We start from the raw sequence: 55,681 nt of genomic DNA on the forward strand, positions 1-55,681 counted from the left end.
TGCCGGCGAGCGCTTGCGTCCGGGCATGTTCGTCACGGTTCACGCCGAGGCGCTCGCCGCCCGAGCCAGCACCCGTGTGCCGGCCAGTGCGCTGCAGACGATCGACGGCGCCGATGCGGTCTTCGTACGTACCGATCACGGTTTCGAAGTTCGTCCGGTCCGCATCGGACGGCGCTCTGACCGCTTTGCGGAAATCCTCGCAGGGGTCGAGCCGGGCGAACGTATCGCAACCGCCGGCGCCTTCGCTCTGAAATCGGAACTGCAAAAAGGGGAGTTCGAAGATGGACACGCCCACTGACAACACCTCCCCGGAATACCAAGGGGCGGCCACGCGGCTCCTGCATCGCCTCGCCGGCGGACGCCTCCTGGCGGTGCTCGGCTTCATCGCGGTCATCGTAGCGGGCGGCGTCACCTTCCGGACCATGCCGGTTGACGCTTTCCCCGACGTCACGCCCGCCCTGGTGCAGGTCTTCACCGAAACCGAAGGCCTCGCCCCCGAAGAGGTGGAGCGCTACGTCACCTTCCCGGTCGAGACGGCCATGAACGGGCTGCCGCGGCTGACGGAGGTCCGCTCCACCTCGAATTTTGGCCTGTCGGTGGTGAATATCTATTTCGAGGACGGGACCGATATTTACTGGGCCCGCCAGCTTGTCGGCGAACGTCTCCGGCTGGCACGCGAGGACATACCGAACGGCTTCGGCGAGCCGGCCATGGGGCCGATCACCACCGGGCTCGGACAGATCCTCTTCTATTTCCTCGACAGCACCGATGGCGCCCTGAACGGTGTCGAACTGCGCACCATCCAAGACTGGCTGGTGAAGTTCGACCTGCAAACCGTACGCGGCGTGACGGAGGTTCTCTCGCTGGGCGGGTTCGAACGGCAATACCAGATCGAGGTGCGGCCGGACGCGCTCCTGCGCTACGACCTCACCGTTGCGGACGTGGTGGCGGCCGTCGGGGCCAATAATGCCAATGCCGGGGCGCAGTTCCTGGTCGAGAATTCCGAACAATATACGGTACGGGCGGTCGGCCTGGCCGAAGGCGAGCACGATTTGGGCGATATCGTCGTCAAGGTCGTCGATGGCGTGCCGGTGCGCGTTCGGGATATCGCCGGGATCGGGATCGGCGGCGCACCCCGCCAAGGCCTGGCTACGATGAACGGCCAGGGCGAGATTGTCGCCGGGCTGGTGCTCAAGCTGATCGGGGCCAATACCAATGAAGTGATCGGCCGCGTTCACGACCGGCTGGACCGCATCAACGAAACCCTGCCCGAAGGTGTCGAGGCCGTGCCCTATTACGACCAGTCCGAACTGGTCGGTGCCGCCGTCTCGACCATGACGACGGCACTCTGGCAGGGGGCCCTGCTGGTTGCCGTCATCCTGTTCGCCTTCCTGCGCGGCTGGCGGCCGAGCCTGATTGTGGTGGCGTCCATCCCCTTCTCGGTCGGCTTTGCCCTGATCGCGATGCGTCTCTTCAACGTTTCGGCGAATCTGATGTCGCTGGGCGGGATCGCGATCGCTATCGGCATGATGGTCGACGGGGCGGTGGTCATGGTGGAGAACGCTAATCGCCGCCTGCGTGAGGCCGAAGCTGAGGCAAACCGGCGCAATGTGGTGGCACAAGCCTGCGCCGAGGTGCTGCAGCCGCTGGTTTTTGCCATCCTCATCGTCGTGGTCGTCTTCCTGCCGATTCTCACGCTCGATGGCGTCGAGGGGAAAACGTTCCGGCCGCTTGCATTTGCCGTTGTCTTTGCCATGGCGGGTTCGCTGGTCTTCGCCGTCCTTCTGGCGCCGGCCGCGGCCTTTCTCGGTCTGCGGCCAAGGTCGGCCCGTGCGCAAGGCGGCGGACTCTATGCCCGCTGGTTTGGTCCGGCGGTCGGCTTCTTCGTGGCGCGGCGCTGGGCGGCCGTCCTGCTCGCCGGCGTCATGCTGGCGGCGGGCGCGCTGATCTTTCCGCGCCTCGGCTCGGAATTCACCCCGCGCATGAACGAGGGCGACCTGCTTATCCGCTTGACGATGGCCCCTTCTATCAGCCTGCCGGAGGCCCGCAATACGGTCACCCGGTTCGAGCAGACCCTGCTCGACGATTTTCCGGAGGTCGAGCGCGTGGTGACACGGGTCGGCCGCGGCGAAGTCGGCGCTCATGCCGATCCGGTCAACAGCGGCGAAGCCTTCGTTGCCTTGAGGCCGAGATCGGAATGGACGACGGCGCGCACGCAGGCGGACCTCCTGGCTCGCATGAGCGAGCGCTTCGAGGACTTCCCCGGAGCACGGTTCAACATCACCCAGCCGATCGCGGCCGCGACGGACGAACTGCTCACCGGCACCAAGGCGGACCTCGCGATCAAACTGTTCGGCGAGGACATGGCGGTGCTGGAACGGGAAGCGGCGGAGATCGCCCGCGTGATCCGCGGCATCGACGGGTCGGCGGACGTCCAGACCGACCAGGTGACCGGAGCGCCGCAATTGCGCATCACGGTCGATCGCGACGCGATGAGCCGCTTCGGGCTCAACGTCGAGGACGTTCTGTCGGTCGTGCGCAGTGCAGTCGGTGGTGAAACCGCCGGGCAGGTCTTCGAGGGCATTCGGCGGTTCGATATCGTCGTGCGCTATCCCGAGGCCGATCGCGCCAATGCGGAGCGCATCGGCCGTATCGTCCTGAACGGGCCGGGCGGCGAACTGATCCCGCTGAGCCAGGTGGCGAACGTGGAACGGATCGAGGGGCCGCGCCAGGTGACCCGCGAGAACGGGCGGCGCTTCATCACCATCCAGACCAATGTCCGCGGCCGCGACATCGGCTCCTTCGTGACCGAAGGGCAGCAAGCCGTTGCCGCTGGAGTTGACCTGCCATCCGGCTACTACGTCGAATGGGGCGGTCAGTTCGAACTGCAGCAGCAGGCCAATGCCCGCTTCGCCGTGGTCATCCCGGTCACGCTGGGCATCGTGATGCTACTGCTCCTGTTCAGCTTCGGCCGCCTGAAAAGCGCCCTGCTGATCGTGGCCAACATCCCGCTCGCCCTGGTCGGCGGCATCGCAGCGCTCTGGCTGACCGGCCAGAACCTGTCTGTGCCGGCCTCGGTCGGCTTCATTGCCCTGTTCGGCATCGCCCTGGGCAATGGCATGGTGCTGGTCTCCTTCCTCGACCGCTTTGCGCGGACGCGGCGGGATGTCGACGCCTTCAGCGTCGAGGCCGCCGTGATGCGGGCCCAACCGGTGCTGATGACTGCCACGACGACCGGGCTCGGCCTGATGCCGCTCCTGTTTGCCAGCGGGATCGGTTCGGAGGTGCAGCGTCCCCTGGCGGCGGTGGTCATCGGCGGACTGGTGACGTCGACCGTCCTGACGCTGCTGGTCCTGCCGGCCGTCTACAAATGGTTTGCGCCGCGGCCGGTGCTGCCGGAACAGGAGGAGCAGACCTAGCTTGGACTCGCGTTCGGGCCCTCGGATCGCCGCCCCGGTCCGGGGGCTCACTACCAGTTCCAATCCCACCCCGCGCCGACGCCGGTGTTGGCCCTGTAGTCGCTAGAGGAATTAGGTTGTTCCAGATTTCGCCAAGGAGTAGCCCGATGCCACCGAACCATGACGAGCTTGGAGCCGAAATGCAGTCCGGCGAGAGTCGGGCGTTTGCTGCCAATCGGGAAAAGGCCTGCTGACCGTGGCCCGAAGCCTGGGCAGCCTCTAGCCAGCTGTCCGCGTCCTGGTCGCCGATGCGTTTCACAGTTTTACCGAGAAGCTGCGCGGGGCGTCACAATCTGTCGGTCAAGGAGGACGACGATGTTCAACGAAACTCTGCGCGAGAGTGACGACGGCCAAGGCGGCACCTGCGAGAGACGGCGCTCGCAGGTCAATCTGCAATGTGTGCACGTATTGTTGCCCCGGCGGCTCAATTCTGCGAGCCGCCGCCGCAGCGTGCTGGTTGATGCCACTATATTCGACGGTAGCGATGAGTCCAAAGAGGTTACGAGCAACGTTGAGATTAAGCTTGAACGATGCATCTACCTCCCTCACCGTGCCCTCGTGGAACCTGTTGGTGAATGGAATGAGTTCAATTGTTCCGCTGTTGCTTCACAGGTGCCGAAATTCTCTGTCTCGGCATCATGCTCCCTGTTCGATTTGGCCGAAGTGTGATCATGAGCCGTAGTCTGACATCGGCCTGGGCCGAAGAAATGAACCGCGCGCGCTGCTTATGCTCTCCTTGAGGACGAGCTGGCGTTCTGCCATTTTGAGCGGGTCCACATTCTCGGCCAACGCTATTTTCTCAAACACTTGTCCGCGCACTGGTGGATGCTGAAGCTCGGTATCCGCCGGTCCAACCGGCAGGAAAATCGCGGACAGGTTGTGCGGCTCGTGGCCGTGATACCGGGCTACGTCTTCGGATGGGTCCCCAAGGGCAACACCGGAGGGGCAGGCGTTCTCGCTATCAAGCCAATGGCGATCCCGAAAGACCTCGAGGCGTTGCTGCAGAACTACTCGGTAGCCCGTGGTGTCATCGGTAGGGGCCCTGTACTCGCCCTCCTCGCGGCTTCGGCTTTTATCGTCCTGAATCGTTGACGTGGACTGAACCGGAGAGCGCGGGATGGACAAGGCGACGGAAAACCAAACGATCACTTCCCGCAGCCCTGAGCTTTATCTGCCAGTACGCGCCGATATTTCCAGCCACATGGTGTTGGTTCATTGCCATCAGCTTGACCCACAGATGAGATCGTGCCCGCTTGGTTGAAGCTGTTGCCGCGAGGGTGTTATGACTGAGCACAAACACACGCATTACAACGCTGGCTCCATCTCGCTTCCCGGTGCTGTTGCGATGGGAACGGGCGTGATGATCGGCGCCGGCATTTTTGCGCTGACTGGTCAGGTGGCAGAGCTGGCTGGCCGCCTTTTCCCGCTGGCGTTCATCATCGGCGCTGTGATCACGGGATTCAGTGCCTATAGCTATATCAAAATGTCCAATGCGTGGCCGTCCTCTGGCGGCGTCGCCATGATCTTGGAGAAGTGCTACGGGTCGGGAGCGATTGCAGCCGGCGCGGCTCTCCTTATGGCGTTGAGCATGGTGATCGCGGAAAGCTTGGTGGCGCGGACTTTTGCGACTTACGTCCTGCGAGGTTTCGATGTGTCGGGAGGTCCGCTGGTGCCCGTCCTGGCGGTCAGCGTCATCGGATTTGCCTTTCTGATCAACATTTCGGGCAATCGGTCCATCGGACTGTTCTCGATGTTCATGGCCCTGCTCAAGATCGGCGGGATTGCCGCGTTTGGGATCGCGGCGCTCTGGTCCAGTGGAATCGGGTTTGCCGCTAGCGCAGCTGGTGATGAGGGCGCGAGCGGACTGCTCGGGTTCGTCGCGTCAGTAGCGCTAGCCATTCTCGCCTTCAAGGGGTTCACCACCATCACGAATAGCGGCGCGGAAATCACCGATCCGCATCGTAATGTCGGACGCGCCATCATGGCGTCGATCCTGGTGTGTGTCCTGCTCTACCTACTCGTGGCATTCGGTGTCGGGTCCAGCTTGCCACTGGATAGGATTGTGGCCGCACGGGATTTCGCGCTGGCAGAAGCCGCCGAGCCGGCGCTCGGGCGTTTCGGGTTTTATCTTACGGTATTGCTCGCGGCGGTGGCGACTGCTTCGGCCGTGCTCGCCAGTGTATTTGCCGTCTCTCGCATGCTGGCCATGTTGACCGATATGAAAATGATTCCACACAGGCATTTCGGAATGCCTGGGCCGATCCAGCGCCACACCTTGGTATACACGGTCGTTATCGCGTCCGTGCTGGCGGTGTTCTTTGATCTGGGCCGGATCGCGTCACTCGGCGCCTTCTTCTATCTGGTCATGGACATGGCCGTTCATTTCGGTGTGTGGAAATTCCGCCGTGGGGAAATTGGCGCGTCCGGTGTCATTCTACTGACCGCTCTGGGGCTGGATGCTGTGGTTCTGATGGCGTTTACCGGTCTCAAACTGCAGCAGGACCCGTTGATTGTTCTGATCGCTGTGATTTCGATCGCTGCCGTTTTCGCGTTCGAACGCATCTATCTGTCTCATTGGGTCCGGGCGGCAGCTGCCGAGCAGAGCGGAACGTGAGCCTCCCGGATCATAAAGGGGGCACGCCTGTGACATTCCGTGTGAGGGAAATACCAATACTCATCGTATAGGGTGTCATGATCGGCGCGCGAAGGAGGCACACGATTTTGGTTTGGCGACGGTTCAGCCTGATCCTGGTTTTGCTGGGCGCACTCGCGCTGGGCGGGACAGGCTATGCCTCCGACGTCGGCCCGGATGCCGCGGCCCCAAGCGACATGACCCAAATGTTGGACCATGATTGCTGCCCGCAAGGCAGCGGCATTGAAGATGTCGGCGCCGCAGAGCGTGGCCAGCCCTGTAATGGCATGGATGCGTGCTCCGGTAATCCGTGCGGCCTTGCTTGTTCCTTTTCGACCCTGATCCCAGATAGTGCGACGACGCGCCCGGCACCGGGCCATATCGAACGAACTACCCGCAGGGTCGTGCTCCGGCCGGTTTCCACCATTCTGGACCATCTGGATCGTCCTCCGCGCGCGTGACGAAGCCGAGCCTTGTTAATGGGCTCATTTCACCTTCGTTCTGCCCGCATCGGAGACATTCATGTCCATGCCCGCCATTGCCGCATTTGCGGCTGCGCTTCAGCTTTCAACTGCGATTGCGCAACCTGCTTCTGAACCCTCTCCGCTCAGCTTGGCGGAGGCCGTGTTGATCGCCGGCCAAACCGAAGACCCGGCCATTGGGAGTTTGAGATCGCGTGCCGTAGCGCTCGAGCGTGCCGGCGAGGCGGCCATGGCTCTGCCGGATCCGACGTTGCGGGTTGGCTTCGCCAACCTCCCCCTCAGCAATCTAGACCCCAACAGTGAAGCGATGACCCAGATGCAGGTCGGCGTGCGGCAGGTCATACCCAGCAACGCGAGCCGTCACCTGCAGCGAGAGCGGCAGCGGGCGCAGGCCCAGGGCGTTCTGGCCCTTGGCGGGTTGGAACAGCGATTGATCACACGATCAGTCCGTCTGGCCTGGCTGGAAACCTATTACTGGGAACAGGCAGGTGAATTGACGCGGGCCCGGCGCGAAGAGATCCGACAGCTCAGCGAGGTGGCTACGGCCCTGTTTGCCAGCGGGCGAGGCAATTCCCATGACGTCATCCGCGTGGACCTGGAAACCGCATTGCTGGATGCCAGGCAAATTGAGATCGATCGGCAAATTGGAACAGCCCGGGCGCAGTTGGCGCGTTATGTCGGCGCTGCCGCAGCAGGACGAGACATGCTGCCGCGATTACCTGTCCTGCCGGCATTGCCCGGGGGCGACGAGGCTTTGGATGCCTTGGCCAGACATCCGTCCGTGATGTCCCGAAACGCCCGGATCGAGGCAAGCGAGCGCGAGATCGATCTGGCACTGGAGGCCTACAATCCGGTCTGGAGTGTGGATGCCGGATATGGCGTGCGAGGCAGCCGGTCGGACGTCGCCAGCATCGGTGTGAGCGTGCAAATGCCCATTTTCAGTCAGCGGCGGCAGGATGAAAGCGTGGCTGGAGCCCGTCAGATGCGTTCCGCCGAAGAGCTGGGCCGTCGAGCGTTGCTGCTCGATCTGCGCCGACAACTGGATGAAGACTGGATACGCTTCCAGCGCCTCAACGAAACGGCCATGATTTATGAAACGGGTGTGCTGGAGCGCGCGCGTGAAACAACGGCAGCCGTCCTTGCAGCCTACGAAAACGAGCAGGCAGACTTTGCCGAACTCGTGCGCTCCGAGCTCGCCTTGCTGGATATCGAGCTGACCTTGATCCGGACCCGCGTTGATGCGTTGCAGGCGCATAGCCGGATCCTGTTCCTGACGGGAGACGTCCAATGACCCCGCGTACAATCCTTCTGGGTACCGGCACTTTGTTGGCCGGGATCGCTCTTGGCGCGCTCGGCATGAGCCTTGTGGGCGGAAGCGATACTGCCGCATCACCCGACGAGCGGGAAATTCTCTACTGGGTCGCTCCGATGGACCCGAATTTTCGCCAGGACGAGCCGGGCAGGTCGCCCATGGGTATGGACTTGATCCCGGTTTATGCCGGTAGTGAACCTACGGACGACTCCACCATTACCATCTCCTCGGCCGTCGAAAACAACATCGGAGTCCGGACGGCAGATGTGACACGGGGTCGGTTTGCGGAAGACCTGGCCACGGTTGGCTATGTGCGGCCCATTGATGACCTGGCCTCTGTGGTTGATGTGCGGGCGCAAGGCTGGATCGAGGACCTGCGCATCGCCGCTGTAGGCGATGTGGTGGAAGCGGGCGACCTGCTTTTCCGCATGTACTCGCCGGAAATTGTCACGGCTCAAAGTGAATTCCTGCAAGCCGTCAATGTGTCCCGTCCGGGCCTTGTGGCGGCGGCGGGCTCGCGTCTGCGAGCCCTTGGAGTCAATCAGGCCCAGATTGACTCAATCGCGCAACGCGGCACGCCACAAAGATTGGTTGACGTTTACGCGCCACGAACAGGCGTTGTGCTGGAGATGAATGTTCGCGAAGGCGCGCATGCTCATCCGAGCATGGTGGTGATGACGATTGCGGACCTGCGAGAGGTCTGGGTTGTCGCGGATTTGTTTGAAGATGAGGCTGCGGCGATCGAGCCAGGGCAAAGCGTCCACGTGCAGTCGCGCGCCCAGCCGGGCCGGACGTGGCACGGTCAGGTGGAGTATCTCTACCCGACTGTGGACCCGCGAAGTCGTTCCATTCCGGTGCGCATGCGCTTTGCAAACAGCGATGGTGCCTTGCGCCCCGAAGCCTATGTGAATGTTCGCATCGAGGCGTCGCCGCGCGACAATGTGCTGTCAGTTCCGTTCGAGGCGGTCATCCGTACCGGTCAATCGGAGCGGGTGGTTCTGGCACTGGGTGACGGGCGGTACCGGCTGGCGCAAGTGCGCACGGGGGCTGAGGTTGGTGGGCGCGTCGAAATCCTCTCTGGCCTGTCAGAAGATGAGCGCGTGGTCGTGTCCAGCCAGTTCCTGATCGATTCCGAAGCCAGTCTTCAGGGTGTCGCCTTGCGCATGGCGGGGGCTGACGCGCCCGCCGCACCCCCGGAGACTGTCCAAGGCACAGGGGTTGTCGACGGGGTGATGGCGTCGCACGGCATGATCGACCTGACACATGATCCGATCCCGGAACTCGGATGGCCGGTGATGAGCATGTCGTTCTTCGCGTTGGATGCCGTTTCGCTCGACGCCTTGTCGGAGGGTGATGAGGTGAGCTTCACCCTGCGTCAGAACGATGAAGGGCAGTGGCGTCTCGCCTCGATCGCTAGATCGGACGCGGCGCAGCCGGATCCCGTGGTCGAAGGGCAAGGCCGTGTCGTTACCCTTATGTTCGATATCAACATGATCGAGATCGATCATGAGCGCATCGAGGCGATCGATATGCCGGCCATGAGCATGGTCTACGAGTTGGGCGACGGTGTTACGCTTGATGGGGTCTCTGAAGGCGACCATGTCAGCTTTTCGATTGATGAAACGCGGCCAGGCCAATGGCAGCTTTCTGGCATCACGGTCGTGCGGCCGAGCGATGCTGGAGGCGAGGAATGATCGGCTCTATTATCCGCTGGTCGATAGGCAATCGGCTGATCGTCCTCATTCTGGCAACCTTGTTGGCAGGGAGTGGTGTGTATTCGCTCGTCCGCATGCCAATGGACGCCATTCCCGACTTGTCGGATGTTCAGGTCATCATCAAGACAACCTACCCCGGGCAGGCTCCGCAGGTTGTTGAGGATCAAGTCACCTATCCACTGACAACGGCCATGCTGGCGGTCCCGGGCGCCGTGACAGTTCGCGGCTATTCCTTTTTCAACGACAGCTATGTCTATGTCATTTTCGAGGATGGGACCGATCTCTACTGGGCTCGTTCTCGGGTTCTGGAATACCTGTCCCAGGTGGCTCCAACCCTGCCAGACGCGGCCCGTCCGGCTTTGGGACCAGATGCCACCGGCGTTGGCTGGATCTATCAATATGCCCTGGTCGACCGGACCGGGCAGCACGATCTGGCCGACCTCCGCTCACTGCAGGACTGGTTCCTCAAATACGAACTCCAGACAATCGAGGGTGTGTCCGAGGTGGCGACGATCGGCGGCATGGTGCGGCAGTACCAGGTTGTCGCCGATCCCGACCGGCTGCGCGCCCTGGGTATTCCGCTATCTGCGGTCCGAACCGCGATTGAGCGGGGCAACCAGGAAAGTGGCGGCCGGGTCATCGAGATGGCGGAAGCCGAGTACATGGTCCGGGCATCCGGCTATATCGAGGGTGTCGAGGACCTGGAAGCGATCCCGATTGCGGTGACTGAAACCGGCACACCTATCCTGATGGCGGACATTGCCGACATCACAATTGGACCGGAATTGCGGCGCGGCATCGGCGAGCTCAATGGCGAGGGCGAGGCGGTCGGCGGCGTTGTCGTCATGCGATATGGCGAGAATGCCCGCGCGACCATCCAGCGCGTCGAAGAGCGTCTGAGTGAACTCGGCGCGTCGCTGCCCGAGGGCGTGGAGATCGTCACCACCTACAACCGGGCGGGCCTGATTGAACGGGCAGTGTCCTCCCTGCGGGAAAAGTTGATCGAAGAATTCCTTGTCGTGGGGCTGATTTGTGCGCTTTTCCTTTTCCATTTCCGCTCGTCACTCGTGATCTTCCTGAGCTTGCCGCTGGGTATTCTCACCGCGATTATCGTGATGAATGCCCAAGGCATTAATGCCAATATCATGTCGTTGGGCGGCATAGCGATCGCCATCGGCGCCATGGTGGATGCCGCGATCGTCATGATCGAGAACATGCATAAGCATGCTGAGCGTGAACCGATCACGCGCGAAAACCGGTGGGAGATCGTCACCAAGGCCTCTGTCGAAGTGGGGCCGGCGCTCTTCTTTTCGCTCCTGATTGTGACCTTCAGCTTCGTTCCGATCTTCGCACTGGAAGCCCAGGAGGGGCGGCTCTTTCATCCGCTCGCCTTTACCAAGACCTACGCCATGGCGGCGGCTGCCGGCCTGGCCATTACCCTGGTGCCGGTTCTGATGGGTTATCTTGTGCGGGGCCGGATCACGCCGGAGCACAAGAATCCGGTCAATCGCCTTTTGATCGCGGGCTATCGGCCTTTCATCGGTCTTGCGATCCGCCGTCCTGTTGCCGTGCTGCTCGCGGCCGGCCTGGTGCTCGCCAGTGCCGCCGTGCCGTTGTCCCGCATGGGAAGCGAGTTCATGCCGGATCTCGATGAAGGTGACATCCTCTACATGCCGAGTGCTTTCCCCGGCGTGTCGGCGGGCAAAGTCACCGAATTGCTGCAGCAGACCAACCGCCTGATCATGACCGTGCCGGAGGTCCTGACAGTGCACGGAAAGGCGGGGCGAGCCGAGACCGCCACAGACCCGGCTCCGTTGACCATGATTGAGACCACCATCCAGCTGCGACCGCGCGAAGAGTGGAGGCCGGGCATCACAATTGACGACATTCGAGCCGAACTGGATGCCGCTGTGGATGTGCCCAGCCTCACCAATGCCTGGATCATGCCGATCCGCGGTCGAATCGACATGCTGGCGACAGGAATCAAGACGCCTGTCGGTATCAAGATTGCCGGCCCGGACCTGGATGTGATTGCCGAGATTGGCGAGGAGGTGGAAGCCATTATCCGGACACTGGACGGAACCGCATCGGTTTATGCCGAACGGGTTACCGGAGGCCGGTTCGTTGATATCGACGTCAATCGGCTGGAAGCCGCCCGGTTCGGGCTGAATGTCGCCGACGTCCATGATGTCGTTCGGACTGCGATCGGTGGCATGACTGTTGGCGAGAGTGTCGAGGGCCGGGAGCGTTATCCCATCAATCTTCGCTACCCGCGTGACTATCGTAATTCTGTGGACTCGATCCGGGATCTGCCGGTGGTCACGCCGACCGGTGCCGAGATTCCGCTGGGGCGGGTTGCTGATATCTCGATCGCCGATGGCCCTGGTGTGATCCGCAGCGAAAATGCCCGTACCAATGGCTGGGTTTATGTCGATATCAATGGGGTCGATATCGGGAGCTATGTTGAGGAAGCCCAGCAGGCTTTGGCCGAGTATATGGAATTGCCGCCGGGATATTCGATCAGTTGGTCCGGTCAGTTCGAATACATGGAGCGGGCACAGGCAAAGCTGGCGGTGGTCGTTCCGGTGACCCTGGTCATCATCTTGCTGCTGCTCTTCCTGAATTTCCGGAGGCTGACCCCGGTCCTGATGATCATGGGGACGCTGCCGCTGGCTTTGGTCGGCGGGGTCTGGCTGCTCGACATGCTCGGGTATAATCTCTCCGTCGCTGTCGGTGTGGGTTTCATTGCCCTGGCAGGCGTTGCTGTCGAGATCGGGGTGTTGATGATCGTCTATCTGGAGCAAGCGCTCACCCGCCATCAGTCTCTTGCAGATGAAGACGGCCGGCCGCTGAACAGATCGGATATTGACGAGGCGGTGATCGAGGGGGCCCTGTTGCGGGTGCGCCCGATCATGATGACTGTCATTGCTACGATTGCCGGCCTATTGCCGATCATGTTCGGTGATGGAACCGGGTCTGAAGTGATGCGACGGATCGCGGCACCCATGGTCGGCGGTATGACCAGCGCCACCATCCTGACCCTTCTGGTTATTCCAGCGGCGTTCCTGATCTGGAAACGTGTGGGGCTGGCCGGGCCGACACAATCCGCCGCAGTGGCAGGAGGCGTGCAGTGAATGTGAAAGACGTCTCCCGTGCGACCGGCCTGCCCTCGAAAACCTTGCGGTATTACGAGGAGGTGGGCCTGGTCGCGCCGGCGCGGGCGGACAATGGATACCGCGTCTACTCAGAAACAGATGTTCACAAGCTCGCTTTTGTCGGTCGGGCGCGAAGTCTGGGCTTTTCGCTCGACGACTGTCGCGCTCTGCTGTCGCTGTACGAAGACCGATCGAGGGCGAGTGCCGATGTGAAGGCTTTGGCGATGGATCATGTTGCACAGGTTGATCGGAAATTGGCCGAGATGACGATGATCAAGTCAGAGCTGCAACGTCTCGTTCTGGCGTGTCATGGCGATGACCGGCCAGACTGCCCGATCATGAACGGGCTGGCCGGCGATTAATCAGAAACGTGCCGCTTGACCTTCCAGCCACTGGAAGCCTCACAACCGGGAAATCCAAAGGAGGACTGCCCGATGAGTTGTCAGCATTGCACATCAGATAAGGCCGACGAACATATGCATCACCAGCCCGTCGCGACCGATCCGGTCTGCGGCATGGAGGTGCGGCTGGGTGCCGGCAAGCCCAGCTACGAGCATGCGGGAGACGCATACCATTTCTGCTCGCAGCGCTGTCATGATCGTTTCGCTGAGGATCCCGAGCATTTTTTAAGCGGAGCCCATCGTGACGCGTATGAAGGCATGCCGGCAGGTACGACATACACCTGTCCAATGGATCCCGAGATCATTCGCGACGAGCCGGGTGATTGCCCGATCTGCGGCATGGCGCTCGAGCCGATGGGGGTGCCAACCGGTCAAGAGGGACCCAATCCTGAGTTAATCGACTTCACACGTCGCTTCTGGTTCGGTGCCGCCCTGACCCTTCCGGTCCTGGTTCTGGCGATGGGGCCGATGCTTGGTCTCGGCTTCCTGCGCGAAGCCTTGGGTGAGACCCGCGCGGCTTGGGCTGAGCTGGTTCTGGCAACACCTGTCGTCCTGTGGTCGGGTTGGCCTTTTTTCGAGCGTGGCGTGAAGTCAGTCATTAACCGTCATCTCAACATGTTCACCCTGATCGCGATGGGAACCGGTGCGGCCTATCTTTTCAGTGTGGTGGCGGTGTTGGCGCCTGGACTATTTCCGGACGCCTTCCGCCACGCGAACGGTCATGTGGGCGTCTATTTTGAAGCGGCGGCGGTGATTATCGTTCTGGTGCTGCTCGGGCAGTTGATGGAGTTGCGGGCCCGGGAACAGACCGGTTCGGCGATCCGGGCCCTTCTGGATCTGGCGCCCAAGACGGCATTGCGGGTCAATGTGGATGGGGACGACGAGGAAGTGCCTCTCGAGCATATCCGTGAGGGCGACCACTTGCGTGTCCGTCCGGGCGAAAAAATTCCGGCCGATGGTGTTGTGGTCGACGGCCGGTCCTCGGTCGATGAATCGATGATTTCCGGTGAGCCCGTCCCGGTCGAGAAGGTCAAGGGCGAGGCGGTCACCGGGGCGACGGTCAACGGCAATGGGAGTCTTGTGATTGCGGCTCGCCGGGTCGGCAAAGACACGGTGTTGAGCCAGATCGTGGAAATGGTTGCCAATGCCCAGCGCAGCCGAGCGCCCATCCAAAAGTTCGCTGACTTGGCGTCGGGTCGTTTTGTGCCGGCCGTGATCGTCGTCGCGGCGATCGCGTTCATTTCCTGGTCGGTCTGGGGGCCTGAACCGGCTTCGGCCTATGGTCTTATCGCGGCCGTTTCCGTCTTGATCATTGCCTGTCCCTGCGCCCTGGGCTTGGCCACGCCGATGTCCGTGATGACCGCAACGGGGCGAGGCGCCCAGGCCGGAGTTCTGATCAAGAATGCTGAGGCATTGGAACGATTCGCCAAGGTCGATACCCTGATTGTCGACAAGACCGGTACGCTGACCATGGGGCGCCCCGAACTCGCGGCCGTGATCGCGTTCGCGGGTTATCTGGAGGATGACGTCCTGCAAATGGCCGCAAGCCTCGAGCGCGGGTCCGAGCATCCACTCGCGGAGGCCATAGTACAAGGCGCCAAGAGTCGCGGGACGACGATGGAAGTTGCCGACCAGTTCGAGGCCATCACGGGCAAGGGCGTGACAGGCCGGGTCTCCGGAAAGGCTATTGCTCTTGGCAATGCTGCGCTCATGGATGCCGCGGGCATTTCGGTCAGCGAGACCGCAACCGCCGACGCCAATGCTCGCCGGGACGAAGGTGAGACCGTGATGTTTGTTGCGATTGAAGGCCAACTGGCCGGCATGGTCTGCGTGGTTGATCCGATCAAACCGAGCGCGGCCCAGGCGCTTGAAGATCTTCAAAAGCTGGGATTCCGGCTGGTGATGGCAACCGGCGACAATGAGCGCACGGCCAGATCGGTTGCGGCCAGGCTCGGGCTGAACGATGTGCGGGCTGATGTACTGCCGCGCGACAAGGCCCGGATCGTGGAAGAGCTCCAGGCGGACGGGTGCAGGGTCGCCATGGCCGGCGATGGCGTCAATGACGCGCCCGCTCTTGCGCAGGCCGATGTTGGCATTGCCATGGGGACTGGCGCTGATGTGGCGATTGAGAGCGCCGGCCTGACCCTTGTGAAAGGCGATCTGACCGGCATTGTCAGGGCCCGCAAGCTTGCCCTCGCGACTATGCGCAATATCCGCGAGAACCTGTTTTTTGCCCTGGTCTACAATGCTGCTGGCGTCCCGGTGGCGGCTGGCATTCTCTACCCGGTCTTCGGCATCATGTTGTCACCGATGATAGCGGCTGCGGCGATGAGCCTGTCTTCCGTCTCGGTCATCACGAACTCCCTGCGCTTGAGGTCGGTCCGCTTGGGCTGAGGGAAAACTCGTGGACGTGCGTATCTCCATCAAACCAAGGTGGAGATACGCGTGTCCGGATTTCGAATAGGCATGATGGCGGTGTGTGCCATCGTTGCAGCGGTCAGCTTTTCCGCAGGGGGGTGGAGCCATCCGCCTGCGGAACACGATCCGCCCGCTGCCGGACAAGTTGAGCCAGCGACCACGTCACGAGATGCTGAGCCAAGCGTGCGACCCGCGTCCGAACCGGCTGCGATGCAGATGGATGGGTCTGGTCATGTGCATGATGGCGAAGAAGCTCTTCATATCGATGAGCTTGATCACGCTGACGTGTTGTCCACGACGGCGGCCGGGCACGCCCATTGGGGTGAACGGGGCGCTTCGACGCCTTTCGAGCGGGCCATGTCGCGACTCGGTGCTTTCCACTCGGTTGCCGTACATTTCCCGATTGGCCTGATCCTCGCCGCTGCCCTCGCACAGGCACTCACATTGGCTGGGCGTTTGCCCGCTGGAGCGGAAACGGTCCGCTTTCTCGTTTGGACAGGCGCGGCGGCAGGAGCGCTCGCTGCCCTGCTGGGTTGGGCTCATTCGGGGCCAATGGCAGCCGGCGAGACGGGGGTGATGTTAGCGCACCGGGTCATCGGCACCGGCCTTTTGGTCGGCTTGGCCGGGCTTGCACTGCTGGGGGAATGGGCGCGCAAGACTAGCAGTCAGACGCCGGCGCTTCTCTTCTCGCTGACGCTGTTCGCACTTGCCGCAGCCCTCATGCTCAACGGCTTTCTTGGCGGGGCGCTCGCCCATGGCGGCTTGCGCCACCTGTTCGGTGGCTGACACGAATTCGAGACCCGCAAAGGAGATTGATGATGCATCGTACTTTGGCTTTGACGATGGTTTTGGCTACGAGCCTTTCGACAGCCGCCCTCGCGAACGAGGTGGACGAGATCGAACAGGTTCTGGAAAACTATTCCGGTGCCCTGTCGGACGAGGATGTCGTGGCGGCCGAACGCTGGGTGATGGCGGACGGAGAAGACTTCACCATTTTCGAGGGAAGTGGCAGTGATATCGGCTGGGCCGTATATCGCGACCACCATCTCGTGCCCGAATTTGCCGCCGAGCACGTGACATTCCATGTGTACGACTGGTCAGGGTATTCTGTCCAAGTTGATCAGGAAATGGCATTTGCGACCTTCGACATCCGGATGGAGTATGAAGTCCGGGGCGAGGCCCGTGAACGGGATGCCCACGGCACCGCTATTCTGGTCCGCACCGGAGATGGGTGGAAGCTTGCCCATCTACACACATCCTGACGGAGGGCTTTGATGTCCGATGAACACATGAATGATGTCCTGGAGCGGATCGCTGCCGATCATACAAGTCTGGACCTCGAGCGCTTCCAGAAGAATGTTTGGGACGGTCTTGAAGCGCCGGCTCGTCGTGTGCCGGACATTTCGGGGCTGTCAACTGGCCTGGCGATCCGTGCCGCACCTGCCGTTCTGGCGCTACTGGTTGGTAGCGTCGTCGGGGTTGACCTGGCTCCGTCTGGCGAACCCGACTTGCTCGCTGTATTTGGCGCCCGTGCCGAATTGCCTTTGACAACCCTAATGGGCGAGGGGACTGAGCTGTGATCTGGCGCGCAGGCGTTACAGCGGCAATCTTGGGGCTTCTGGGCGGTCTGGCAGGCGTGTGGCTGGGCGCGCAGCTTGGCAATCGTCCCGATACCGTGACGGTCAGCCTTCACGCCGTGATTCACGACCAGCTCCATTTGACCCGCGATCAGGAAGCGGAAATCGAGGCCTTGGAAGCGGATTTTGCTCGCGAAAAATCTGCCTTCGACCAACGGCTGGCGGAAGCCCGGCACGCGATCGGCACGTCCTTGATGGAAAGTCGGGAAATGTCACCGGAAGTCGTCGAAGCTGCAGAGGCCCTTCATGATGTGATGGGCGAATTGCAGCTGTCCACGCTCAATCACATCCTCGCCATGCGCGCCGTGATGGACGTCGAGCAGCGCGAAATATTCGATGCGCGCCTGGCGGCGGCCCTTGATGCCGAACGCTGACGCCCCCGGTCTGACGCCCAGCGACGAACAATTGGCTGGCCGGGCGCGGGCGGGAGATCGAATGGCCTTCAATCGCCTGATGCAACGCCACGCGCCCCGGCTGGTGAATTTCCTCGAACGGCAGCTCGGCAGCCGGTCCGATGCAGACGATGTTGCGCAGAACACTTTTATCGCCATCCACCGAAACCTTCACCGCTTCGACGAGACCCGCGCCTTCGTAACCTGGATGTTTGTGATCGCCCGGAACAAGGCGAAGGACCATCATCGCCGCCGCGCGGTGCGCAACTGGATAGGCCTGGAAGAACCATCGGTGCCCGCGCCAGTCGATCCGACCACACCTGAACGGATCGTTGCTGACCGGGATGAGCTGGCGCGCGTGAATGCTGCCATCCGAGCCATGCCCGAGGGCTTGCGGACCCCGCTCCTGCTTTCGGTAATCGACGGGATGAGCCACGCTGAAATCGGATCGGTCATGGGCTTGTCTGAAAAGGCTGCGGAAGTGCGTGTCTACCGTGCGCGCAAGCGGCTGCGGGACAGTTTTCCGCCTGAGGGATAACCTGATGGGCTGCGTACGGGACGTTCGGATTGCTCGCAGACCGCCCCGGAGGCCCCCATGACCGTGCTGCTTCGCTGGACCCTTCGCATTCACAAATGGCTCGCCCTGGTGGTCGGGATTCAGATCGTACTGTGGATTGCCGGCGGCGTCGTGATGAGCGCCTTGCCGCTGGACCGGGTTCGCGGGGAACACAACATCGCGGACCTCCCGGCACCGGCGCTCGATGTGTCAGGGGTCCTGCCAGTGCAGGCCGCACTCTCTGACCTCGCGATCGGAGGGGCGCTTGAAGCTATCGATCTGCGCGTATGGCAGGGCCGTGTCGTTTACCGTGTCACCGAACTGAGCGGGGCGAGCGTACTCGTGGACGCCGAGACAGGGGAACGCCTCACACCGATTTCCCGTGAAATGGCGATTGAGATAGCCAGCGCCGATCATGCTGATCGACCGGAAATCGCTGCCGTTCGATTCTTCGATGAACCGAGTTGGGAATACCGTCGCTCCGGGTCGGCCTGGCGGATCGATTTCGCGGATGGCGAGGGCACGCGCATCTATGTGTCTCCGGAGACAGGGATGGTGACTGCGCGCAGGAATGATACCTGGCGCGTCTTCGACTTCTTCTGGATGCTCCACATCATGGACTATGAGGAGCGGGAAAACTTCAACAATCCCCTGCTGATCACAGCGTCGGTGTTTGCATTGGTTACGGTGCTCGCCGGCTTGCTTTTGCTCGTCTTGCGCTTGCAGCGCTTGGTCCGAATGGAATTGGCAAAGCGCCGATAAGCAGATCGTCGGCTTGAGGGATGCGCGCGTCCTCCGCGTATTCTGGCAAGGGCCGATGGAGGGACTGACATCGCAGGATTGATCACGATCGGGACGGCTTTCGCGGGTCGCGACAATCGGCTCACGCCGATCCGTCTGGTGTTGGCGGCTGCCGTGCTTGCTGAACATGCTATTATCGTTACGCAGGGGCCCATGCTGCCGCCCCCATTGGTCATCAATGGCTGGTCGCTCAGTTATGCGGCGGTAAATGCTTTTTTCGTCCTGAGCGGTTTTCTGATCGCCGACAGTCTCGAGCGTCGATCCAATCCATTCCAGTTCGCCGCGGCGCGCATGCTTCGGATCTGGCCAGCGTTGCTCGCTCTTTCGCTTCTGGCCGTCCTGGCCATTGGTCCAGTTGTAACAGACCTGAGCGCCGCATCTTATTTCGGCTCATTGCAGACGTTGAGCTTTCCCGTCCAAGTACTTGGCTTTCTTGATACGAGCCAGGGCCCCGCAGGCATCTTCTCGGACAATCCTTGGGCGGGCGAGTTCTCGGCGACTCTCTGGACCTTGCGCTATGAGGTGCTGGCCTATGCTGGTGCTGCGCTGATTTTCTTCTCTCCGCTGCCTTGGGGGCGGGGCGCTAAACTTTTCCTTTTTGTCGGAGTGACCGCCGCTTATTTGGTCGTCCGGTCCTTCTGGCCCGATGCGCCGGCCATGATCGAGAGCGGCCTGCGTCTGGCGTCGGCGTTCACTCTGGGCATGCTGGTTCATGTTTGGCGTGAAAAGATTCCGGTTCTTCCTTGGCCGACCCTAATTGTATTGCCGGTCTGGATTGCGTTGGGCAGTCATCCCTTGGCAGAGGTATTTCTCAACCTCACACTGGCGTCCATATTGTTTGCGGTCGCCTTTGCAGGGCTGGGGCGCTGGCCGACCGGCGCCCGCCTGCCCGACTGGTCCTATGGTATTTATATCTGGCATTATCCGGTCATGCAGGTGGTGCTGTACTGGTATCCAGCGGCGGACCCGCTGGAGGTCGCCATTTATTCAATTCCCGTTACGCTTTTGATTTCCGCCGCGTCCTGGTCCTGGATCGAGAAGCCCAGCTTGGCGGGCAAGGCTGGATTGGGCCGCTGGTTGGAGCTGGCTTTCAAGGGGATGCGGCCATCCCCCTGAGGCCGGCATGGTCAGTGGTGTGATAATTCGGCGTCAGCGATCTGGAACCCGTCCGCAGTATTCACGACGGTAATCATCAGGTGTGCACCTGGCCGGAAGAGATCGAAATCCACGGTCTCAGCTACAGAGAAGCGCATCGTCATGGCCGACATGCCCAGCTCGGTAAGAGCTTCATGACTGACGACAGCAGTGCGCCCATCAGCGTCGGCTGTCCGCACCTCCGCCGCGACCGTCGAGCTGGCCTCGGTATGCCCGTGATGGTTTCCATCGTGGCTAGGCTGATCATGGTGGTCGACTGTCGTGAAGATCAGGGCAGACGCGGCAATAAGTGTGATCATGGGGTCTCATTTCTGGGTTGATGAAGGGACTTCAGCATTACGCGCAAACTGGCGTCACCCCTCACGCAAGCAAGCCGCCAGCACGTTGGCCAGCGCCGACTTTACCCCGAGCGTAAGCCCAGCAAAACAAGATATCACCGGCCTATGAGGAAGCGCGCCGCATCACATGGGCAATTTGGCAGCTGCGGGTTTAAGGTGCATTTTGAAATAGTCCGCATCTAGTTGGTTTGGAATTTGCGGGATGCTCGAGTTCTTCCCGTAGCGCCGGGGAAGATGCGCTGTTGGTTGAACGTGTGAAACGCAAGGTGTCCCGGGCAATGACATCCATGTCTACATGAATTGACCCGACAGTGGGGAGATCGCGTTGCCAAATCGGCGCCCGCGCTTCAGCCGGCGTCTTCTTGTCAGGCGACAACTATGGGGCGGCGGTTCGCTCAACTTTCCTGTTGTCACCGCGCCGTTGCCAATTGGAACTTATTGTTTTTCTTGCATTATTGGAATTCTGTGGTATGGTCATCACAACTCTTATTCAGAAAATATGGAGGTCGCCGTTGCGGCTCTTTTGTCTCCGCCTGCCGTCGGAAGAAACGGCTATTGCGTCGCTCAGTGAGTGGGTTGGCCACGCGGGCTCGCCCAGACGCATTCCGGAATGGGTCGGTGGAAAGCGGCAGGCCCTGGATCAGCATTTCCCGTGCTTCTTCGGGCAACCTGGCAGTATCTCCCGCCGCATGGTCCGCTGCGAGCGCTTTCCAGACGATGCCGAGAGTGTTCGCATCACTCAGTCCGAGCCGTACATGCAATCGACGGAGCGGGCAGTCCTAGCCATCGCGGCGATTGAGGGCGATTGTCGTAGTTTTAATTTTGACGGTCACCTGGATGTCACTAGTGCAGAGGGATCTATCTTATTTCTCGCTGGTGAGGTGTACCGCGCCAGGAGCTATGATGCTGATCCGGTGTTCTGGCCTTGTATCGTTCAGTCGCCGGCGGACATTGGTCGAGCGACGCCATGGTTTCCCTTGATCCTGCGCCCATTCGAGCTTTCCGAGTGGTTTCGTCCTACCTACGGTCACACTGACTTGATCCGTGATCTCCCAACTGGTTCGCTACGCGTGAAGCATACGAGCTATACTGCGGAGCGACCGAGGTCGGCTTTTGAAGTGAAGCCAGCTCGCGAGGCATGGGAATCCTTTGGATAGCCTAGCCTAAGCATAGCAGGGTTTCAGCTCTCTCGGGCCCCGGCTGAAGTGGGGCGGGCTTTACGTAGTCGGCCCCACCTAAGCCGACACCTGTTCAATCTGGGTAAAATTTGGCGGGCGCGATCTACCAGCTGTGCGCGAGGCTCGTGGCGCATCGAGCTGGTGGCCGCCCTAGAAGGCTTATTGATTTGCAGGGTTGAGCGTCTATCGAAGGTTTCTGAGCCATTTCGTTGGAGTTTTTAGAGCGCCAAGTGGTCTTCCCGTCAGGCGAGGTGCCTGCCCTCCAAAACGCACTAGTAGATGAGTCTCCCAATAGGATTAGATCAGGCGTCGAGAGCTTTGATCAGAAAGAGTGGATGATCAGCTTGATCAGCGACCCAGTCGCCGAGTGCGATCAAATTTAACTGTCGCATCGCGATCACTTCATCGAGCTCGTTTGCTCCCGGCACGTTCTTGTTGAGCTCTGGCGGGCCGTTGTCCGCCCAAGTAATTGAGATAACTTGCTGAGTGTCGCCGAGACCGCTCACGCCCCGTGCGATATGGTCGTGCTCGGAATATTGCGCGAAAAACTCGGCCACTGCTGAGCGTGTCCCCTCTACTTTCAGTGTCGAAGGCGAGTTGATAATAGCAGCGTATAATACGCTCGCCGCTGTTGCTTGGCCCAGCTGCTCACTTTCGCGCGGCGGAAAGCCAAGTGACGAAGCCCAAGCGCGGACCGCGAGAGCCGCGACGGACCTTGTCCTCATTTTTCCACGCGTGCCATCGCTCGGACCTAGGTGCCCTCGGTGTCGCCAGTTCCGTTGACCGTCCATTGCCAAGCTCGTCATTTCCGCAACTCGCTTAGGTCCGTGTAATGTCTCTTCAATTTCGAACTTCATTGCAGCTCTTGTCCTTGCCCAGCCGCGAGCATTAACCATAGACTAAAAAAATTTGTCAACTTCCTTAAATTGACATTGACAATTTTTACTCGTCATCGCAAATTATGGTCATGACCGATAAAGCCACATTCGCGCCGCGGGGAAGCCGCGCTTCAAAATTTCGCCAGCTCGGACTCTATCAAGGCGCGGAGCCCACGAGGACTTGGAAGCCCGGAAAGGTTTGGGTCGCACGCGACGGGATTTTCGCCAAAACTCCCAAATGCCTGAATTCATACGCGCCGTTTGAAAGCCACCTCGAAAGCTTAGGCCACCTCCTTCTTTCGGTAGATCCTCGCATTCAATACTATGTCTGCCAGCCGAATCCGCTCCTCTATTGGATGGAAAGCAATGATAGCGGGCGAGTTAGGCGTGAATACACACCTGATTTCATCGCTTTGAATAAAGACGAACGCCTTTTTGCTATTGACACGAAGGCAAGCTACTTCGCTGAAGCGGACCAATGGGTGTCGCGAGTAGCCGCTATTCGCCAAGCATATCGTTTTGATCACGGCGTTGAATTGCTCGTCTGGACGGAGCGCGACCTTTACGCAGAGCCCAGGCTGTCAAACGCGCGGACGATGTACCGCCACCGGCATGCACCGCAGGATCCGTCGAGTGAATACACGGTGCGACGTACGCTTGAAGCACACGGCGGCGTCTCAAGCATCGGCCAACTCTGCGAAGAAGCATCAATCGAAGCGCGTTGTCAGATGGCCGAGGCCTTTGGCTCGGTAATGCGCTTGGGCCTTGCCGGCGAGGTCGTACTCGCTTCAGGCGCAAAGTATGGGCGCAACACTGAAGTGCGGTTCAATGAGGCCGCTGAATGACCAGTTCTCACCTCAAATCAGTCGAGGTTCCACATGGCAATCTCTATCCCCGGCTGAGACTTGTTGTCGGCGATAGTGTTTGGATTAACGGTGAGGAGCACTTTGTCCAAAAGCGCCAACGCGACAAGTGGATACTTATTCACCTCGAGACACAAGAATTGCTGATCGAAACCGATCTTCGGTTGGTCGACCTCTATGGCTCTGGGAAACTTAAATACCGATCCCGATCATCTATGTGCCCACCCCTTTCTCCGATGGCACCGCACCTGGAAGACCCACACGCGCGAGCCGCCGCGGCGCTCAAACATGACTACGTGAAATATGTGATGCAGCATCCGACCGGATTTCGAACAAGCCGGAAGTGGCTCAAGGATCGGATCGCCGAGAAAGCCCTTGAACGCGGTGAGGAAACCTCGCCCTCGCCTACCTCGGTGCTCAACTGGAAGCGCTTGCACGACGCCCATTTCCAAGAAATCGGCCTCGCCGCTTACGCTCCGCGTCATGACCTGAAGGGAAAAAGGGGCTCAAGGCTCCCCGAAGCGAAAAAGGTCGCGCTTGATCGCGCTGTCGACCGGTACCTTCAGGGCGGTTCGATAAAAGATGCTCACCTCGAGGCACTGAGCTACATCTCTGACGTCAACCGCTCGGCGGAAGGCAAGAAATATAGCGAGTCCGCTCCGCTCAAACACCTCGACGAGAAAGGACTTCTGACGCCGCCGAGCCTGTCGACGCTTGAGCGCGAGATTCGCAGGAAGGTGTCGCCTTTCGTGAAACAGGCGGGACGTATCGGCACATACTATGCGCGTAAGAATTGCCAGAGCTACCAGACGCGTGGGTTGCCTGATCGCCCTTACGGCGAGGTTGAGGTCGATTTTACGCCTGTGGATCTCATTCTCGTCGACGACAACCGCGTCATTCTCGGACGTCCTTACCTTATCGCGTTTCTGGACCGCGCCACCCGCATGGTTGTCGGGTTTTCGATCTCGTTCGACGTCCCGGGCTACGCTTCCGTTCTAGACGGTCTGCGCAATGCAATCTTTCAGAAGCGCATTGACCATATCGATGGCCTCAATGACGAAGACTGGCCTTGTATGGGCCGGATTGAGAATCTCTACATCGACAACGGAAGAGAGTTTGCCAACGGTCACCTCTTGGCCGCTGCTGCGGACCTGGGCTTCAATCTCATTCGCCTTCCCCCGCGTGAACCCTGGCACAAGGGCCTTGTCGAACGCTTCATGCGCGAAGTGGCGCGCTTTAGCCACCGCTTCCCCGGCACGACCCACTCTAACGCGGTTCAGCACCGCGATTACGAGGAGCCGGAGGCGCCTGTTTTGACGCTGTCAGAGTTTCGTGATCTCGCGACCAAATGGATCGTCACGGACTACAATCGGCGGCCGAACCGGGGACTCGGCAGGGCGCCGGGGGTTCCAAGGGCACCGATCGACGCGTGGCGAGACAAGCTGGACCTTCTCGACAGCCCGAGCCTTCCCAGCGAGGAGCTCTTCATCGCGCTCGCTGGGCAGACCGCCGAGCGTACGGTCCAGAAGTACGGCGTTGAATGGGATCATATCAGGTACTGGTCGCCTGACCTGGATCGCATTCTCGCCCATCCCGATCACAGAGGTCAGTCGTCCAAGGCTTGTTCAGCCAAGTACCACGTCCGCCGCGATCCCTACGATGTCTCTAAGGTGTACCTCTACAACCATCACGCCAAAGAGGTCATCGAGCTTCCGGTCGTCGACAAGTGGCGGAAGTACACCAAGGGGCTCTCTGTTTTCCAGCACCGGCTTTGCCGCGAGCACGAGCTGATGCGGGAGGAACACCGCAGCGACCCGGAAGCGCTCTGGAAGGCTAGGGCGGCCCTGATAAATGCAGGGATGGGTGCCCTCCGGTCGGGCCGCCGCAAGCAACTCGAACGCAAGCTCACCCGCTATCTCTACGGCAACCGTGCCCATCCGGGCGTAAGCGAGCTCGTATTCGAGGATCAGTGTGGAGGCGAAGCAGATCTCATACCCCTGACCGCAGTCCACGAAGAGCCTGTGCTTGTGACCTCGGATCCGACCACCGGTTTGGAAACGCCTTCTACCGGCGAAACCCAAATTTCCAAGATCGAAATCAACTCGGCTGCCGGGAGCGACGACATGGACGAGATCCTCATGCTCGCCGCGCAAGTCAATTCAGGGAGTAGAAGTGATGCGTGACTTCAAGGAACGGCTGCCGGCGGATCGTCAGAGGCAGATGACAAACATCTTCGTTGACCATGCCAACCATCAGCAAGCAACGAAGGCCATTAGGCGATTCTTCAAACCCGTCGAAGGTGGAGTGCCGGGTCGGGGCAATATCTGTGCGCTGATCGGCGAAAGCCGGACCGGTAAGACTTACGGCGCATCTGAAGTTCTGGCGGAATACAAGCCGGAGATCGGAGCAGATGGGATTAAGCGCAGCGTTTTGCTGGTCGATTCTCCCATCGAGGGCGGAGCTCGCGCAGTGCTGGACAGCATCGCCAGCGGACTTGGCATGCAGGTCTCGCTGCGGATGACTAACTCCAACTTAATCCTGGCGATCCTGCGGGAACTCCAACGGTCGGAAGTTCAGTTTGTCATCTTTGATGAGGCTCAGGAGCTCTTCCCTGAGAAGAACAGGAAGGTGCTTAGTTTTTCGCGCAAACTGCTGCGCAAGATGCTCAACCTCAATCAGTTCAACATCCTTTGCATCGGACTGCCGGAGACTTATTCGATCATCGCAGAGGATTCTCAGCTCATCGGGCGCGGCGGCCTGCCTTACAAGCGGCTGCGTCCCTACGACTGGACGGACCCCGTAGACTGCCAGCATTTTCGGGTCCTTTGTCACAAGTTCGACGAGGAAATGCCGTTCGAGCTCTCTGATTTTGCCTCAATGGATTTTTCGAGCCGACTCTTCAAAGCGACAAAAGGATGTATCGGCATCCTCAAGGTCTACATGATCGCCGCGGGCGAAATCGCGCTCGAAGCCGGTTCGGATAGGCTGGAACTCTGCCATTTCGCGGAGGCATACGACGATCGCAAGCGCCCCAATGAGGTTTTCAATCCATTCCGCAACGACCCGTCGCTCTCATGACCGCGGCAATGGAAGGAAATAAGATGGTCAGTGCCCATCAAGACGTAGTGGATATCGCTAGGCTTCCCATGTCGAACTGGCCGGGTGAGGTCTATCCGCACGAGCCCGTTTACGGATTTTTGCAGCGGGCAGCGACCGCCAACTACGCGTTCAGTACCGAGGCCTTTCTGCTCTCGCTAGGCCTGAACGGACTAGACTGGGATTTCGACGAGCAGTTGGAGGTTGTGAACCAACTCCCCATCTACGGTAGCGACGAACTCGCCTGGAACACGCCCAGGCGCACGACTCAAGGCTATGAAATCTGCGGTCATCTGCTCCCCAGTCGGACGTTCTCGAAGGGTCGACGCCGGGTCTGCCCGCTCTGCCTGGAGGAAGAGCGCTATATCCGGATTTGGTTCGACATCGTGCCGGTGGCCGCATGCCCCATCCATGACGTGAGGCTGATCGAGGGACTCGACGGCGACCCGATTGATTGGCGGTACCCGGAGGCCGGCTGGACCCAGCGGGGTGTAATGATTGGCCAAGACCACGCCATACCCTACCCCGCCACCGCGTTGGATCGTCACGTCTTCAACAAGGTAACGGGGGTGGAGACGGCAGAGCCTTCTCACTTTGCTGGACAGTCCTTGCATTCCGTTCTCCGGGCTGCGGTCGTCCTGACCAAGCTCCACCGAGGGATAGAATCGCCTTCGCACACACCATGTGAGCTCCGAAATTTGGCGCAGTTCAGTTTTCCGTCACTGCTTGCGGGCCGAGACGCAATCGTGAAATTTCTCGCGGAGGCTAAGTGGCTGCAGCCTGATTCCGATCAGACTCGCTATCACTCGCGCTGCCACTACGCCCCGCAGCTCACTCGCACCATTCCAACGGAAGGCTTGCGTACGCTGGTCAGCGATTGCTTTGGCGAAGTTCGGGTTCGTAGTGGTCTTGCTACTCCCTCCGGCAGGCTGTCTCAACATGACGGCGCGGACGGGGCCTGGACTTTGGAATCAGTCGCTACTGACTTGAAGCTCGAAAGCAAATATCTGCGCAAGATTTTGGAGGCGGCGGCGGTTCCGACTCAGCGATGCGCTCACACACGGGCTTATCGCCTCAGTAGTGACAACATCGATGCTGTCAGGCGCTATATTGCCACCGCTTTATCTTTGGAGCACGTCGCGGCGGAGCTGGGCTGCACAATTGATGAGGTCGACGAGCTGGTCAGCAGGGGGACCCTCAAAATGGACTTCCGGTGTGATGGGCAGCGCTATTTCCAGGAAGACGCGATCAAAGCCTTTATCGCCCGGGCGCACCAGGGGCGGCGCGAGGGCTTCGACCCCAAGGGAATGCCTCTCGCGTCGTTTGCCGCTAAAGTCGGCATCTCGCTCCCCGCAGCCTATTCACAGCTCATTCGGAATAATACCATTGGCCTGATCGATTATGATCAAGATGCGCCGTTCTTCCATGGTGCGAGGGTCGCCTATTTCCAAAAGACACGCCTTCGGCCCGGTGCCCAGATCAAGAACGCAATCACGTTCGCGAAAGCAAAGGCACGTCTCGGAACGGAAACTGACGGTTTGGCCCAGCTGGTTGAGCTTTCTTACCTGAAGATTGTCGAGGATGAATCTGGCCGATCACGGATTTGCGAGGCGTCTCTCGATGCATTCGAGGACGCCTACGCCAGGGCGGCTGATTATGCCCCGTTGTTGAGATGCTCTGCGCGGAGCGCGCTCAAGTTGCTCAGAAAAAAAGGCGTGGAGCCGATCAACGAGTATGGGAAACGTGTAGTTTGTTTCGTCTCTCGGGAACAGGTTCACAGTCTTGTGGGCATTAGGCTAGAGAGTCGCACCGGCTTCCAAGCCCTTGAGGTACTGCGCGATGAACTTACCGAGAAGTTCGCATCGGCATCGGTGCCTGGAACAGCTCGCGTGATTACTGATCCTGCGATTGTAGTGGAGGCGACATCGCGGAATTGGTCATTCAAAGTTACCCGCAAGCCGACACTTGATCGCTATGACCTTGTGGCATTGTTCAGGTCTGTCAATGAGGGCGGCCGTTTGCGGAAGATCCTCGCTGCTGCTGTTGAGCCTGAGAAGATCTGGCCTGGAGCCGAAGTGCGGCGGGAACCTGGTGGCGGCTTCGTACTCGTTGATGGTGTTGGATTCGGTGTTTCGCCGGAGTCTGAAACCTCTCATCTCGTCGACCGAATTGTGGGTCGTGCGCACGAACTTCACCGCTACCTCTAATCGATACAGCCAAATCGTCTAAGGGCCGCCCCCAACTGGGGCGGCGCTTTTTTGCCCGATGAGAGGAAGATCCAACTTGTTCTGCTGAATGAGACGTTTTGTCCAAACTGATTTGACGTTTGGTCTAGCCAAATTGGACGCACGCTTCGGCTAAGATATTGAATGTACTTGCGCAACGTCCAACGACTTGTGACGTCCAACATTTCTTTTTTTGTTCCCGCTCCGCTCGACCCGAGCCTGATACCAATTTCGGTGCCGGGGTCGATGCTCACATGGAACGCGCTCAGGGCTGTGGGGTTTGAATCTGATCCCTCAAGGCGCGCCATTCTCTTTGTTCCCGTTCCGCTCGACCCGAGCCTGATGCCAACTTCGGTGCCGGGGTCGATGCTCACATGGAACGCGCTCAAGGCTGTGGACGCAGAAACTGATCCCGCGCATTATGCAGTTTCTCTGATTTCACGGCAGTCCGCTGCCCGGACGGCTCCGACACGGCTGACGACCGGCTGACCCTTGCTGGTCAGCCGGCGATCAGACCATCGATCAGTCGAGGCCCATGACGTTGCGGGCCTGCCAGGTGTCAGCGTATTGCTGGAAGGCGATGGCGCGACCATTCTCGATCGTCCAGACATGGACGAATTGGGCGTCCATCGCCGTTCCAGTCGCGTTGAAAGTGCCGGTATAGCGACCCATCACGGCGACCCGATTGCCTTGCGCGATCATGTGTTCCGGTGTGGCTGCAAAGCCGTCCCAGCCATTGACCACCGGCCCGATCACACCGCCCATGACGGCGTCCGGCCCGATATAGGGATTGCCGCCGTCATAGGGATAGTTCTCGGCCTCGTTCCACACGATTTCCGGATCAAGAAGCGCCGTGAAGCCCGCGACATCGCCAACGGCAAAGGCGTCATAGATGGCCTGCGCCACGGCGGCAGACTCATCGCTTGCGTCCGTGTTCTGGTCACCTGGAAAACAGGCCGATACGGCCAGGGCCGCAATGGCCACAATCATCAGTCTCATATTGGTCTCCCCCCAAAAATCCAACACAGACAATCACGGCATGGCGGCATTGTCGTCAGTTTTGTGAGTTCCGGTGCTTCAACTCAGGCACCAAAGCCCGGTGCACACCCCGAAAAAGAGCTGCATGCAAAGGTCCAACAGTCCTGTCAGGACCAGCAAGGGCAGTCCGACATAGAGAAAGGCCAGCCATACAGCCATCAGTGTCGGGCGCGGCTCGGCAATGCGGTGACCCATCACGGACTGGGGGCGTTTGGCGAACATGACTGCGTCCTTTTGGCTATGCTTAACTCTCATTAACCGGATTTCCCTAACGCTTCCTGCCATGCAGATTGACCTCGAAATCGGACGTCCGACCTGGGACCTGGCCCTGATGGCCCGGCCTGCCGCCCTGCAACAGGACTGGAGCTATGGCGATGCAGTCAGAGCGCTGGGCGGTACCGTCTTGCGCGCCGGACTGGTGGCCGACGGGGTCCTGATCGGTGCGGCGCAGTTCACCAGCCGCAAGATTGCCGGACTTGTCAGCATGGCCCTGTGCACCCGCGGACCGGTATGGTTGGAGGACGTCTCACCGACGGTGAAGGCCTCTGCCTGCCGCGCCCTCAAATCCGGGCTGGAACTCGGGCGGCCCCGGATCGTCCTGTTCTCACCCGATGAAGCCGATCCATCAGGCATGAGCGGCATGAAGCGGGTGATGACCGGGTATTCGACCGTTCTGCTCGATCTCGATCAATCGCTTGAGGTCCTGCGCGCAGGTCTGGATTCGAAATGGCGCAACAATCTGACCGCGGCCGAAAAAGCAGGCCTCAAGGTGACCGTCAGCGGCACCAAGCCGGCGCAGTATCGCTGGCTACTGGAAACAGAGGAGGGCCAGCGTGCCGCGCGGGGCTATCGCTCGACACCGGCGGCACTGGTGCCGGAATACGTCACTGCCAAGGGTGATCGGGACACACTTCTTGTCTTGCGACTGGACGAGGGCAAGCAGAAGCGGGCGGCGATGATGTTCGTCATTCACGGCTGCGCAGCGACCTATCAGATGGGTTGGCTCGATCATGAGAATGCGCCCCGCGGAGCGCATAACCTTCTGCTGTGGCAGGGTATCGAGCAGTTGCGGGCGCGGGGAGTCCGGCAGTTGGATCTGGGCGGCGTGAATACGACCAGTGGTGCCGGGATCGCACGCTTCAAAATAGGTGCCGGCGGTCAGGTGGTCACCCTGGCCGGCACCTATCTCTAGCGGTCTGTTGCTCAGTCGTTGCGCGGGTTGGCGAGAACGCGACCGTCAAGCAGCATCAGGTCCATCCGCGTAGCCGGTCCGGACCGGTCCACCTGGAACACAAACCGCGCCTCGTCATCGCCCGGCAAGCGGAAGCGGTGGCTTCCAAGCGGCTCCATGGCGACAGCCGGGGCGCCATCGCGGCTGTACATCAGCTGTCCGTTTTCGACGGTGAAGCTGCGAATGCCGTAGCTGCCGGCATAGCGGGCCAGTTGTGCGTCATCGACAGTGACCGGATTATTCTTGAGTTGAAGGCTTTCCAGCCCCCATTCCAGACCCAGACGTGCGCTTCCCTCGATATCGCCTGCCAGCAGGGTCGAATAGGCATCGGCCAGAGCCCTGTCGAGCGCGTCATCGGCGCTGACCTCGATGTGGGGAATGACCCCGGTCGTTTCCCAATTGGTGCCGGTGATCGGATTGCGGGCCGACCCGGTTGAAACGAAGATCGAAAAGCCTTCGTCGATCAGGAACGTGCCACCGGGATTGCCGGCGCCGTAGGTCGTTTCACCGATCAGGATCGCGCGTTCGAGGGCCTGAAGATGGTAAGGGAAGGCTTCGCCGGCCGAGCCGGTGCGGCTGCTGGTAAGTACGTACAGGGGGACATCCGGCCGATACCCGGCCGGGTGCGAGGGCAGCGACCACAGCTGGTTGGGGTATTCGTAGTCGCGTGACACGAAGGTATTGATCAGCGTGTCGCCACCGGGCTCGAGGAAGTGGCTGACCAGGTATTGCACCATTGATGGCGCGCCGCCGCCATTCTGCCGGACGTCGAAGATCACAGCGTCAGTGCCGGCAATGAATTCCAGCGCGGCGCGGGCGGTGGTCTCGGCGGGTTCGATGGGTGCGAACATGCGCAGGTCAATATAGCCGATATTGCCGGGCAGAATCTCAACGCTGGCAAAGCCGAAATTCTGGCGCCGCAGACCGGCCCAGGGGTCACCATCGGACGAGCGTGGGCGGCTTTCACGGGGAGCGTTGGCAGCGGCGACCGCCTCCGGTCCGGCATAGTTGACGCCGAAATGACGGTCTTCTTCCGCCAGGCGTGCGGTCAGGGCAGACGCCAGAGCCTCGGCCTCATTGGCCGTGTCGAACGCACCATTGGCATTGTCCGTGCGCAGGGAATTTGCGATCTGGGCCGCCCGTTCGGCGTCGAAGAACTCGTCCTCGATCACTTGTGCGAGAGCTGTGATCGCTGCGTCACGCTCGCTCGCGTTGATCGATGTCTGCGCCGCTGTGGTCGCCGAGAATGCGAAAACCAAAGTGCTGGAGACCAGGCATGTGGTGATGTGATTGATCATTTCGACCCCCTTTCTGGCCGCGAAGCATCCGCGAAAACCACGCAGACTCAACTTAATTGGGGTTCATCCGGCTGCAATGAAGACGCAGAAAAGCCTTTCCACATCGGGCGACAACTTCCTAATGTGCGCGCAGCAATCAATTGGGGAGTGGTATGGACGCCATATTCGACCTGATCTTCACGATCAGCGACTTTCTCTGGGGTGGGCAGTGGAACGGGACGCGCATCATCCCGGTCTCCGGGCCCATCACCTATATGCTTCTGGGCACAGGCCTCTATTTCATGGTCCGGCTCGGTTTCCGCCCCCTGCGCCGCCTCTTCCCGGCATTTGGCGAACTCTGGGCCGGCCGCAAATCCACCGGTGAAGGCGAGATCACGCCCTGGCAGGCCTTGTCGACCGCGTTGTCGGGCCAAGTTGGAACCGGCAATCTGGCCGGCGTGGCAACCGCGCTCACACTCGGTGGGCCCGGTGCGATCTTCTGGATGTGGGTCACTGCCATCTTCGGCATGGCTGCCGCCTATGCCGAATCCAGCCTGGCGGTGCGGTATCGCGAGAAACACCCGGATGGCCATTATCATGGCGGCCCGATGTACTATATCCGCAACGGCCTTGGTAAGGGCTGGGGCTGGCTGGCGATCCTTTTCTGCGCCGGCACCGTGTTGTCGGCCATCGCCACCGGCGGCATGATCCAGGCCAATTCGGTCACCCAAAGTGCCGTGGAGGCTGGCGCCTCGATGGGCGTGACGGTCCCGACATGGGCTGTCGGCCTGGTTCTTTCGGCGCTAGTCTTCATCGTCATCATTGGTGGCATCAAGTCGATCGGTTCCATTGCCGGCAAGATCATCCCCTTCATGGCGCTGGCCTATGTCGGTGCTGCGGTCTTCGTGCTGGTCACCCATCTCGATCACATCCCGGGTGCTTTCGGCACGATTTTCAGCCATGCATTCGGTCTGGAACAAGCCGTCGGCGGGGTCGCCGGTTACGGCGTCCTTGCTGCTATCCGGGCCGGTGTGGCCAGGGGCCTGTTCTCGAACGAGGCTGGCCAGGGCTCCGCGCCGATCGCGCATGCGGCCGCGCAAACGAAAAACCCGGTCAAACAGGGCGAGATCGCCATGTTGGGCGTGTTTATCGACACCATGGTGATCTGCACCATGACCGCACTGGTGATCCTGGTCGTCGAGGGAAGTTTCCCGTCCGGCGATGGTGCCACTGTCGCCTACGCCTGGCAGTCGACTTCACTGGAAGCTTCGGCAGTCACCACAGCGGCCTATGCCGAAGGCATGTTCGCCGGGGCCTGGGTCATTCTGGCGGCGCAGGCTTTGTTCGCCTTCACCACGATCATCGGATGGTCCTACTATGCCGAGCAGTGCATCACCTATCTGGCCGGTGACTGGATTGCCAAACCGTTCCGGTTCGCTTGGGTCGGTGTGGCCTTTGTTGGCACGTTGATCCTCAACGTCGAGGGTCTGTGGCGCTTCGGTGATATCGCCAATTCGGCGATGTTGATCCCGAACGTGATCGCTCTGATCCTGTTGTCCGGAGCCGTCATCTCGATGACCAAGCGGTTCGACAAGACCGGAGAGCTGCCGCCGAATTTCAATGGTGATGACTGGGGTACGTCCGGTCCCGCAGAGCCGGCGGATGACGCGCCCGCCAAGGACTGATGTCCTGACAATGAAGAGAGGCCCCGCTTTGGCGGGGCCTTTTTTTTCAGGCTTGAAACGATTGGCGGGTTCCGATCCAGGCACTCAAGCCCAGGCCCGTCACGACGCCCAGCGTGTCGGCGACAATATCGCCGACGGACGCGGTCCGTCCGGCGTCGCCTGCTGCCTGCAGCCATTCGATCCCGCCACCATAGCCGACCAGAAGCAGCAGGCCGATCCAGCGCGGTGCACCGGGCCATGCGATGCGTGCCAGGACCGCCAGCACGAAGAAGGCACCGAAATGTTCAAGCTTGTCCGAGCCGAACAGGCGCGGTGGCAGGGCGGTTCCCGGTTGCAGGGCGAGGTCGGTGATGAGCACAATGGCGACTACCAGCAGAATTCGCGCAGCCCAGCGCAGTGTCATGTCTGGACGCGGCGCGCCGGTGTTCCTAGTTTCCGGTGTCATTTTTCGGGACTGATCTTCCATGAGCCTTCTCAACGATATCGACCAGCTGACCCGGGCCCGTACGGACTGGACACGTGAATCGGCCGGTGAAATCTACCGTGCGCCGTTCAACGATCTCATCTTTGCGGCGCAATCCGTGCACAGGCAATGCCATCCGGCCAATCAGGTGCAGACCTCGCAGCTATTGTCGATCAAGACAGGCGGCTGTGCCGAGGACTGCGGCTATTGCAATCAGTCGGCCCATTTCGACACCGGACTGAAAGCCTCCAAGCTGATGCCGCTCGATGATGTCCTTGATGCGGCGAAAAAGGCCAAAGATGGTGGCGCGACACGTTTCTGCATGGGCGCAGCCTGGCGCGAGCTGAAGACCCGCGACGAAGACGTGATCTGCGACATGATCACCGGCGTCAAATCGATGGGCATGGAGACCTGTGTCACGCTCGGCATGCTGACCGACAGCCAGGCCACGAAGCTGCGCGAGGCCGGCCTCGACTACTACAACCACAATCTGGATACCGCGCCGGAAGATTATGGCCGCGTCATCTCGACCCGGACCTATCAGGACCGAATCGACACGCTGTCCCGCGTCCGCGGTGCCGGCATCCATGTCTGTACCGGTGGCATTGTCGGCATGGGCGAGGACGAAGCCGCGCGGGTCGGTCTGCTGACGGAGCTGGCCTCGATGGACCCGCATCCGGAAAGCGTGCCGATCAATCATCTCGTGGCCGTCCCGAACACCCCGCTGGGCGACAGCAAGCCGCTCGACGGTATCGACTTCGTCCGCACCATCGCGACCGCCCGCATCCTGATGCCGCGCTCGATGGTTCGTCTGTCGGCCGGTCGCGAAGGCATGAGCCGCGAGCTTCAGGCGCTGTGCTTCCTGGCGGGAGCCAATTCAATCTTTGTCGGCGAGGAATTGCTGACAACGCCGAACCCGGAGCAGAACGAGGATTTCGACCTGTTCAAGTCGCTGGGTATCGAGCCGATGCGTCTGGGTGAGACCGGAACAGTTCCGGCGGAGTAGCGAACGACAGGTAGGCACGGACCATGGAAAAAATTGGTGCAGAAACGGCGCTCCGGAAATTGTCCGGTTGGCAGGCCGTGTCCGACAGGGACGCCATTCGCAAGGTCTTCGAGTTCACTGACTTCAACGAGGCCTGGGGCTTCATGAGTCGCGTCGCCGTGAAGGCCGAGGCGATGGATCATCATCCGGAATGGTTCAATGTCTGGAACAAGGTCGATGTGACCCTGGCGACCCACGACGCCGACGGCGTCACCGAGCTGGATATCAAACTGGCCGGCTTCATGGATGCGATCGCTGGCAAGTGAACCGCATCAGTCTCCGTGGATGATGATCATCCCGATCAAGACTTCGGCGCCTTCCTGACCCAGCGTGATATCGGTCGCTTCCTGCAGGATCTGGGCAATACGGTCGGCGTCCGGGACTTCCCCGTAGCGGTAGTGCATGCCGGTATAGATGGTCAGGGCCGACAGGTAGGCATTGCGCAGCCGTGGCATGTACATCTCGACCCGTCGGCGCAGCCGGTTGTCTGAAATCTCAAGGCCGGCCTCAATCTGCAACAGGCCCTGGGCACGATGGTTGGCCTGGACCGTCGCGGTCATTGGCGGCAGCGGCATATAGGTTTCCGACGAGGTGATCGTCCGGTGACGACTGTCATCGGATGACTCCTGGGCGGGCGGGCTGGCGGCCTCGCCGGCGGATGCCGCCGCGACCGGACCTGCTCCTGCGAGCAGGCCGCCAAGCGCGGCGCAGAGGATGATGGCAACGGATTTCATTCCGACTGTCATATCCGATTGCGGTAAAGGAAGCGTTCCTTCCCCGGACCGGCTCGTCAGTTCAGTCTATGCACCACCATCAAGTCGGGCCGGTTCGCTGACAGGGCAGCGAATTGTGCTGCGGAGAGCGGTTTCATGGCACAGTGCAGATACCAGCCGCCGCCGCTCGACCGGATCGGCGTCATGACGCCCTGCCAGTAGTTCAGCTGATCGTCGATCTCGGCTTTCCATATCGCGTCGATTCTGGTCACATCGCCATCGAAGATGCCGCTGCCGATGGTCGCGAGCGCCAGGGCTTCGCCATTCCGGCTGGCCCCCTTTCGGACGAGCTGACCAATCTCGATGTTGCGAAACTGCGGGTGTTCGCGAAAACCACGCGACAGGGCGACATAACGGATGTCATCGCCGGCCGGTTGGACCAGGCAGGCGATATGGGGGCAGAACTGGATCGTGGTCAGGAGGCCGTCAAAAAGGCTCCGGTTTCCAGGTTTCTGTATCAGGGCCCGGACGGCGCTCGCGAGGTCATCGGCAAGCCTGGCCGATCCGGCTTCGATGCGGGAAATCTGCGGCTGGCTGATACCCAGCTGGGTCGCCAGGCCCTGTTGGTTGAGTCCCGTTCGGGCGCGATAGTCGCGCAAGGCCTTGCCCCAATCCAACGCCGTCCCCATCAGGCTGAAATACACTACAAAAAGTAGGTGTAAATGCCGCGCAGGGCGAGGCAAGGCAAAAAACCAGCGTGGTGTGAGCTGGAACACAGGCGTCTGATCGTGGAACGTGCCAGCTTCCGATGAAATTTCTGCGCGGCCTGTCGCCGTGTATCAGGGGAAGGTCGTACGCGGGCTCGGTGGATCCGGCGTGGCAGACCATTGTCGGGCATGCCCATGAAGACTGTCTTGCTGGTCGAGGATTGCGAGGATGACATCCGTCTGGTCGAGACGGCGTTCACGCGATACTCCGTCGCCGTCCGCCTTGAGACCGCGCGATCGGGCGAAGCGGCGTTGGGACTTCTGCGCTGCCGGATGGTTGCCGGACGCCTCAAGCTACCGGTTTGCATCCTGCTCGACATGTGTATGGCCAATGGCAATGGCATCTGGCTCTTGCGCGGTATGCAGGATACGCCGGAGCTGCGTGATATTCCGGTCATGGTCATGAGCGAGACCGGTGACATGCTGGGCCCGGCGCGGGCCTTCGGCAATGTGGTTGGCGCTGTTCAGAAGCCTGCCCGCCAGCACGAATTCCGCAAGCTCGTCGAAGACCTGGCGCGACTGTCCGGTGCCATGCCACAAACCGTGGGCTGATCAAGGCTGCGGGTCTGGCCGCCCGGCCGCCCCATCGTAGGCGCCCGCAAAGCGGCCCGCCGCGAAATCAGGAAATGGTGGGCCCGGAGGGACCGATATCGAACCCGCAGGGTTCGCAGGCGCGACAGCGCGCCGGGCGGTCAGCCCGCCCTATCGGAGGCGTCCGCCAAGCGGACTGCCGTGAGATCGGAAGAATGGTGGAGCCGAGCGGGATCGAACCGCTGACCTCGTCATTGCGAACGACGCGCTCTCCCAACTGAGCTACGGCCCCGAACCAAGAAGGCGATCGGTACTTTTCCGGAACTGTGCTGTCAAGCATCCGCGTCTGGACCCGTATGCGCGTTGCAGGCTAGAAGCGGAGGCAATGTTAGAACATGAGGAAGGATGCCCATGTCCCCGATCGACGGCCTGATTATCTACATCATTCATCCGCTGTTGAATCTGCTGTGGTTCGTCGTCCTGGCGGGCGTCATCCTGAGCTGGTTGATCAGCTTCAATGTCGTGAACACAAGCAATCAGTTCGTGTCGATGGTGTGGCGTCTGACGAGCGCGATCACCGAGCCGCTGCTCGCGCCGATCCGCCGCGTCCTGCCTCCGCTCGGCGGAATGGATTTTTCGCCGATCGTCCTGCTTTTGTTGATCGGTTTCATCCAGGGCTATGTGCTGATTGAACTGATGCGGATATTCTGATTTCCGATGATTTCCGTGTCGTCTGACGCCATTGCGGTTCAGGTCAGGCTGACCCCCGGTGCTTCTCGGGACTGTCTGGCTGGGTCACAAACCGACGCCGCGGAACGACATTTCCTGTCAGCCCGTGTCCGGGCGGTTCCGGAAAAGGGCAAGGCCAATACGGCGCTGATTGCGCTGCTGTCCAGGCAATTGGGTATTCCCAAGCGCGACATCGATGTGATACGCGGCGCGACATCGCGCATGAAGACAGTCCGGATCTCGGCCGAAGGGCCGGAGCAGGGCCGGGTTGTCGCCCAGCTGGAGGCCTTCGCGAATGAGCGCTGAACTGATTGACGGCAAGGCCATAGCGGCCGAAATCGATGCCCGGGCCGGCGAGGTCGGAGCCGAGCTCGCCAGATCGCTGGGCCGTCCGCCATGCCTGGCCGTCGTTCTGGTCGGCGAAGACCCGGCCAGTGACGTCTATGTCCGCAACAAGGTCCGACGCACGGAAGCGGCGGGCCTCAGATCAATTGAAATCCGCAAGCCGGCCGATGTCACCGAGGAAGAGGTCATTGCCATCGTTGAGCGCCTGAACGCCGATGATGGCGTTGACGGTATCCTGGTGCAGATGCCCTTGCCGGGCCACATCGACACCAACCGCGTGATCGGGCGCATCGATCCTGACAAGGATGTCGACGGGTTGACCGAAGCCAGTGCCGGCCGGCTGGTGCTGGGCAAGCCGGGTCTGCGTCCGTGTACGCCGGCGGGTTGTGTCCTGTTGGCTGAGCGAGCTCTTGGTGACCTGTCCGGCAAATCCGTGGTTGTCGTCGGGCGGTCAATTCTCGTCGGCAAGCCGGCTGCGCTGTTGTTCCTGGAAAAGAATGCCACCGTCACCATTGCCCACTCCCGCACCGCGGATTTGCCCGCCCTGTGTCGCACCGCCGACATTCTCGTGCCCGCCGTAGGGCGCCCCGAGATGGTGCGTGGAGACTGGGTGAAGCCGGGAGCGTGCGTGCTCGATGTCGGTATCAACCGTATTGAGGCTCCCGAGCGCGGAGCTGGAAAAACGCGGCTGGTCGGCGATGCGGCCTTCGATGAAATTGTCGGGCATGCGGGCTGGATTACGCCCGTTCCGGGCGGGATTGGCCCGATGACCATCGCCATGTTGCTTAAAAATACCGTTATTGCTGCGGCGCTTCGGGCAAAGCTGCCGACATTCGCCGACTTTTGATGTGGCTGGCAGATTTTGTAAACGGTTCGATAACGCTACTTGCATAGAATATGAGTCAGGGAGAGATTCATGAGCAATCAGGCACTGCGCGTTTTGCATGTAGAGGACGACTTCGCGGATGCGATGCTGGTCCAGCATGCGGTCTGCGAAGCGGGAGATCTCGATATCTCGTTTGAAGTCGCGCGCACGCTCAAGGACGCGAAGCGATGCCTCGCTCGTGCAGACTATGACCTGATCCTGCTCGATCTGCGCCTGCCTGACTCTGTCCATCCCACGGACACGCTGGAAACAGCCCAGTCCTGTGCCGGAGACACGCCACTGATGATCCTGTCGGGCTCGATGACGGTGGATGCCGATCATTTGCCGGACTGTATTGCCCGCATGGACAAGAATGCCAGTTTCCGGAGCAATAAGGGCGAGATGCCGACCCATCTCGCGCACATGCTTCGTGAAGCGGCGGAAGCTGCCGACATCCAGACCATTTGATCGATACCGGTTGCCCATTGCGGCACCGGGTCTCTTTTTTCTTGTTCCGACCCGAACGGTGACTACCTTCGCCACATCATCTGGCGAAAGGGAGAGCGCGATGGGTCAGACAGACGAGATTGACTACGAAATCGGTGGTGAAGACATCCAGTATGTCGAGATCGAGCTCGATCCTGGCGAAAGCGTGGTGTCGGAAGCCGGTGCCATGATGTTCAAGGCGCCCAGCATCACCATGGACGCGGTCTTTGGTGACGGGTCACAGAAAAACCAGGGCGTATGGGGAGCATTGGCCGGTGCGGGCAAGCGGCTGCTGACCGGCGAAAGCCTTTTCATGACCGTGTTCACCCATGGTGGCCAGGGCAAGGCCAAGGTGGCCTTCGCAGCGCCCTATCCGGGGACCATCATCCCGGTTCATCTGCCGGACATGGGGGGTGAGCTCATCTGTCAGAAAGACAGTTTCCTGGCTGCCGCGAAAGGTGTTTCAGTCGGTATCGCGCTGCAAAAGCGGATCATGACCGGCCTGTTCGGTGGCGAAGGCTTCATCATGCAGCGCCTGGAAGGCGATGGCTGGGTCTTTGTCCATGCCGGCGGCACGCTGATCGAGCGTGAACTCGCCGCCGGCGAGGAGCTGCATGTGGATACAGGCTGCGTGGTCGCCTACACGCCGGACGTTGATTTTGAAATCGAGCGGGCTGGCAATATCAAGTCGATGATCTTCGGCGGCGAAGGCGTCTTTTTCGCCCGGCTTCGCGGTCCCGGGAAAGTCTGGATCCAGTCCATGCCATTTTCCCGTCTTGCCGGTCGGATCCTGGCCAATGTCCCGGTCGCCGGTTCCGGCCAGGGTGAGAGCTCGGTTCTGGGCCCGCTCGGTTCGATCATGCGGGGCAATTGATCCACCGGACGCGTGGATATGGCGGGCGGCAGGCGTCGCCCGGCATAAACTATGCAGTTGACAGTCATTCGCATTCGCGGGAATACTGGTCGCGTTCAAACGGGAAACAGTGTCCGGCCATGTTCGTCTGTATCTGCAATGCGCTACGCGATCGCGAGCTTCAGGCTGCCGCCGCAGACCCGTCGGTCAAGGGCGCCGCGTGCGTGTTCAAGCGCTGCGACGCGAAGCCGAAATGTGGTCGCTGCCTTCCCGACGTGGCCGAAATGATCGCCGCCAACCGCTTTGACCCGGACGAGCTTGCGACTGCCGCCGAATAGTCGCGACCAATACCCATTTTCACTCGCAAACATAGTGTTTTGGCTTGCGCACGGCTTTGCGTAAGTTGGCCGCTCATGCTGCGCACGGGAGAGACTTCATGAAGGGTGATGCCAAGGTCATCGAGTTGCTGAACGGAGCGCTCAAGCTCGAGCTCGCGGCGGTCAACCAGTACTTCCTGCACGCGCGCATGTTCAAGGATTGGGGTTTCGCCAAGATCGCCAAGCTGGAATACGAGGAGTCCATCGATGAAATGAAGCACTCCGATATCCTGATCGAGCGCATTCTGTTCCTCGAGGGCCTGCCCAATGTCCAGGACATCGCCAAGATCTATATTGGCGAAAACCTGAAGGAATGTCTGGAGTGCGACCTGAAGGTCGAGCAGCGGGCCCACCCGTTCTACAAGGACGCGATTGCCTATTGCGAACAGGTCGGCGACTACGTCACCCGCAAGGTCTTCACCGACATTCTCGACAGTGAGGAAGAGCATATCGACTTTCTCGAGACCCAGCTCGGTCTGATCGAGAAGGTGGGCGAGGAGCGCTACATGCAGTCGCAAATGTCGCCGGGCGACGCCTGACCGGGATTGCCGCGCACCCTGCCGGCCTATTCCCCGAATGACCCAAGCATGTGTAAACTGCCGCCTCGCACTTGATGTGTCGGGGAGCAAGGGTGGTGTTTGCATGAACAAGCCAGTGATCGCTTTTGGCCTGGCCCTGGGCTTGGGGCTGGCTGCAAACCCGCTGGCCTCGGCCGCGCCGCCGATTTTCCAGCCGGGCGCACCGGGAACGGCATCGCGCACCCTCACCGCCGAACAATCGATCAGCCTCGCCGAAACGGGCCATTCCGTCGCTGACGCGCGCTTCATGCAGCACATGATTGTCCATCATGGTCAGGCTGTGGAGATGGGCGAGTTGATTGCTGACCGCACCGACAATCCGGATGTGGCGCTGATGGGCGCGCGGATTGCCAGTTCCCAGGCGTCTGAAATCGAGATGATGCAAGCCTGGCTCGAGCGCCGGGGCCTGTCCACGCGGATGTCCCATGGCACCGACATGCCCATGTCGGCACCGGAGCACGGGACTGATGCCATGTCGTCGGGCATGGATCACGAACCGTCCGACATACCGCTAATGCCCGGCATGTTATCACCGGCGCAAATGGTGCAGCTGGAAGCCGCTCGGGGTGATGCCTTCGACCGCCTCTATCTCACCGGAATGATCCATCACCACCAGGGCGCCATCGACATGGTGACCGGCCTTCTGGCCGGGGTCGGCAATGGAATGGATCCGCAACTATCCGAATTCCTGTCGGCGGTAGTCGCCGATCAGTCGGCCGAGATTTCCCGCATGCGCGGCATGCTCACAGATCTTTGAGCACAGCAAGTCCGAGGGGGGCTTTCATGAAACCGATTTTTCGATCCATGGTCTCTATAACAGCGCTCGGCGCGGCGCTGGCGGCCTGTTCCCCGGCCGCTGAAGAGACAACTGAAACGCCTCCGTCCCGTGCTGACCTTGCACCGGGATTGTTTGATGCCGGAACGGCCATCTGGAATCTCGAGCTGACCGCCTCGGTCCCGCCGCCGGACGGATTCTTCGACCTCGATACGGTGATGATCCCGCTGGGCATCCCCGGCAACCCTGACGACGATCGTGCCGACGACGCCGCAGAAGACGTGCCAGAGGGCAACGGCCAAGACGCTGATACCGCCGATGCGAACGGTGCAGATGTCGGCGGAGACGCGGTCGAGGAAAGCGATAGCGGTCCGGGCCTCCTGTCTTTCGCCAACTCGGACCTCGCCTTTACCGGCGATCGTGTGATCATGGGCGGGTTTCACGGTTTCAATGTCTATGACGCGGCCAATCCGGACGCTCCCGATCACATCCTGTCGGTCGTCTGCCCCGGCGGGCAGGGCGACGTCACCGTGCACGGCGATCTGGTGTTCTTCTCGACCGAGCAAAACCGTGGCCGCCTTGATTGCGGCAATGGTGGTGTCGAGGGCGACTCCAGCCCCGAACGCTTCCTCGGCGTGCGGATCTTCGACATCAGCGATCTGAACGCCCCGCGTCAGGTGGCCGCCGTTCAGACCTGCCGCGGTTCCCACACCCACACCCTGGTGCCGCACCCAACCGATGACAGCATTGCCTATATCTATGTGCAGGGCACCAGCAGCCCACGCCCGGACAGCGAGCTGGCCGGGTGCAGCGGCGGCGAGCCGGACGAAAACCCTGATACGGCGCTCTACTCCATCGATGTCATCGAAGTCCCGCTGGACGCTCCCGAACGGGCGGCGATTGTCAGTCGGCCACGCATTTTCACCGATTATGAAACGGGTGAGATCGCCGGCCTGTGGGCCGGTGGCGCGATGGAGGATGGTGCCCAGGCAACGGCCTCAACGGTGGCTTGTCACGATATTACGGTCTATCCCGAGATGGGGCTGGCGGGCGGTGCCTGCGGCGGCAATGGCATCCTTCTGGACATCACTGACCCGGTGAATCCGCGCCGGATATCCGATCTTGCCGATCCCAACATGGCCTATTGGCACTCGGCCACTTTCTCCAATGATGCCAGCAAGGTCCTGTTTACTGACGAATGGGGAGGTGGGCTTGGTGCCCGGTGCCGTGCGGAGGATCCGCAAAACTGGGGCGCCAATCTGATCGCGGACATTGTCGATGGCGAGATGGAACTGCGGGGCTTTTTCAAGATTCCCGGCGAGCAGTCGGCCATCGAGAACTGTGTCGCCCACAACGGCTCCCTCATCCCCGTTCCGGGCCGCGATATCATGGTGCAGGGCTGGTATAGTGGCGGCCTGTCGATCATCGATTTCACCGACAGCGAAAACCCGTTCGAGATCGCCTTTTTTGACCGTGGACCGCTCGGTCCCGATGCCTTGCGGGTTGGTGGCTATTGGGCGGCCTACTGGCACAATGGCCGGGTCTGGGCACCGGAGATTGCGCGAGGTTTGGACGTTTTCCGTTTGCAGGCCAGCGACCTTCTGACCGCCAATGAAGTCGCGGCGGCCGAACTGATACGGGTCGACGAAGCCAACACCCAGACCCAGCTTCACATCACTTGGCCGGATGTGCCGGTCGTGGCGCACGCCTATCTCGATCAGCTGACCCGTAGTGGTGCGCTCGACGATGCGGGTCTGGCAGAGGTCCGGAGCGTGATCGAGGCCTGGGAGTCAGGTGCCGCCGACACTGCGGCAATGGCCGCGGCTGCGGAGCGGCTGGACGCTGCCACTGACGGGCAGGCGGCGGCCGATGGACATCGCATGGCCGAGCTCAGCGCCATGCTGATACGCGCCCGATAAGTCGCTCAAAACACAAGGGCGGGCCGCCCGGCTGGCCGACCCGCCCTTGCCGATCTGCTTCAAGTGTCCTGTCAGGACTTCGCGTCGATATCGGCGGCGGAATGGCGTTCGGGGACCTGGTTGGATTCCTCGCCCCAGACCCGATTGACCTTGATGCCGCGTTTGACGGCAGGCCGGTCACCGATCTCGGCAGTCCAGCGCTGGACATGCTTGTAATCCTGCACTGACAGGAATTCGCCGGCCTCGTAGAGCACTCCGCGGGCCAAGGCGCCATACCAGGCCCAAACGGCCATGTCGGCGATGGAATATTCGTCGCCGGCGAGGAAGCGGCGCTCGGCGAGGGCGCGATCGAGCACATCCATCTGCCGTTTCACTTCCATCGCAAACCGGTCGATCGGATACTCCCACTTCTCCGGTGCATAGGCATAGAAATGACCAAACCCGCCGCCCAGATAGGGGGCGGAACCCATCTGCCAGAACAGCCAGTTCATGGCTTCGGTCCGGGCCGCCGCGTCGGTCGGCAGGAAGGCTCCGAACTTCTCCGCGAGATAGAGCAGGATCGACCCCGACTCGAACACCCGGGTCGGCGTCTCGGTGCTGCGGTCCAGCAGGGCCGGGATCTTGGAGTTCGGGTTGATTTCGACGAAGCCGGAGGAGAATTGCTCCCCCTCCGTGATCCGGATCAGCCAGGCGTCATATTCGGCATCGGTGTGACCGGCTGCCAGCAATTCTTCCAGCATGATCGTGACCTTGACCCCGTTGGGCGTGGCCAGGGAGTAGAGTTGAAGCGGGTGCTTGCCGACAGGCAAGGCCTTGTCATGGGTCGCCCCGGCGATCGGCCGGTTGATATTGGCGAAACGCCCGCCGCTCTCACTGTCCCACGTCCAGACCTTGGGCGGCTGGTAGTCATTGGCCTTGCTCATCAGGAAGCCCTCTTTGCTTGCAGCCGAATGTAGGAAGCCGTCCGCAAAGCACAAGACATGCGACCCATCGCTGCCATGGCCAGCCAGAGCGATCTCGAACACCACAGCCTTGAGCGCGCTTCATGTGAGCACGAACCCCAACACCGCAGGTGAGATCACGCACGGGTTCGAGCGCAACGGAAGCAAGGAGAGAATGGTGCCGCTTAGGTGACTCGAACACCTGACCTACGCATTACGAATGCGTTGCTCTACCAGCTGAGCTAAAGCGGCCCAATTCATGGGCTCGGGCTGTCACCAGCCCGGAGGCGGCGGAAACTAGCCGCGAAAATCGGCGGCGGCAAGCCCTTCATCAGGCCAAAATCATCCGCTGTGGGAATGCAGTCGCAAGCGTTCGAGCACCGGCTCGGCGAGACAATCGAAATCGGGGGGGCCCATATTGGTTATGATGAGGTCGGCGCGCGGTTTTTGTGGCTCGACATGCAAGGTGTGCATCGGCTCCACAATGGTGTCGAACTGATGTTTCACGGACGCTGGTGTCCGCCCACGTTCAGCGACATCACGTTGCAGCCGGCGTTCGAAACGGACCGGTCGTGTCGCGGATACATAGACGATGAGATCAAACAGGCTGGCCAACGCCTTCGAGGCGGCGGCGTGCAGCCCCTCGACCACGATCAGGCTAGCCGGGCGGCAATGCCGCATTTGCGGGGCCCGACTGTGCGTGGTGAAGTCGTATTGCGGAATATCGACGGCCTGACCGGATTTCAGGGCTGCCAGATGGCTGATCAGGAGGTCGTGATCCTTGGCAGCCGGCTCGTCGAAATTGAAGGTCGCCGGGTCGAAGTTTTCCAGATTGGCCGCGTCGAGATAGTAGTCGTCTTCCTTGATGACATACCCGTCCGGCGCCGCATGGGCGACGGCATGCGCCAGCCGTGTCTTGCCCGACGCCGACCCCCCCACAATTGCCACGAGCCTGGTGTCGGGAGAGGTGGAGCGGTTTCCGCTCACGGTCTCCGGCCCTTTGGTGCCTCGTCTTCATCCACGTCAGGGACGCCCGGGTCGTCGGGCATGCGCGGCGTGGCTTCGGCAAAGCTGGCGGTGCGCGAGCTGGCGGAGCGGACCGGGCGAGGCGCGTCGAGCAGCGCGGTTTCCGGAACGGCGCCAGCGGCCCGCTCGAAGCGTTCGTAGCGCGGATGGGTCAGCCGGTTTTCATCGCCGAACACATAAACCATCCGCTTCCAGTCGTCCGGCGTGTAGGCAAAAAGCCGACCTTCCGGATCGATATCCGACCAGTCGGCATCGGCGCCGGCATGAGAGGCGCGGGTCATCCACCGGCGGGCGAGTTCGTCCTTGCCATCGAGACGGGCCAGTCGGGCCGCAAGAGCGCACAGGCGTGAGGACGGTGGGGTGCCGTCCATCATCGGATCCAGCAGGGCGCGGGCGGAGGGGGCGTCGCCTTCTTCCAGCGCGATCTGGATCAGGATGAGGTGGCTTTCCCGGTGATCCGGATTGAGTGCGGCCAGGGATTTCAACCGCTCCAGGCGTTTGGCCTTGGTGTCGGATTTGCGCAGGTCCTGGAAGGCGCGGGCGAGCGCCGGATGGGGTGCGGCGGCCCAGGCTGACTCCAGCACTTCCGACGCTCGCTTGTGGCGTCGACCATCGGCCAGCAAGCGCGCGGCGAGGGCTGCCGCGGGCGCAAATCCGGGGGCCGCGCGATGGGCCGATACGGCCAGTTCACGGGCGTTCTCCGAGTCGGTCGTCTCGGCCTCGACCGCCGCGGCGGTCAACAGCACAGCACGACGGCGACGGGCAGTGTCCGGAGCGACCTGTTTACGGCGTTCGCCCTCGGTCAGTGTGGTCAGCGCGTCGCGCCAATGGGCTTTCGCAACCTGGGCATCGAACAGGGCATCGAAGGCCCACCGTGCCCCCTTGGCCTGTTGAAAGGCATCGGACGCGTGATCAATGGTGGCCGCGAAGTCGCCGCGCTCGTTTGACAGTTGGGCGAGGCCACGACGGGCGACAATACGGGTCTTCTGATCGTTCAGCAGGGCTTCGTAATGTGTCTGTGCGCCTTCCAGATTGCCGGCGGATTCAGCCGCGCGGGCGGCGAGAAGGCGCGACAGGGCCGGTCTGTCCAAAAGGGCGTCGGCACGGGCGGCCTGGCGGACGGCGGCTTCGCCATCACCGGCAGCAGAGGCGATCAGGGCCTTCTCCAGCGCGTCATAGCCCTGCTCGCGGCGGCGGCGGCCCATGAAGCCCTTCACCTTGTCCGGCGAAGTCCACAACATGTAGATGCCCCACCACACCACCAGCATCAGGAAGGCGAACAGGATGACCAGTCCGGCCGCGACCACGAAGGGCATTTCGGTCTGCATGCCGAGGAACTCGAAGGAGGCGTGACCCGGATTCAGCGCCAGGAAAGCGCCGAGAGCGGCGGTCAGCAGGGCAAAGGCGACAGCCAGTATCAGGCGGATCATGTCGGGTCGCTTCCCTGTTCGGCGGCACTGGCAGCGAGCGCTTCGCGCAATGACTGAAGGCGGGCGGCCAGATCCAGCCGGGCGCGGGCCTGGATCAACCAGTCGCGGACGGTGTCCAGGGCTTCGCCTTCCAGGCGCTCGGCGATCGTGACCGCGCCCACCAGGTCGTTCTCGGCAAGACGGCGCTCAGCCAGCGCGGTCATGGCGAGAGGGCCGGTGTCGGTATCGCTGCCGTCGGTCCGACGCACTTCGATCAATCCGAAGAAGACGCGTCCCGGTCCGGCCGCTTCGCGGATGGCATCGCCCGGGAAACCAGTTGTGAGTTCTCCAAGGGTCGGCACACCGGCCCGGGAATAGTCAGCCATAGCTGCGAGGTCGGCATTGCCGCGCCACAGACGTGCGAGTGCAGCGCGTTCGGCTTCGAATCCGTCTCCGGTCTGGGCGATTTCCCTCAGCGCAGTCAGCGCCAGGGCGCGGGCTGCCAATTGTCTTGAGGCGAGTCCGGTATCGATTGCCGGGGCCTCGGCGATGGAGCGGGAAGCGTTGTCGGCGCTCGATTGCGCGGCCTCGGCCAATTCGCGGACGGCTGCGAGGTCGCTTTGCAGCCCGGCGATCTCGCTTGTCAGGCGGGTCAGTTGAGGTGTGGTGTCGACCGCCGGGGCCAGCCCGTCGACCGCCGCCTCTATGTCAGTGATGCGATCGGTCATGGCTTGAAGGATCTGCGGATCGATGCCTGGCCCCATCTCGACCTGGCTTGCGTCCAGGGCCTGTTGAGTCCGCGCATCAATCAGGGCAAGCGCGGTCTCCAACGTCTCGAGACGGGCTTCCAGCTCACTCGCATCAACAAGTGTTCCGGCGGGCGCCGGATCTGCAGGCGCGGCCTCCAGGGCGGCCAGGCGCGTTTCTATCGCTGCAAGGTCAATCGGTGCGCTATTGTTGCCCGGCGGGGCGTTCTCCAGCGCAGCCAACCGATCCGCGAGCGCCGTGAGGCTGTCGGACAGGTCAGGCGGAGTGTCGGCCGTTTCCAGAGCCACGAGCCGGGTTTCCAGACCGGTCAGCGACTGGCCCAGCGCCGCGCGTTCGGTTGCCGCGTCCGGGTCGGTCGCTATCTGCGTGGCGGGCGGCATGTATCGCACGGCGCCAAAGCCGATCGCGCCGCCGGCGACAGACGCCAGCAGGAAGACCAGCAGATGCCCGAATACACCGTTTTGGCGGCGCGCATTGGGTGGCGGGGCACGGCCATCGTCAGCCGGTTCGAACTCGGCGTCGACGGGTTCGGGATCGAGAGTGTCGTTGGGATCAGCCATGACGGCCCATGATTCGTGCGAATTTTCGCCAGCTTAGGACGCGTGGCCTGCCGAGGCCAGTTCCGATGAGTCATCCAGCAGCGCCAGCAAGGCTTCCTCATTCGGCGCTGAGGCGGCAATCAAGGCACCGAAACCGGCTCCCTCCAAGGGAAGAAGCGCATTGCGGGATATTCCCAGCGCCGTCACCGAGCCGAGCCAGTGGTGCAGGCCGAATTTCCGCAGCAGGTCGAGAAAGGTCTTGGCGCCACGGGCGGAGTGGATCAATACCCTCACCGGTGCACCGGAGATTATGGCAGCGATGGCCTCTTCGCCCAGGGCATCAACCGCGACAGCGCCATAGCCGATCGCGTCACGGACCTTGAAGCCATCCGGCTTGAGTGCCCCCGACAGATCGCCGGACACATGGATGCCGCGCACATGCAGCAGGGCACCTTTGTCCGCTTTGAGCTTGCGCCGGATCAGATTGGCCAGGGATGTGACATCGCCCTGAGCCGACTGGACCCGCTTGAAGCCGATGTCGCGGGCCGCCTGGGCGGTGGCGTCGGCCACGGCGAAGACCGGCAGGTCGCGCTCCGGGCGCCGCGGCCCCCAGGCCCGGACTCCATTGGCCGAGGTGAATACGAGCGCCTGCACCCCGTCGAGATTGGCATCGATACGGGCACGGAAATTGATGTCGAGCACCGGCGAAATGATGGGGTCGATGCCCATCCGTCTGAGACCGGACGCAGTCCGCTCGGCTCCCGGCCAGCCGCGTGTGACCAATACCGTCATGTATTCACCAGGGCCGCCGCGAGGCCGTCACCGGCGGCGGCGCGAACGGCGCGTCCGAGGTCCTGCCCGGCCTGCCGGGCGCTGTGAGGTGTCGCATGGTTCATGTCGAATCGAATCTGCTTGCGCCAACATTGCTGGCCATCAGGAGTCAAAACTTCCCCGATGAAGTCCATGGATACCTTATTCACATGGGCCGCAATCGGCGTCCGGCAAGACCCGTCCAGCTCGAACAGGAAGGCCCGTTCAGCCAGGACAGCCAATTCCGTGTCCCGGTGATGCAGGCCGGCGACGTAGGAGGCGGCCTCATCGTCGCCGTCACGAATGGCGACGCCGACGGCGCCTTGGGCGGCGGCGGGCAGCATTTCGTCGGCTTCCAGCGGATCGCGCAGCGCTTCGGCCCGTCCCAACCTGTTCAGTCCGGCGCGAGCCAGGAAGGTCGCGTGGATGCCGCCATCGGCCAGCTTGCCCAGTCGTGTGTCGACATTGCCGCGTAGCGGTACGACTGTCAGATCCGGGCGCTTGTGGAGCAGTTGCGCCTGTCGCCGCAGACTGGCTGTGCCAATGGTGACGCCTTCGGGCAGATCGGCCAGACGCGTTTCGCCGTCACGGGCTATCAGCATGTCGCGCGGGTCCTCGCGCTCCAGCAGGGCGCCCAGCACGATCCCGTCCGGCAGGACGGTCGGCACATCCTTCATCGAATGGACGGCAAAGGCGGCGCGGCCATCCAGCTGGGCTTCGTCGATCTCCTTGGTGAAGAGGCCCTTGCCGCCAGCCTCGATCAGGGTGCGATCCTGGATGCGGTCGCCGGTCGAGACCAGGCCGAGAATGGGGAAGCAGCGCTCGGCCTCCTCGCCGGACAGGCCACACTGGGCGGCGAGTCTCGCCTGCACATCGCGTGCCTGGACGAGCGCAAGGGGGGAGCGGCGGGTGGCGATGGCGAGCGGTTTCGACGGCGGCTTCACGTTGCAATCATCCCGGTCTTGGGGCTAGTGGACAGTCATGGACTTAGCGCCCACCTCCCCCCAAGCGCAAGCGCGCGCACTGACCGTGCTCGGACTGGAATCCAGCTGCGACGAGACCGCGGCGGCGATCCTGCGTCGCGAGGCAGACGGATCGGTTACCGTCCTGTCGGACCGGGTGCTCGGACAGAATGACGCCCACGCACCTTTCGGAGGCGTGGTGCCGGAGATTGCAGCCCGTGCCCATGCCGAGGCAATGGACGGGTTGGTCAGCCAAGCGCTCGATGAGGCGAGTTTGACCGTTGCCGATCTCGATGGCATTGCTGCGACCTCCGGTCCCGGCCTGATCGGCGGCGTGATGGCGGCGCTGATGACCGCCAAGGGCCTGGCGCTTGGGGCGGGCAAGCCGCTGATCGCGGTCAATCATCTTGAGGGTCATGCCCTGTCGCCCCGGATATCCGAGCCTCTGGCCTTTCCTTACCTGCTCCTGCTCGTTTCCGGCGGCCACACCCAATTGCTGATCGCCGAGGATGTCGGCGTCTATCATCGCCTCGGCTCGACGATGGATGATGCGGCCGGTGAGGCCTTCGACAAGACCGCCAAGGTGATGGGCCTGGGCTTCCCCGGTGGACCGGCACTCGAGCGGTGCGCGCAATCGGGTGACGCGACGCGTTTCGCCCTGCCGGTGCCGCTGAAGGGCAAGCCGGGCTGTGACTTCTCATTCGCCGGCCTGAAAACCGCGGCCCGGCAGATCTGGGACGGGCTCGATGCGCCATCCGACCAGGACCGCGCCGATCTTTCGGCCAGTGTCCAGGCAGCGATCGCCCGGGCGCTGTCCAGCCGCACACGCCGGGCGCTGGCGATGTTTGTCGACCGGTTTCCGGATGCCTCGCGACCCATGTCGCTGGTTGTTGCCGGCGGTGTCGCTGCCAACAAGGCCGTGCGCGCGGCGCTAGAAGACGAAGCCGCGGCCGCCGGTTTCCGGCTGGTCGCGCCGCCAATGAAATGGTGTACCGACAATGCCGCGATGATCGCGCTGGTCGGACTGGAAAAACTGGCCCGTGGCCAAGTTGACGCGCTTGATGCACCAGCGCGGGCACGCTGGCCACTGGACGGGGCGTCGGCAAAGTCCGACCCTGCCATCGGCTCCGGACGAAAGGGACCCAAGGCATGAGCGAATATCAGAGCATTGGCGTGATCGGCGCCGGCGCCTGGGGCACGGCCCTGGCGCAAACGGCCGCCAAGGCCGGTCGCGACGTCACGCTGTGGTCGTTCGAAAACGACGTCGCCGATGCGGTGAACACGAAACACGAGAACACCATCTACCTGCCTGATGTGGCGTTGGGTTCGGCCATCGTCGCGACCACCTCGATCTCGGATCTCGATGCCTGCGACGCCATCCTCGCCGTTGCGCCGGCGCAGCATCTGCGCCGCGTTCTGGAAGGTTTCCTGCCCTATGCGCGACCCGGCGTCCCGATCGTGCTGTGCGCCAAGGGGATCGAGCAATCCTCCCTGTCGATGATGACACAGGTGCTCAAGGAAACCATACCGGCGGCGCTGCCGGCCGTGCTGTCCGGACCCAGTTTCGCGATCGACACGGCGCAGGGCCTGCCGACCGCTGTCACCCTGGCCTGTGCCGATGAGACCATCGGCAATGCGCTGATCGAAGCGCTCGGGACCAGTCGCTTCCGGCCCTATCTGGCGACCGACCTGATCGGCGCCGAGATTGGCGGGGCGGTCAAGAATGTACTGGCCATCGGTTGCGGGATTTCCGAAGGCAAGGGATTGGGCAAGTCGGCCCATGCGGCCTTGATTTCGCGTGGCTTTGCCGAGATGACCCGGCTGGCGCTGGCCCTTGGTGCCCAGCGTGAAACCCTGGCCGGCCTGTGTGGCCTCGGGGACCTGGTGCTGACCTGTTCCTCGCCGCAATCGCGCAACATGTCCTGCGGTCTGGCGCTGGGGCGCGGCGTGTCGCTCGACGACATCATGTCCGGGCGCCGGGCTGTCACCGAAGGCGTGGCGAGCGCACCCGCCGTGGTCGAGCTGGCCCGCCGCCATGGCGTCGAAATGCCGATCTGCGAAGCGGTCAACGAGATCCTGGCCGGTCGGGCCAGCGTCGATGACGCCATTGAAACCCTGCTGGCGCGGCCGTTCACGCTGGAGACCGCCTGATGCTGTTTCTGGTCCACACCTGGGACAAGCCGGATGCTATCGACATCCGCACGGCCAATCGTGACGCCCATATCGCCTGGCTGAAGGCCGCGGGCGACAGCGTGAAAGCGGCCGGTCCCTGGCTCAATGAAGCCGATGAAATGGCCGGATCGTTACTGATCATTGAGGCCCAGGACCGGTCGACTCTGGATGCCTGGCTGGCGACCGATCCCTATCAGTCCGCCGGCCTGTTTGTGCGCGTCGATGTGGCGCCGTATCGCTGGGTTTTCAATCCGCCGACAGAGGCCGGCTGATGCGGCCCAAGCCGCCGCCCGGCACCGTTCTTGGTCGTCTGGATGATTTGCCGGATCCGGGTGCCCGCGCCTGCGATTGGGAAGGCGGTGCCGTCGTTCTGATCCGTCGCGGCGCGACAGTGACGGCCTTCACCAATCTCTGCCCTCATGCGGGTCTGCCGCTGTGCCTGCCAGACGGTCGCGGCTTGCTGCACGCGGGCGAGACCCTGGTCTGCCCGGTCCATGGTGCCAGTTTTGATGCTGGCAATGGAGATTGCACCGGCGGTCCCGCCGCCGGTGACCGGCTGACAGCCATTGCGGTAGAGATCGTCGGGCCGGAAATCCGGGCCGTCTGACTAGTCCTCGGACGCCTGTGGTTCGGCCGGGTCAGAAGACAATGTGGTGATTGCGTCGACGAGCGCCTGACCGGTCGGCTCGTCGCGGATCACGGTGCAGAAGGTGCCGTCGGTGGTGCGGTGATAGATCACCGCGTCGGTGCTGTGGTCATGCTGCTGGCCGGCGGCGCTGTAGAAGGCGGCATTGGCCGCGTCGAGACGGGTCTTGACCGGCAATTCCATGCCGGAAATCGTCAGCGTGACATCACCGGTCTGGTCGCCCAGCGACCAGGATACGCGCGTGATTCCGGCCGGTCCGGTTTCCAGAAGCGTCTGGCCCGGCTCGAGCAGGGCGGACGGCGTTTCTGCGAAGCAGGCCTCGGACGTTGCCAGATTGTCCTCGCTGAAGCCGGTATTGATCGTTGATGCCTCCGGCGCCGAACAGGCGGCCAATGCGGCGATGGCAGGAAGGACGGTAGAAAGGACGGGCAAGGCTTTCATTTCGGACGCTCCCGAAGCTACGCAAGACAGCAGGCGTATAGCGAGTGCCAAGGATGCGGTGAAATGAATGTTTTGTGTCGCGGTTGGCGATCGGTCGGGGACGGTCGAGGGCCGGACCGTGTCAGGGCAGCGAAACGCCGTTCCCGTGTTGCTTGACGCCTAGCCCTCCTGCTTTTCCAGCCGCTCCTTCAATCGCGCCAGAGCAGCGCGCCATTCCGACTTCCAGTGCTCGCAGTCTTCCGCCGTCTCAAGATTCTCGTGGCTCAGGCTGATCTGTGTCTTGCAGCCAGTGTAGCCGTCCGTGACCGTCAGCCAGACTGACAGGCGCCCGCCTTGCGACCAGTGTCCATTGACCGACTTGCCGGGCGTGCCGGACGTTCGGGTGAACACGCCCCCGGGCCCCCACTCGGCGAAGTCGGGCAGCTCGAAAGCGGCCTCGATGGCGGCTGGCGGCGCGCTGATCGTCTTGGAGCCCGAGGCCTGGTACTTGCCGTCGACACCGGCGCGCTGATGCGGGTCGCGGCGCCCGGTCATCATCTCCCAGGTGCCGGAAACCATTTGCGACCACCAGCCGGACAGGCCGCGGTCCTCGCGCAAGGTCCGGGCGATAGAGGGGTGATCGAGACCACCGGCCCAGCTGTCGAGATCGGCCTGCCATTGCGGCCAGGTCTTGCCGGTCGCCTTTTCGACCGCGGCATCGGAAATCGGGGGAGTCCAGTCGCTGGCCATGATCTACTCCGCCGGCTGCAAAGCCGGCTTCACGTCGAAGAATTTGACGCACTCGGCGATCAGCGCCTGTTTGGCGAAGCTGACGATTTCGGCGCCCTTTTCGGGTGTCGCCTGGGACGGGTCGGAGCCAATCCGGCCGTCCGGGAAGCGCTCGCGATAGTCGGCGGCGTCGCTGAACCCGCCGACCGGAGCGATCTTCGGGCTCATCTCGACCTGTTTGATGGCGTGCGGATGGGCGTAATAGGTCACCGATACTTCGGACGCGGTCGCATGCATGCCCTCGCCGACCGGAAACAGCTTGCGGCAGGTGTCCATCACGCCGGACAATTCCCACCAGTTTCGCTGCATCAGCTGGACCGGACAGGCGACGCCGTCGAGCGAGAAATTGGCGTAATACTCGGCGAAGGCGGCGTTGATCGTGGTGATGTTGCCACCGTGCCCGTTGAGGAAATAGATGCGGTCAAAACCGTGCCGGGTCAGGCTTTCGATCCAGTCATTGATGACCGCGATCATGGTCGAGGGGCGCAGGGTCATCGAGCCGGCAAAACCCAGATGGTGCTGGGCGATGCCGACATTGAATGTCGGACCGACCAGCAGCCCGGCTTCCGCGCCCGCCTCGGCGGCGATCACTTCCGGGCAGATGGCGTCAGTCCCCACGAGCCCGTTAGGGCCGTGCTGTTCCGTGGAGCCGATGGGGATGATGATCCCCTTGCAACGGGTCAGATAGGTTTCGACCTCAGGCCAGGACGCGTGGTGTAGCAGCATGACAGCCCTCTCCGGGATGATTGGATCCGGGGAGGTAAGCGCCGACGATCGATTTGTGCAAGGTCTGCGAGCGGACCGGAGTCCGTCAAAGGCGACGGCTCTCG

General features: G+C 61.7%; 55 protein-coding genes, 2 tRNA genes and 2 pseudogenes. 40 read left to right on the top strand and 19 right to left on the bottom strand.

Annotation, left to right across the window (positions count from 1 at the left end; genetic code table 11):
• The 17 genes and pseudogenes from ACN0X9_RS11220 to ACN0X9_RS11300 all read left to right on the top strand — a co-directional run.
• Positions 1 to 298 (top strand): annotated as a pseudogene (locus ACN0X9_RS11220) (efflux RND transporter periplasmic adaptor subunit); the annotation flags it as partial.
• Entirely contained in the window at positions 282 to 3,419 is a 3,138-nt protein-coding gene (locus ACN0X9_RS11225) for a CusA/CzcA family heavy metal efflux RND transporter (protein ID WP_323760650.1), read from the top strand. The pseudogene ACN0X9_RS11220 and the gene ACN0X9_RS11225, both read left to right, overlap by 17 nt.
• Before the next feature lie 354 nt (positions 3,420 to 3,773).
• On the top strand, positions 3,774 to 4,127 hold the full coding sequence (locus ACN0X9_RS11230; RefSeq protein WP_323760649.1) for a hypothetical protein: 354 nt from the start codon (positions 3,774 to 3,776) through the stop codon (positions 4,125 to 4,127).
• 57 nt (positions 4,128 to 4,184) lie between these two features.
• A pseudogene (locus tag ACN0X9_RS11235) lies at positions 4,185 to 4,550 on the top strand (DUF3703 domain-containing protein); the annotation flags it as partial.
• A gap of 190 nt (positions 4,551 to 4,740) precedes the next feature.
• Positions 4,741 to 6,072, top strand: coding sequence for an APC family permease (locus tag ACN0X9_RS11240; protein WP_323760648.1), 1,332 nt, complete (start codon positions 4,741 to 4,743; stop codon positions 6,070 to 6,072).
• 540 nt (positions 6,073 to 6,612) lie between these two features.
• A complete protein-coding gene (locus tag ACN0X9_RS11245; protein ID WP_323760647.1) occupies positions 6,613 to 7,863 on the top strand; it encodes a TolC family protein in 1,251 nt (416 codons plus the stop codon).
• Complete coding sequence (locus tag ACN0X9_RS11250; protein WP_323760646.1) at positions 7,860 to 9,578, top strand: efflux RND transporter periplasmic adaptor subunit; 1,719 nt, start codon at positions 7,860 to 7,862, stop codon at positions 9,576 to 9,578. Before ACN0X9_RS11245 ends, ACN0X9_RS11250 begins: the two co-directional genes overlap by 4 nt.
• Positions 9,575 to 12,733 (top strand): CusA/CzcA family heavy metal efflux RND transporter, encoded by a 3,159-nt coding sequence (locus ACN0X9_RS11255; RefSeq protein ID WP_323760645.1) that lies wholly within the window; start codon positions 9,575 to 9,577, stop codon positions 12,731 to 12,733. Before ACN0X9_RS11250 ends, ACN0X9_RS11255 begins: the two co-directional genes overlap by 4 nt.
• Positions 12,730 to 13,116: a Cu(I)-responsive transcriptional regulator gene (cueR, locus tag ACN0X9_RS11260; RefSeq protein ID WP_075189177.1), complete on the top strand. Its 387-nt coding sequence runs from the start codon at positions 12,730 to 12,732 to the stop codon at positions 13,114 to 13,116. Before ACN0X9_RS11255 ends, cueR begins: the two co-directional genes overlap by 4 nt.
• A gap of 114 nt (positions 13,117 to 13,230) precedes the next feature.
• A complete protein-coding gene (locus ACN0X9_RS11265; RefSeq protein ID WP_323760644.1) occupies positions 13,231 to 15,549 on the top strand; it encodes a heavy metal translocating P-type ATPase in 2,319 nt (772 codons plus the stop codon).
• Between the two features lie 207 nt (positions 15,550 to 15,756).
• Positions 15,757 to 16,359, top strand: coding sequence for a DUF2231 domain-containing protein (locus ACN0X9_RS11270; RefSeq protein WP_143742905.1), 603 nt, complete (start codon positions 15,757 to 15,759; stop codon positions 16,357 to 16,359).
• Between the two features lie 29 nt (positions 16,360 to 16,388).
• Positions 16,389 to 16,835 carry a nuclear transport factor 2 family protein gene (locus ACN0X9_RS11275; protein WP_083634986.1) on the top strand — a complete coding sequence of 149 codons (447 nt, stop codon included), beginning with the start codon at positions 16,389 to 16,391 and terminating at the stop codon, positions 16,833 to 16,835.
• A 12-nt stretch (positions 16,836 to 16,847) separates the two neighbouring features.
• A complete protein-coding gene (locus tag ACN0X9_RS11280; RefSeq protein ID WP_075189173.1) occupies positions 16,848 to 17,153 on the top strand; it encodes a hypothetical protein in 306 nt (101 codons plus the stop codon).
• Positions 17,150 to 17,584, top strand: coding sequence for a periplasmic heavy metal sensor (locus ACN0X9_RS11285; protein WP_075189172.1), 435 nt, complete (start codon positions 17,150 to 17,152; stop codon positions 17,582 to 17,584). Before ACN0X9_RS11280 ends, ACN0X9_RS11285 begins: the two co-directional genes overlap by 4 nt.
• A 61-nt stretch (positions 17,585 to 17,645) precedes the next feature.
• Positions 17,646 to 18,140, top strand: a complete 495-nt coding sequence (locus ACN0X9_RS11290) for an RNA polymerase sigma factor (RefSeq protein WP_158025551.1) — start codon at positions 17,646 to 17,648, stop codon at positions 18,138 to 18,140.
• Positions 18,141 to 18,197: 57 nt separating this feature from the next.
• On the top strand, positions 18,198 to 18,920 hold the full coding sequence (locus ACN0X9_RS11295) for a PepSY domain-containing protein (RefSeq protein WP_075189171.1): 723 nt from the start codon (positions 18,198 to 18,200) through the stop codon (positions 18,918 to 18,920).
• 78 nt (positions 18,921 to 18,998) lie between these two features.
• Positions 18,999 to 20,075, top strand: a complete 1,077-nt coding sequence (locus ACN0X9_RS11300) for an acyltransferase (protein WP_323760643.1) — start codon at positions 18,999 to 19,001, stop codon at positions 20,073 to 20,075.
• Positions 20,076 to 20,086: 11 nt separating this feature from the next.
• Here the strand turns inward: ACN0X9_RS11300 and ACN0X9_RS11305 are convergent, their stop codons facing one another.
• Positions 20,087 to 20,413 (bottom strand): copper-binding protein, encoded by a 327-nt coding sequence (locus ACN0X9_RS11305; protein ID WP_121211487.1) that lies wholly within the window; start codon positions 20,411 to 20,413, stop codon positions 20,087 to 20,089.
• 401 nt (positions 20,414 to 20,814) lie between these two features.
• Here ACN0X9_RS11305 and ACN0X9_RS11310 point away from each other — a divergent pair, with 401 nt between their 5' ends.
• Entirely contained in the window at positions 20,815 to 21,609 is a 795-nt protein-coding gene (locus ACN0X9_RS11310; RefSeq protein WP_143742904.1) for a hypothetical protein, read from the top strand.
• Between the two features lie 323 nt (positions 21,610 to 21,932).
• Here ACN0X9_RS11310 and ACN0X9_RS11315 read toward each other — a convergent pair whose 3' ends face one another.
• Positions 21,933 to 22,187 (bottom strand): hypothetical protein, encoded by a 255-nt coding sequence (locus tag ACN0X9_RS11315; RefSeq protein WP_047158062.1) that lies wholly within the window; start codon positions 22,185 to 22,187, stop codon positions 21,933 to 21,935.
• Positions 22,188 to 22,597: 410 nt separating this feature from the next.
• Here ACN0X9_RS11315 and ACN0X9_RS11320 point away from each other — a divergent pair, with 410 nt between their 5' ends.
• Genes ACN0X9_RS11320 through ACN0X9_RS11335 form a run of 4 tightly spaced genes read left to right on the top strand, consistent with a single transcriptional unit; the run spans position 22,598 to position 28,674 of the window.
• Positions 22,598 to 23,353 carry a hypothetical protein gene (locus tag ACN0X9_RS11320; protein ID WP_297736170.1) on the top strand — a complete coding sequence of 252 codons (756 nt, stop codon included), beginning with the start codon at positions 22,598 to 22,600 and terminating at the stop codon, positions 23,351 to 23,353.
• Positions 23,350 to 25,554 carry a Mu transposase C-terminal domain-containing protein gene (locus ACN0X9_RS11325; RefSeq protein WP_121211493.1) on the top strand — a complete coding sequence of 735 codons (2,205 nt, stop codon included), beginning with the start codon at positions 23,350 to 23,352 and terminating at the stop codon, positions 25,552 to 25,554. The genes ACN0X9_RS11320 and ACN0X9_RS11325 overlap by 4 nt, the downstream gene beginning before the upstream one ends.
• Positions 25,547 to 26,449, top strand: a complete 903-nt coding sequence (locus tag ACN0X9_RS11330; RefSeq protein WP_121211494.1) for an ATP-binding protein — start codon at positions 25,547 to 25,549, stop codon at positions 26,447 to 26,449. The genes ACN0X9_RS11325 and ACN0X9_RS11330 overlap by 8 nt, the downstream gene beginning before the upstream one ends.
• 23 nt (positions 26,450 to 26,472) lie before the next feature.
• The gene (locus ACN0X9_RS11335) at positions 26,473 to 28,674 is read left to right on the top strand and encodes a TniQ family protein (RefSeq protein WP_233350754.1); all 2,202 of its coding nucleotides are present in this window, start codon (positions 26,473 to 26,475) and stop codon (positions 28,672 to 28,674) included.
• Positions 28,675 to 29,214: 540 nt separating this feature from the next.
• Here the strand turns inward: ACN0X9_RS11335 and ACN0X9_RS11340 are convergent.
• The gene (locus ACN0X9_RS11340; RefSeq protein WP_417487687.1) at positions 29,215 to 29,691 is read right to left on the bottom strand and encodes a nuclear transport factor 2 family protein; all 477 of its coding nucleotides are present in this window, start codon (positions 29,689 to 29,691) and stop codon (positions 29,215 to 29,217) included.
• Between the two features lie 78 nt (positions 29,692 to 29,769).
• Positions 29,770 to 29,952, bottom strand: coding sequence for a hypothetical protein (locus ACN0X9_RS11345; RefSeq protein ID WP_417487688.1), 183 nt, complete (start codon positions 29,950 to 29,952; stop codon positions 29,770 to 29,772).
• A 61-nt stretch (positions 29,953 to 30,013) separates the two neighbouring features.
• Here ACN0X9_RS11345 and ACN0X9_RS11350 point away from each other — a divergent pair, with 61 nt between their 5' ends.
• Positions 30,014 to 30,922: a GNAT family N-acetyltransferase gene (locus ACN0X9_RS11350; protein ID WP_417487689.1), complete on the top strand. Its 909-nt coding sequence runs from the start codon at positions 30,014 to 30,016 to the stop codon at positions 30,920 to 30,922.
• Between the two features lie 11 nt (positions 30,923 to 30,933).
• Here ACN0X9_RS11350 and ACN0X9_RS11355 read toward each other — a convergent pair whose 3' ends face one another.
• Entirely contained in the window at positions 30,934 to 32,259 is a 1,326-nt protein-coding gene (locus ACN0X9_RS11355; protein ID WP_417487690.1) for a S41 family peptidase, read from the bottom strand.
• Between the two features lie 152 nt (positions 32,260 to 32,411).
• Here ACN0X9_RS11355 and ACN0X9_RS11360 point away from each other — a divergent pair, with 152 nt between their 5' ends.
• Entirely contained in the window at positions 32,412 to 33,923 is a 1,512-nt protein-coding gene (locus ACN0X9_RS11360) for an alanine/glycine:cation symporter family protein (RefSeq protein WP_417487691.1), read from the top strand.
• Between the two features lie 46 nt (positions 33,924 to 33,969).
• Here the strand turns inward: ACN0X9_RS11360 and ACN0X9_RS11365 are convergent, their stop codons facing one another.
• Positions 33,970 to 34,326, bottom strand: coding sequence for a VanZ family protein (locus ACN0X9_RS11365; protein ID WP_417487692.1), 357 nt, complete (start codon positions 34,324 to 34,326; stop codon positions 33,970 to 33,972).
• A 61-nt stretch (positions 34,327 to 34,387) separates the two neighbouring features.
• Between ACN0X9_RS11365 and bioB the strand changes: the two genes are divergently transcribed.
• Positions 34,388 to 35,392, top strand: a complete 1,005-nt coding sequence (gene bioB, locus ACN0X9_RS11370; protein WP_417487693.1) for a biotin synthase BioB — start codon at positions 34,388 to 34,390, stop codon at positions 35,390 to 35,392.
• Between the two features lie 23 nt (positions 35,393 to 35,415).
• A complete protein-coding gene (locus ACN0X9_RS11375; RefSeq protein ID WP_417487694.1) occupies positions 35,416 to 35,697 on the top strand; it encodes a 4a-hydroxytetrahydrobiopterin dehydratase in 282 nt (93 codons plus the stop codon).
• Positions 35,698 to 35,703: 6 nt separating this feature from the next.
• Here ACN0X9_RS11375 and ACN0X9_RS11380 read toward each other — a convergent pair whose 3' ends face one another.
• Both ACN0X9_RS11380 and ACN0X9_RS11385 read right to left on the bottom strand, forming a co-directional pair.
• Entirely contained in the window at positions 35,704 to 36,165 is a 462-nt protein-coding gene (locus ACN0X9_RS11380; RefSeq protein WP_417487695.1) for a hypothetical protein, read from the bottom strand.
• 56 nt (positions 36,166 to 36,221) lie between these two features.
• Positions 36,222 to 36,821: a helix-turn-helix transcriptional regulator gene (locus ACN0X9_RS11385; RefSeq protein WP_417487696.1), complete on the bottom strand. Its 600-nt coding sequence runs from the start codon at positions 36,819 to 36,821 to the stop codon at positions 36,222 to 36,224.
• A gap of 225 nt (positions 36,822 to 37,046) precedes the next feature.
• Between ACN0X9_RS11385 and ACN0X9_RS11390 the strand changes: the two genes are divergently transcribed.
• Positions 37,047 to 37,463 (top strand): response regulator, encoded by a 417-nt coding sequence (locus ACN0X9_RS11390; protein WP_417487697.1) that lies wholly within the window; start codon positions 37,047 to 37,049, stop codon positions 37,461 to 37,463.
• A gap of 195 nt (positions 37,464 to 37,658) precedes the next feature.
• On the opposite strand, the gene ACN0X9_RS11395 is transcribed toward ACN0X9_RS11390, so the two are convergent.
• Positions 37,659 to 37,734 (bottom strand) — tRNA-Ala (locus ACN0X9_RS11395).
• 119 nt (positions 37,735 to 37,853) lie between these two features.
• Between ACN0X9_RS11395 and ACN0X9_RS11400 the strand changes: the two genes are divergently transcribed.
• From ACN0X9_RS11400 to ACN0X9_RS11440, 9 genes are all read left to right on the top strand, one after another.
• The gene (locus tag ACN0X9_RS11400; protein WP_417487698.1) at positions 37,854 to 38,153 is read left to right on the top strand and encodes a YggT family protein; all 300 of its coding nucleotides are present in this window, start codon (positions 37,854 to 37,856) and stop codon (positions 38,151 to 38,153) included.
• A 6-nt stretch (positions 38,154 to 38,159) separates the two neighbouring features.
• Positions 38,160 to 38,477, top strand: coding sequence for a DUF167 domain-containing protein (locus tag ACN0X9_RS11405; protein ID WP_417487699.1), 318 nt, complete (start codon positions 38,160 to 38,162; stop codon positions 38,475 to 38,477).
• A complete protein-coding gene (gene folD, locus ACN0X9_RS11410) occupies positions 38,467 to 39,363 on the top strand; it encodes a bifunctional methylenetetrahydrofolate dehydrogenase/methenyltetrahydrofolate cyclohydrolase FolD (RefSeq protein ID WP_417487700.1) in 897 nt (298 codons plus the stop codon). The genes ACN0X9_RS11405 and folD overlap by 11 nt, the downstream gene beginning before the upstream one ends.
• 69 nt (positions 39,364 to 39,432) lie before the next feature.
• A complete protein-coding gene (locus ACN0X9_RS11415; RefSeq protein WP_417487701.1) occupies positions 39,433 to 39,849 on the top strand; it encodes a response regulator in 417 nt (138 codons plus the stop codon).
• A gap of 100 nt (positions 39,850 to 39,949) precedes the next feature.
• Entirely contained in the window at positions 39,950 to 40,741 is a 792-nt protein-coding gene (locus ACN0X9_RS11420; protein WP_417487702.1) for a TIGR00266 family protein, read from the top strand.
• A gap of 119 nt (positions 40,742 to 40,860) precedes the next feature.
• Positions 40,861 to 41,058, top strand: a complete 198-nt coding sequence (locus ACN0X9_RS11425; RefSeq protein ID WP_417487703.1) for a (2Fe-2S)-binding protein — start codon at positions 40,861 to 40,863, stop codon at positions 41,056 to 41,058.
• A gap of 98 nt (positions 41,059 to 41,156) precedes the next feature.
• Complete coding sequence (gene bfr / locus ACN0X9_RS11430) at positions 41,157 to 41,636, top strand: bacterioferritin (RefSeq protein WP_417487704.1); 480 nt, start codon at positions 41,157 to 41,159, stop codon at positions 41,634 to 41,636.
• A gap of 103 nt (positions 41,637 to 41,739) precedes the next feature.
• Positions 41,740 to 42,432 (top strand): DUF305 domain-containing protein, encoded by a 693-nt coding sequence (locus ACN0X9_RS11435; protein WP_417487705.1) that lies wholly within the window; start codon positions 41,740 to 41,742, stop codon positions 42,430 to 42,432.
• Positions 42,433 to 42,458: 26 nt separating this feature from the next.
• Entirely contained in the window at positions 42,459 to 44,369 is a 1,911-nt protein-coding gene (locus tag ACN0X9_RS11440; protein WP_417487706.1) for an LVIVD repeat-containing protein, read from the top strand.
• 71 nt (positions 44,370 to 44,440) lie between these two features.
• On the opposite strand, the gene yghU is transcribed toward ACN0X9_RS11440, so the two are convergent.
• The 7 genes from yghU to hemC all read right to left on the bottom strand — a co-directional run bounded on the left by yghU (position 44,441) and on the right by hemC (position 50,806).
• Entirely contained in the window at positions 44,441 to 45,292 is an 852-nt protein-coding gene (yghU, locus tag ACN0X9_RS11445) for a glutathione-dependent disulfide-bond oxidoreductase (protein WP_417487707.1), read from the bottom strand.
• Positions 45,293 to 45,486: 194 nt separating this feature from the next.
• Positions 45,487 to 45,562, bottom strand: a tRNA-Thr gene (locus ACN0X9_RS11450).
• A gap of 90 nt (positions 45,563 to 45,652) precedes the next feature.
• On the bottom strand, positions 45,653 to 46,297 hold the full coding sequence (udk, locus tag ACN0X9_RS11455; protein ID WP_417487708.1) for a uridine kinase: 645 nt from the start codon (positions 46,295 to 46,297) through the stop codon (positions 45,653 to 45,655).
• Positions 46,294 to 47,766, bottom strand: coding sequence for a heme biosynthesis protein HemY (locus ACN0X9_RS11460; protein ID WP_417487709.1), 1,473 nt, complete (start codon positions 47,764 to 47,766; stop codon positions 46,294 to 46,296). The genes udk and ACN0X9_RS11460 overlap by 4 nt, the downstream gene beginning before the upstream one ends.
• Positions 47,763 to 49,073, bottom strand: a complete 1,311-nt coding sequence (locus ACN0X9_RS11465; protein ID WP_417487710.1) for a COG4223 family protein — start codon at positions 49,071 to 49,073, stop codon at positions 47,763 to 47,765. Before ACN0X9_RS11465 ends, ACN0X9_RS11460 begins: the two co-directional genes overlap by 4 nt.
• A 33-nt stretch (positions 49,074 to 49,106) precedes the next feature.
• Positions 49,107 to 49,844, bottom strand: coding sequence for a uroporphyrinogen-III synthase (locus tag ACN0X9_RS11470; protein WP_417487711.1), 738 nt, complete (start codon positions 49,842 to 49,844; stop codon positions 49,107 to 49,109).
• A complete protein-coding gene (gene hemC, locus ACN0X9_RS11475) occupies positions 49,841 to 50,806 on the bottom strand; it encodes a hydroxymethylbilane synthase (protein ID WP_417487712.1) in 966 nt (321 codons plus the stop codon). The genes ACN0X9_RS11470 and hemC overlap by 4 nt, the downstream gene beginning before the upstream one ends.
• A gap of 79 nt (positions 50,807 to 50,885) precedes the next feature.
• On the opposite strand from hemC, the gene tsaD reads away from it, so the two are divergent.
• The 4 genes from tsaD to ACN0X9_RS11495 are packed head-to-tail and all read left to right on the top strand — an operon-like array spanning position 50,886 to position 53,603.
• Positions 50,886 to 51,977 carry a tRNA (adenosine(37)-N6)-threonylcarbamoyltransferase complex transferase subunit TsaD gene (gene tsaD / locus ACN0X9_RS11480; RefSeq protein WP_417487724.1) on the top strand — a complete coding sequence of 364 codons (1,092 nt, stop codon included), beginning with the start codon at positions 50,886 to 50,888 and terminating at the stop codon, positions 51,975 to 51,977.
• Positions 51,974 to 52,975, top strand: a complete 1,002-nt coding sequence (locus ACN0X9_RS11485) for an NAD(P)H-dependent glycerol-3-phosphate dehydrogenase (RefSeq protein WP_417487713.1) — start codon at positions 51,974 to 51,976, stop codon at positions 52,973 to 52,975. Before tsaD ends, ACN0X9_RS11485 begins: the two co-directional genes overlap by 4 nt.
• Entirely contained in the window at positions 52,975 to 53,268 is a 294-nt protein-coding gene (locus ACN0X9_RS11490) for a YciI family protein (protein ID WP_417487714.1), read from the top strand. The genes ACN0X9_RS11485 and ACN0X9_RS11490 overlap by 1 nt, the downstream gene beginning before the upstream one ends.
• A complete protein-coding gene (locus tag ACN0X9_RS11495; protein WP_417487715.1) occupies positions 53,268 to 53,603 on the top strand; it encodes a Rieske (2Fe-2S) protein in 336 nt (111 codons plus the stop codon). The genes ACN0X9_RS11490 and ACN0X9_RS11495 overlap by 1 nt, the downstream gene beginning before the upstream one ends.
• On the opposite strand, the gene ACN0X9_RS11500 is transcribed toward ACN0X9_RS11495, so the two are convergent.
• The 3 genes from ACN0X9_RS11500 to ACN0X9_RS11510 all read right to left on the bottom strand — a co-directional run bounded on the left by ACN0X9_RS11500 (position 53,604) and on the right by ACN0X9_RS11510 (position 55,577).
• Positions 53,604 to 54,083 carry a hypothetical protein gene (locus ACN0X9_RS11500; RefSeq protein WP_417487716.1) on the bottom strand — a complete coding sequence of 160 codons (480 nt, stop codon included), beginning with the start codon at positions 54,081 to 54,083 and terminating at the stop codon, positions 53,604 to 53,606. It lies immediately after the preceding gene.
• Positions 54,084 to 54,242: 159 nt separating this feature from the next.
• Entirely contained in the window at positions 54,243 to 54,812 is a 570-nt protein-coding gene (locus ACN0X9_RS11505; RefSeq protein ID WP_417487717.1) for a hypothetical protein, read from the bottom strand.
• 3 nt (positions 54,813 to 54,815) lie between these two features.
• Positions 54,816 to 55,577, bottom strand: a complete 762-nt coding sequence (locus ACN0X9_RS11510; RefSeq protein ID WP_417487718.1) for a creatininase family protein — start codon at positions 55,575 to 55,577, stop codon at positions 54,816 to 54,818.
• Between the last annotated feature and the right edge of the window lie 104 nt (positions 55,578 to 55,681).

This window comes from Maricaulis sp. (assembly GCF_048268525.1).
In the GTDB taxonomy this organism is placed as follows: Bacteria; Pseudomonadota; Alphaproteobacteria; order Caulobacterales; family Maricaulaceae; genus Maricaulis.

What these genes read in the sequence shown, in the direction of transcription:
- ACN0X9_RS11225 (WP_323760650.1), top strand. Translation starts at nt 282, where the DNA reads ATGGACACGCCCACTGACAACACCTCCCCGGAATACCAAGGGGCGGCC.
- ACN0X9_RS11230 (WP_323760649.1), top strand. Translation starts at nt 3,774, where the DNA reads ATGTTCAACGAAACTCTGCGCGAGAGTGACGACGGCCAAGGCGGCACC.
- ACN0X9_RS11240 (WP_323760648.1), top strand. Translation starts at nt 4,741, where the DNA reads ATGACTGAGCACAAACACACGCATTACAACGCTGGCTCCATCTCGCTT.
- ACN0X9_RS11245 (WP_323760647.1), top strand. Translation starts at nt 6,613, where the DNA reads ATGTCCATGCCCGCCATTGCCGCATTTGCGGCTGCGCTTCAGCTTTCA.
- ACN0X9_RS11250 (WP_323760646.1), top strand. Translation starts at nt 7,860, where the DNA reads ATGACCCCGCGTACAATCCTTCTGGGTACCGGCACTTTGTTGGCCGGG.
- ACN0X9_RS11255 (WP_323760645.1), top strand. Translation starts at nt 9,575, where the DNA reads ATGATCGGCTCTATTATCCGCTGGTCGATAGGCAATCGGCTGATCGTC.
- ACN0X9_RS11265 (WP_323760644.1), top strand. Translation starts at nt 13,231, where the DNA reads ATGCATCACCAGCCCGTCGCGACCGATCCGGTCTGCGGCATGGAGGTG.
- ACN0X9_RS11275 (WP_083634986.1), top strand. Translation starts at nt 16,389, where the DNA reads ATGATGCATCGTACTTTGGCTTTGACGATGGTTTTGGCTACGAGCCTT.
- ACN0X9_RS11280 (WP_075189173.1), top strand. Translation starts at nt 16,848, where the DNA reads ATGTCCGATGAACACATGAATGATGTCCTGGAGCGGATCGCTGCCGAT.
- ACN0X9_RS11290 (WP_158025551.1), top strand. Translation starts at nt 17,646, where the DNA reads ATGGCCTTCAATCGCCTGATGCAACGCCACGCGCCCCGGCTGGTGAAT.
- ACN0X9_RS11295 (WP_075189171.1), top strand. Translation starts at nt 18,198, where the DNA reads ATGACCGTGCTGCTTCGCTGGACCCTTCGCATTCACAAATGGCTCGCC.
- ACN0X9_RS11305 (WP_121211487.1), bottom strand. Translation starts at nt 20,413, where the DNA reads ATGATCACACTTATTGCCGCGTCTGCCCTGATCTTCACGACAGTCGAC.
- ACN0X9_RS11320 (WP_297736170.1), top strand. Translation starts at nt 22,598, where the DNA reads ATGACCGATAAAGCCACATTCGCGCCGCGGGGAAGCCGCGCTTCAAAA.
- ACN0X9_RS11325 (WP_121211493.1), top strand. Translation starts at nt 23,350, where the DNA reads ATGACCAGTTCTCACCTCAAATCAGTCGAGGTTCCACATGGCAATCTC.
- ACN0X9_RS11330 (WP_121211494.1), top strand. Translation starts at nt 25,547, where the DNA reads ATGCGTGACTTCAAGGAACGGCTGCCGGCGGATCGTCAGAGGCAGATG.
- ACN0X9_RS11335 (WP_233350754.1), top strand. Translation starts at nt 26,473, where the DNA reads ATGGTCAGTGCCCATCAAGACGTAGTGGATATCGCTAGGCTTCCCATG.
- ACN0X9_RS11340 (WP_417487687.1), bottom strand. Translation starts at nt 29,691, where the DNA reads ATGAGACTGATGATTGTGGCCATTGCGGCCCTGGCCGTATCGGCCTGT.
- ACN0X9_RS11345 (WP_417487688.1), bottom strand. Translation starts at nt 29,952, where the DNA reads ATGTTCGCCAAACGCCCCCAGTCCGTGATGGGTCACCGCATTGCCGAG.
- ACN0X9_RS11350 (WP_417487689.1), top strand. Translation starts at nt 30,014, where the DNA reads ATGCAGATTGACCTCGAAATCGGACGTCCGACCTGGGACCTGGCCCTG.
- ACN0X9_RS11355 (WP_417487690.1), bottom strand. Translation starts at nt 32,259, where the DNA reads ATGATCAATCACATCACCACATGCCTGGTCTCCAGCACTTTGGTTTTC.
- ACN0X9_RS11360 (WP_417487691.1), top strand. Translation starts at nt 32,412, where the DNA reads ATGGACGCCATATTCGACCTGATCTTCACGATCAGCGACTTTCTCTGG.
- ACN0X9_RS11365 (WP_417487692.1), bottom strand. Translation starts at nt 34,326, where the DNA reads ATGACACTGCGCTGGGCTGCGCGAATTCTGCTGGTAGTCGCCATTGTG.
- bioB (WP_417487693.1), top strand. Translation starts at nt 34,388, where the DNA reads ATGAGCCTTCTCAACGATATCGACCAGCTGACCCGGGCCCGTACGGAC.
- ACN0X9_RS11375 (WP_417487694.1), top strand. Translation starts at nt 35,416, where the DNA reads ATGGAAAAAATTGGTGCAGAAACGGCGCTCCGGAAATTGTCCGGTTGG.
- ACN0X9_RS11380 (WP_417487695.1), bottom strand. Translation starts at nt 36,165, where the DNA reads ATGAAATCCGTTGCCATCATCCTCTGCGCCGCGCTTGGCGGCCTGCTC.
- ACN0X9_RS11390 (WP_417487697.1), top strand. Translation starts at nt 37,047, where the DNA reads ATGAAGACTGTCTTGCTGGTCGAGGATTGCGAGGATGACATCCGTCTG.
- ACN0X9_RS11400 (WP_417487698.1), top strand. Translation starts at nt 37,854, where the DNA reads ATGTCCCCGATCGACGGCCTGATTATCTACATCATTCATCCGCTGTTG.
- ACN0X9_RS11405 (WP_417487699.1), top strand. Translation starts at nt 38,160, where the DNA reads ATGATTTCCGTGTCGTCTGACGCCATTGCGGTTCAGGTCAGGCTGACC.
- folD (WP_417487700.1), top strand. Translation starts at nt 38,467, where the DNA reads ATGAGCGCTGAACTGATTGACGGCAAGGCCATAGCGGCCGAAATCGAT.
- ACN0X9_RS11415 (WP_417487701.1), top strand. Translation starts at nt 39,433, where the DNA reads ATGAGCAATCAGGCACTGCGCGTTTTGCATGTAGAGGACGACTTCGCG.
- ACN0X9_RS11420 (WP_417487702.1), top strand. Translation starts at nt 39,950, where the DNA reads ATGGGTCAGACAGACGAGATTGACTACGAAATCGGTGGTGAAGACATC.
- ACN0X9_RS11425 (WP_417487703.1), top strand. Translation starts at nt 40,861, where the DNA reads ATGTTCGTCTGTATCTGCAATGCGCTACGCGATCGCGAGCTTCAGGCT.
- bfr (WP_417487704.1), top strand. Translation starts at nt 41,157, where the DNA reads ATGAAGGGTGATGCCAAGGTCATCGAGTTGCTGAACGGAGCGCTCAAG.
- ACN0X9_RS11435 (WP_417487705.1), top strand. Translation starts at nt 41,740, where the DNA reads ATGAACAAGCCAGTGATCGCTTTTGGCCTGGCCCTGGGCTTGGGGCTG.
- ACN0X9_RS11440 (WP_417487706.1), top strand. Translation starts at nt 42,459, where the DNA reads ATGAAACCGATTTTTCGATCCATGGTCTCTATAACAGCGCTCGGCGCG.
- yghU (WP_417487707.1), bottom strand. Translation starts at nt 45,292, where the DNA reads ATGAGCAAGGCCAATGACTACCAGCCGCCCAAGGTCTGGACGTGGGAC.
- ACN0X9_RS11460 (WP_417487709.1), bottom strand. Translation starts at nt 47,766, where the DNA reads ATGATCCGCCTGATACTGGCTGTCGCCTTTGCCCTGCTGACCGCCGCT.
- ACN0X9_RS11465 (WP_417487710.1), bottom strand. Translation starts at nt 49,073, where the DNA reads ATGGCTGATCCCAACGACACTCTCGATCCCGAACCCGTCGACGCCGAG.
- ACN0X9_RS11470 (WP_417487711.1), bottom strand. Translation starts at nt 49,844, where the DNA reads ATGACGGTATTGGTCACACGCGGCTGGCCGGGAGCCGAGCGGACTGCG.
- ACN0X9_RS11485 (WP_417487713.1), top strand. Translation starts at nt 51,974, where the DNA reads ATGAGCGAATATCAGAGCATTGGCGTGATCGGCGCCGGCGCCTGGGGC.
- ACN0X9_RS11490 (WP_417487714.1), top strand. Translation starts at nt 52,975, where the DNA reads ATGCTGTTTCTGGTCCACACCTGGGACAAGCCGGATGCTATCGACATC.
- ACN0X9_RS11495 (WP_417487715.1), top strand. Translation starts at nt 53,268, where the DNA reads ATGCGGCCCAAGCCGCCGCCCGGCACCGTTCTTGGTCGTCTGGATGAT.
- ACN0X9_RS11500 (WP_417487716.1), bottom strand. Translation starts at nt 54,083, where the DNA reads ATGAAAGCCTTGCCCGTCCTTTCTACCGTCCTTCCTGCCATCGCCGCA.
- ACN0X9_RS11505 (WP_417487717.1), bottom strand. Translation starts at nt 54,812, where the DNA reads ATGGCCAGCGACTGGACTCCCCCGATTTCCGATGCCGCGGTCGAAAAG.
- ACN0X9_RS11510 (WP_417487718.1), bottom strand. Translation starts at nt 55,577, where the DNA reads ATGCTGCTACACCACGCGTCCTGGCCTGAGGTCGAAACCTATCTGACC.